The organism is Microtetraspora fusca (assembly GCF_001570365.1).
Taxonomy (GTDB): domain Bacteria; phylum Actinomycetota; class Actinomycetes; order Streptosporangiales; family Streptosporangiaceae; genus Microtetraspora; species Microtetraspora fusca.
The window spans coordinates 133,933-190,337 of sequence record NZ_BBYK01000047.1 but is presented as its reverse complement, the minus strand read 5'-3'; the positions used below and the strand labels follow the sequence as shown (position 1 = coordinate 190,337).

Sequence of the window (56,405 nt, the reverse complement as noted above, 5' to 3'; positions counted from 1 at the left end):
GGAAGGCCGAGGCGACCAGGACCGAGAAGACGTTGCCGAAATTGGAACTGGCGGTCATCTTGATGTACTTCATGATGTTGCCGAAGGTGCGCCGCCCCTCGATCACGCCCTGCTCCAGAACCGTGAGGTCCTTCTCCAGCAGGATGATGTCGGCGGCCTCCTTGGCGATGTCCACCGCCGTGTCGACGGAGATGCCCACGTCGGCGTCGCGCAGCGCGGCGGCGTCGTTGATGCCGTCGCCCATGAAACCGACCGTGCGCCCGCCCGACTGCAGCGCGCGGATGACGCGGGCCTTCTGCACCGGGTTGACCTTGGCGAAGACCGTGGTCCGCTCGGCGAGTTCGCGCAGTTCGTCGTCGTCCAGCCCGTCCAGTGCGTCGCCCAGCACGATCCGCCCGGCGTCCAGGCCGACGTCGCGGCACACCTTCGCGGCCACCAGGTCGTTGTCGCCGGTCAGGACCTTGACCGTGACGCCGTTGCCGGCCAGCGCGTCGATCGCGGCGGCGGCGCTCGCCTTGGCCGGGTCGAGGAAGGCGACGAAGCCGATCAGGGTCAGCTCGTCCTCGTCCGTCACGCCGTACACGTTCCGCTCGGCCGGAACGGTCCTGGCCGCGACGGCCAGCACGCGCAGGCCCTCCCGGTTCTGCTCCTCGGCGGTCGCCAGCACCTCCTCGCGCAGCAGAGCGGTCAGCGGCTCGTCCACGCCGTTTCGGCGTACGGCGGAGCAGACGGCGAGCACCTCCTCGACCGCGCCCTTGGTGATGATCACGTGCCGGTCCGGCTCGCGCCGCAGGACCACCGACATGCGGCGGCGGGCGAAGTCGAACGGGATCTCGTCGATCTTGGTGAAGCGGGCGTCGGCGAGCAGCCGGTCGGCCTCCTGGGCGTGGTCGACGATCGCCCGGTCGAGCACGTTCTTCAACCCGGTCTGGAAGGAGCTGTTGAGGTAGGCGTACTCCAGCACCTCGTCGTCGGGGGCGCCGAGCGGGTCCAGGTGCCGTTCGAGCGCGATCCGGTCCACGGTGAGCGTGCCGGTCTTGTCGGTGCACAGCACGTCCATCGCCCCGAAGTTCTGGATCGCGTTGAGCCGCTTGACGATGACCTTGCGCTTCGACATGGCCACCGCGCCGCGGGCCAGGTTCGCGGTCACGATCACCGGCAGCATCTCGGGGGTCAGCCCGACCGCCACGGAGATCGCGAACAGGAAGGCCTCGAACCAGTCACCCTTGGTCAGCCCGTTGACGACCAGCACGATCGGGACCATCACCAGCATGAAACGGATCAGCACCCAGCTCACCGAGCGCACCCCGCGGTCGAAGCCGGTCTCCGGACGGGCGCCGACCAGCCCCTTGGCCATCGAGCCGAAGTAGGTGCTCGCGCCGGTCGCCAGCACCACGGCGGTAGCAGTGCCGGACACCACGGACGTGCCCATCAGGCACAGCCCAGCCGCCTCCAGGGGGCCGGCCGCAGGGTCCGGCCCGTCCGCGGACTTCTCCGCCACCTCGGCGAGCGTGTCGTACTTCTCCACCGGCAGCGACTCACCCGACAGCACGGCCTGCGAGACGGACAGGTCCTTCGCGGTCAGCAGGCGGCAGTCGGCCGGGACCATGTCGCCGGCGGAGAGCCGTACCACGTCGCCGGGGACGAGCCGCTCGATCGGTACCTCGTGCTCGACAGGACGCGCGTCGGCGCCGGGGCGGCGCAGCACGGTCGCGGTGGTGGTGACCATGGCCTTGAGCGCCTCGGCCGCCTTGGTCGAGCGGAACTCCTGCCAGAACCGGAGAAGCACGCTGACCAGGACCATCGTCGTCAGCGTGAGCACGCCTTGGATGTCGTCGGTCAGGAGGAACACCACGTCCAGGCAGACCAGCACGAGGATGAACGGGTTCTTGAACGTCGAAGCGAGCTGGATCGTCCAGTGCGGCGGCCGGTCGTGGTCCACGACGTTGGGTCCGTACCGCTCCAGTCGCCGGGCGGCCTCCCGCCCGGTCAGCCCGTCACGTCGGCTGTCGAGGGTGCGCAACACCTCCTGGTACGGCGTGGACGCGGTCGCGGCGAGGTCCGCGCCGATGCGCGTGGTCGCCTCGCTGATCGCGTTCATTCGCCGCTCGTGGCGGGTGGGACGTCCGGAGGGCGCAGGGCGCCTGATCTCTCGGGTGGTCTCGAGCATGATCGATTCACCTCTTCTCGTGCCGGCACAGCACAGGGGAACCCCGCGGCCGGACGGCCGCGGGGCACGGAACATCGGATGAGGAAAAGGGGAGCCCGCCGACGGCGGCGGCTCAGGGAACGCGCAAGGGAGATCGGTTATCGCGCGGAAGAACGGAGGCAGGGCCGATCATGGCCCGGACTGCTACAGCCATCCATGTCGGTCACCTCCTCACGACAGGCACGGGTGACGATCGCACCCGAGAGGACGGTAACCCCTATTTGCGTATTCGCGCAACTAGCCAATTACACTGGTGATGACCACATGCGTGCGACGCGCGGCGTCCCCGATGCGCGCCTCGAACGCCACGAACGCCTCGGCGGCGAGGAGGTAACCGATCATGAACACTCTGACCACCGTCGAGTTCGTCCTGCGTCTGGCCGTCGGCGTGGGGTGCGGAGCGCTGATCGGTCTGGAGCGCCAGTGGCGTGCCCGGATGGCCGGTCTGCGCACCAACGCGCTCGTCGCCGCCGGCGCCACCCTCTTCGTGCTCTACTCCGACGCCGTGGGCGACAGCGGAAGCCCCACCCGGGTCGCCTCCTACGTCGTGTCCGGGATCGGCTTCCTCGGGGCCGGCGTGATCCTGCGGGACGGATTCACCGTCCGCGGGCTCAACACCGCCGCCACTCTGTGGTGCTCGGCCGCCGTCGGGGTGCTCGCCGCCTCCGGGCACTTCGCCTTCACCGGGATCGCCACGGTCGTGGTCCTGGCCGTCCACCTTCTCGGCCGGCCGCTGGGACGGCTCATCGACCACGACACACCTGCCGCGGACGAGGACCTGCACCCGTACCTGCTGACCCTCACCTGCCTGGCCGAGGCCGAACAGCACATCCGCGCCCTCCTCGTCCAGTGCACGAGCGGCGGCGAGGTGATCCTCCGCGGCATCGACAGCATCGGAACCGACGGGAGCGGCGACACCCGGCTCACCGCCCACCTTCTGCTGGACGGGGACGCTCCGGCGCGTCTGGAGCATCTGGTCGCCCGGATGTCCCTTGAGCCGGGCATCCACGCCGTCGAGTGGCACACCGCCGACGACCGCGCCGTGCCGATGCCGGGCCCGGTCGTGCCCGCCCGGTAGACCCTCGCTCTGCGGCGGAGGAGGAGCACGCCACGGTGCCGGCTACACGATGAATCGGGCGTACACCGCAGATCGCCGTCCACCAGGCTCGTCCGGCGCGTCTTTTACGGCGAGCGCTCCGGAGAGATGCCCTCCTCCGCGAGCCGGCGGGTGAGCTCGACGCGTGAACGAACGTCCAGCTTGGCGAAGACGCGGGCCAGGTGGGCCTCCACCGTCTTGGGGCTCAGGTAGAGCCGCTGGGCGATCTCGCGGTTGGTGAGGCCGGAACCGGCCAACGTGGCGATCTGCCGCTCGCGTTCGCTGAGTCCCGCCGGCTCCTCGGCCTGCCGGCTGAGGCTCGCCGCCATGCGCAGTTCCGCTTTGGCGAGCTGCTTCTCCAGCCAGGCGGCCGAGCACTCGGCGTAGCGCGCCTTGGCCCGGGCCAGCTCGTCGCGCATCGCCTTCGGGTCGCCGTTCCGGGAGTGCAGGGTCGCCAGGAGCTGCCGCGCCCGGCCCTCGTCGATCGGCGCGCCCGCGTCGGCGAAGTAGGTGGCCGCCGCCGACGCGTGCGGCAGGGCCTCCTCCAGCTCGCCGTACTGGAGCAGGACCTCGGCCCGCGCCATGTGCGCGGCGCCGAGCTGGTGGTCCAGGCCCAGGCCCTTGGCATCGGCGAGGCCGAGGTCGGACAGGAGGAGGGCGCTGTGCAGGTCGTTGAAGCGAGCCGCGGAGACCGCGTGCAGCGCCTGCCGGTAGATGCCCGCGCCGACCGCCGTCTGCGGCGACCACGGGCCGGCGGTGAGCTGGGCGAGACAGGCGGCCACCCGGCCGGCGTGGAAGTCCACGGTGGCGAGGTTCAGCCGGGTCAGCTCCGACCACCACGCCGACCGGGGGAGCGCCGGGCCGATCAGCCGGTCGGCCGCGGCGAGGGCGGCCTGCGGGCCGTCCAGCCACAGCAGCGCGGGCAGCGCCGCCGCCCACACGGTCGCGGTCAGCTCATGGCTGTTGGGAAAGGCCGCCAGCTCGGCCGCCTCCTCGGCGGCGGCGACCGCCGCGGAGAGCCGTCCCTCGCGCGTGAGCAGGACGACCTCCACGATGCGCAGGAAGGGGAAACCGGGGTTGAGCCCCTGGTATCCGACCAGTTCCAGCCCCTTGGCGAGGTGCCGGGCGGCCTGATCCCGGAGGTTGAGCTGCGCCTCGACCAGCGCGAGGGGCGCGAAGAGCGCGGCGTGCGGGCGCAGCTCCGCGTCGGCGACGCCGTCCGCGAGCCGGGTGGCCCGTTCGACGTGGACCTCGGCGTCGCCGATACGGGCCTGCTGCGCCGCGTTGAGCGCGAGCAGACTGTGCGCCGTCGCGGCGAGCGCCTCATGACCCAGCTCACCGGCCTGTTCCAGCGCCGCCAGGGCGTGCCGCCACGCCTCGTCGCTGTCGAGCCGCAGCGAGTCGAGCGCGGCCAGCTCGATCAGGATGTTGGCGGTGTGGGGACAGGAATCGGCACCCCGGTTCAGCATCCTGGCCAGCAGGTGCTTGGCCGCGTCCAGGTCGCCCATCAGGCGGGACAGGACGGACGCGAACCCCGCGGCCTCCAGGGACGTGGGCTCCGGCCCCGGCAGCACCGCCTTCAGGATCTCCCGGCTCTCGGCCAGCTCGCCCACCGCGGCGACCGCCCGGGCGAGCGCCATGAGCATGGCCATCCTCCGCGCGGTCAGGTCCTCTCGGGCGGGGAGGACGCGCAGCGCGGTACGCAGCAGGCGGGACGCGGTGGCCGGCGCGACGTCGAGCAGTCCCGCCGCGGCCTCGTGCAGGATGGCGGCCGCCCCTTCGTCGCCCTGCCGGGCCGACCGCTGGACGTGATGCGCGAGCAGCGTGACCGGCCCGCGATGGGCGTCGAGGTAGGCCGCGGCGCGTTCGTGCGCCCGCGTGCGCCAGCCCATGCCCGCCTCCCGATAGACGGCCGCGCGCAGCAGCGGGTGCCGGAAGGTGAAGAACGCGTCGGTGGGCACCACGGCGCCCTGCGCGCAGAGCCGGTCCAGCGCGTCGGCGGTCTCCTCCTCGCCGGTCTCGGCGATCCAGGCCACCAGATCGAGGGAGGCCTGGTCGCCGGCGACGGCCAGCGCCTGGGCGACCCGGCGCAGGTCGTGGGGCAGCACGTCGAGCTCGGCCAGCAGCAGCCCCTGCAGCGCCCGCGGCCCGCCCACGGGGTACTCGCCGCCGGTCAACCCGGCCAGGACCGAGTCGCCGGCGTCCGCGAGCGCGTGCAGATAGAGCGGGTTGCCGGCGCTGGCTCTGTGCAGCAGCCGTCGCCGATGCGCGCCGGCCCCGGGGAACAGCTCCGCGAGGTCCTTCTCCTCGAGCGGACGCAGGTCCAGGAACACGGCCTGGTCGTCCGCCTGGGGCAGGGCCGCGACGACGCCGGTGGGCAGCGGCGCGGGCCGGTACGCCACCGCGACGAGCAGGCCGCCGCGCGGAGGCTTGCGCAGCAGATACTCGGTGAGCTCCAGGGAGGGCTGGTCGGCCCAGTGCAGGTCGTCCAGGAGCAGGGCGATCGAGCCGGGCGCCACCTCCAGCAGGCGCCGGATGCCGCGATACAGCCGATAGCGGTCGATGCTCGCCTCGGGCTCGCGGTCTCCCCTGGAGATCGACACGAGCGTTTCCAGCGCCGCCCGCGCCTCCGCGTCGTCCGGATGGGGCGGCGACCACGGCGTCAGCGCCTCGACGTAGACGGCGAACGGGAAGCACCTCTCGAACTCCGTGGCTCTGCCGGACATCACGGCGAAGCCGCGTTCCCCGGCGCGCCGGCCCAGCTCGGCCAGCAGCCGCGTCTTGCCGATGCCGGGGCTTCCGGTGATGGAGACGGTGCGGAACCGCCCGGCGGCCACGTCGCCGACGGCCCGGTCGACACGACCCAGTTCGGCCGCGCGTCCGATCAGCCCGGGCGACGCCGAGAAAGGATCGTGCATGGTCACCATCCGAGACGCGGGATCTCGTCCCGACCTAGACGTGTCATGACGACCAAACTAGGAACGGGTGCCACGACGTTCCTCCTACGTGATGACGGTCCGTCGGGGGTCATGCCCCCTCCCTCGGAGGGGTCGCGTCCCCATCGCACGGGGGGGTGAAGGGAGGTACTGAAGGAGAACGAGGTCGAGCTGTGCTTCACGCCGACCAACGCCTTCTGGGCCGGCCCGAATGGCGATGGCCCGCCCGGAACCACGCCCGGGCGGGCCATACGGGGCGGCTATTGAGCCGGGACGTTGGGGTGTTCGGTCCCGACCGGGCCGCAGAACCACCAGGTGAGGATCCTGGTGAGGTTGAAGGAGTCCCCGCCCGCGGCGCTGATCGACTTGAGGTCGATCTGTCCGGACGGGTGGATCAGACCGGGGAAGACCTCCCGGTAGTCCTCATCCTTCCATGCGCGGATCTCGTTCATCGGCATCACTACACCTGGGGCTGACCGGGGAAGCAGCGCAGCAGCAGCGACAGGCCGACCGTGACGCACATCCAGCTCGTGACCTGCGCGTCGCCGCCGGTGGCGGAGGTGAGATCGATGTCGCCCGCGGGGTGGGCCATCGCGGCCAGGCCCTCGCGGTGGTCCTCGTCCTTCCAGGCGCGGATCAGGTCATGGTTCATGAGGGGGTTCCTTACTGTGAGTGAGGGAGGGGAGGCGTTACTCGGCCTTCTTGAACGTGCCGAAGATGACGGTGACGAAGGTGCAGGGAGCGGTGCTGGTGATCCACCAGGTGTTGCTCGCGCCGGCGGCCGTGCTCAGGTCGATGTCGCCCGCGGGGTGGGCCATCGCGGCCAGGCCCTCGCGGTGGTCCTCGTCCTTCCAGGCGCGGATCAGGTCGCGGTCCATGTGATTTCACTTCCTTTCGATGGGTCGTGCGGTTCCTTGGAGTGCCGCGCCGTGGCGCGGCGTCACTTCCGGACGAGGCCGGGCAGCCGCTCGGCGGCGGTCGCGGTCTCTCCGGAGGTCAGGGGGCCGAACATGGCGGCGTAGTGGCCGCCGAGTTCGAGCAGCTCGGCGTGGGTGCCGCGCTCGGCGATGCGCCCGGCGTCGAGCACCACGATCTCGTCGGCGTTCTCGATGGCGGACAGGCGGTGGGAGATGACCAGCCGGGTGACCCGCAGCCGGTTGAGCGCCGCGTCCACCCTGCGCTCGGTGGCCGGGTCCAGATGGCTGGTCGCCTCGTCGAGGATGAGCAGCCGGGGACGGTGGACCAGGGCCCGGGCGAGCGCCACCCGCTGGCGCTGCCCGGCCGACAGGGCCATGCCGCCCTCGCCGACCCGCGTCGCGTAGCGCATGGGCATCCGCTGGACGTCGTCGTGCAGTCCGGCCACGTCGGCGGCGTACTCCACGTCGGCCTGGGAGGCGTCCGGGCTGCCCATGGTGATGTTGTCGGCGATGGTTCCGTCGAAGAGCGACAGGTGCTGGAGCACCGCGCCGCAGCTCGCCCGCAGTTCGTGCAGGTCGAGCTCCTCCAGAGGGACACCGGAGAGGCGGATCTCGCCGCTGTCGGGGCGCAGCAGGCCCAGGACCATCAGCGCCAGGGTGCTCTTGCCCGATCCGGTACGGCCGGCCACGCCGATCTTGCATCCCGGCCGCATCGTGAGCGAGATGTCCTGGAGCACGGGCGCGGCCTCCGGGTCGTACCCGAACGTGGCCCGGGACAGCTCCACGCCGATGGGCCCGCCGCCGGGCAGCCCGGTCGGGCCGACTCGCTCCTGCCCGGAGTCGAGCACGTCGTGCATGCGCTCCACCTGCGCCCGGACCGACTGCAGGGACTGGCCCGCCGTGGCGAGGGAGCCGAGCGGGGTCAGCACCGACACCGCGACGGCGTTGGCGGCCAGCATGGCACCGGCGGTCATCGTGCCGTCCAGCACGAGGCTCACGCCGAGCACCAGCATGGCCAGCGGCGACAGGACACGCATCGTGCTCAGCGCCGCCTCGACCACGGCCGACGAGCGGCCGCGCCGGAGGCTGGCGTCCTGGTGGCGTTCGAAGAGGGCGCCCCAGTGGCGCAGCGCCCGCGCTTCCGCGCCGTTCGCCTTGAGCGGCAGCACCGCGTCCAGCGTCTCGACCAGGTAGCCCTGCTCCTCGGACATGGCGTACAGCTCGCGCTTGGCCAGCCTGCCCTGCCTGCCGTACGTCACGGCGATCAGGCCGACCTGGACCAGGCCGAGTAGGAGGGTCAGCGCGAGGTACGCGGGGGCCATCACGGCCAGGCCGACCAGGTAGAAGCTGAGCATCGAGGCGTCGAGCACGATCATGAAGAGCTGGCCGGTCAGCACCTCGCGCGCGCTCATCACGCTGGCCAGCCGCATCAGGAGGTCGCCCCGGGACCGCTGGAGGAAGAACAGCAGGGGCAGCCGCAGGAGATGCGCCATGAAGCCGCGGGTGAGCACGGCGTTGGCCCGGGTGCGCAGGGTGATCGCCACCCAGCCCCGCATGAGCGCCGCGCCGGCGTGCGTCATGGCGGTCACCGCGACCCCGAGGGCCAGCAGCGGGACGAGTCCCGCCTGGCGCTGCGGCAGCAGCGTGTCGACGACGTACGCCGTGGCCAGGGGCAGGGCGAGCCCGACGCCCTGCAGCGCGGCCGACGCCAGCAGGATGCCGGCCATCGGCGTCCGGGTCCCCGGTACGGCCAGCACCTCGCGCAGGTAGCGGGGGATCGGCCAGTCGCGGGCGCGGCCCAGCCGCGGCCGGAAGTCCGGCTCGGGGCGGAGGGTCAGGCAGATCCCGCTGTACTCCTCGGCGAACTCGGCGTGGGTCAGCCGCCGGCGTCCGCCGCTGGGGTCGGCGATACGGACCCACCGGCGGGTGCGCCGCTCAAGCACCACGAAGTGGCGGCCCCGCCAGAACAGCATCAGCGGGCCGTCGGGCAGGTCCGCCGGGGCCACCTGCTCGACGTCCGCGGCCAGGCCGAGCCGGGCCGCGGCGTCCATGAGGCGGCCGACCGACAGGCCGTCCCGTCCCGCGGAGAGGAAGGCGCGGCACTCGGCCATCATGGTGTGACGTCCGAAGTAGCCGGCGATCATGGCCAGGCAGGCGATGCCGCACTCCGTCGCCGTGAGCTGCTGGCGCAGGGGAACGCGCCGGGTGCGGCGGCGCACCAGGGCGAGCACCGCCATGAGGGCCGCGCGGATCCGGTTCACGCCGTCACCCGCTTCGGCGGCTCGAAGAGGAGCACGGAGGGGACGCTCTCGGGCGAGGCCAGCCGCAACAGGCCGTAGCCGATCCCGGCCAGGCCCGTCATGAGCGACGGCGTCTCGATCTCTCCCGGCGTGCCGCACACCGGACCGTCGCGGTCGAGGGAGTCCACCGCTCGCGCCAGCGCGCTCCGGGCCTCGGGGGCGAGGCGGGCGCCGCGCTCCTCGGCCAGCAGGAGCAGGTCGGCGTTGCCGAAGACGCCGTGGCAGAGGCTGTGACCGCGCAGCGACAGCCCGCCGCGTACGGTCGCGGCCAGCGCCGGCTCCAGGTCGGCGCGCAGGTCGGCGTCGGCGTGCGGATCGGCGTCGGAGCGGAGGTCCAGCACGCCGGCCCTGGCCAGGCCGATGCCGGGCGCGCCGTGGCACCAGGCGTACATGTGGGAGACGAACCTCTCGGCGTCGTCGCGCCGGTCCACGCGGTGGTCGGGCCAGTTGCCCAGTTCGGGGCTGTAGTCGGCGCGCTCCCCGGCGAACGCGGCGAGGCCCGTCTCGGTGAACCGGGCCTCGCCCGTCACCGCGCCCAGCCTGATCAGCGCCCAGCCGATGCCCGCGGCCCCGTGCGAGAAGCCCGACAGCGGCCGGCTCGCCCCGTCGGCGGGCCAGGCCACGCCGTGCTCCCGGGGTTCGGCGCGGTCCACCAGCCGCCGGCCGCACGTGACGGCGATGTCCAGCGCCCGCTCCGAACCGGTGTGGGCGTGGACGGCGAGCAGAGCGCCGATCGTGCCCGCGCTGCCGCTGAGAATGTCGAGCGGGTCGGGGACGTCCTCGTCCAGCAGCCCGGCGACGTGCTCGACGGCCTTCACCACGGACGGGACCCCGTCCTCGCCGGCGCAGGAGGCGACGTGGACCAGCCCGTAGGCCAGCCCCGGCATCCCGCTGAACCCGCCCAGGCCGAACAACCGCCCGCGCTGCTCGGCCGGCATGAGCGGGTAGCGGTCGAGCAGCGGAGGGATCGTCCAGAGCGCCCGCCGCGCCAGATCGACGAAGCGGCGCTCGCCGGTGACCGCGCCCAACCTGGCGAGGAAGACCGCGATGCCCGTGTGTCCGCCGTAGAGGTCGGTCTTGAGCGGCGAGACCCGCCAGCCCGCTTCGCCGACCGGCTGCAGCCCCAGCCACGAGACGCGCTCTCCGTCGCGGATCGCCAGCTCGCTCAGCCGGTCGCCGATCCGTACGGCGTGCTCCAGGCAGCGGGCCGCCGTCTCCGGCGGGACCAGCGGACGGTCGGGTTCCTCGCGGGGAGCCGCGCCCGTGACGGCGGGTCGCGTCGCCAGGGTCGCGCGGATGATCCATTCCTGCCGGGTCCGGTCGGCCGCGCCCATGCCGGCGAGCTTGGCGTGCACCAGGTCGAGGGGGCTGGCCGGGAAGAACTCGGGGATCCGCTCGCCGCGGCTGTCCCACAGGTCGCGGGAGTCCGGGCGCCCGGTGAACAGCGGGATGTCGCCCGCCCACAGATCGGCCTGCTCGTACGGCACCACCCGCAGCAGCGACTCCCCGACCGTCGACGCCGACCAGAGGAAGTCCAGGTGGCGATCCCGGTTCAGGGCGTCGCGCATCAGGTCGGGATGCGTTCCCTCATCGAGGAGCGTGCCGTACACCGTGGTGGCGCGCAGCACGGCGCGGACCTCCAGCTCGGCGAAGGCCGCGAGCGGGCCGCCCTCCGCCGTGAGCTCCTCGCGGTGGCGCAGGATCGCGTCGTAGCCGGCACGGAAGCCGAGCACGAGCTGGTCGACGTGGTGCGCCGGCTCGGCGGGGGCTCCGCCGAGCGTCGGCCGGTTGCTGCCGCCGCCGAGCGTCGTCCGGCGCCGCACCATCCGCATCGTGTCGGTGCCGCCGTCCTCCAGCGTCGGCAGGGCGAAGGGGTACATCGCCCCCGGATCGCCGCCCAGCCCGCCGAGGTCCAGTTCGCCGCCCTCGCCCGACAGGAGCATGGGAAGCACCCCCACCCGCGTGACCGACGAGTTCAGCACGGTCAGCGCGGGGTCCTCGCCCTCCTCCAGCACGGGACGGGCGAGCTGCGGGTGGAACAGCGCCTCCAGGTCGATGAGAACCGGCTGGTCGCCGTGGGCGATGAGGTTCTCGAAGTGGAAGTCCGCCGCCTCGATGGTGTGCAACAGCGCCAGTAGCGCGCCGAGCCGCCGGTAGTAGCCGTCCACCTCCTCCATGGAGTGGCACGGGGCGGCCTCCACGAACGCGATCCAGCCGTACCCGTCGCGCTCCAGCACCTCGGGGACGCGCAGGCCCATGCGGCCCGCCCGCTCGTCGAACCACCCCAGCAGCGTCGCGAACCGGGCGTGCACGGTGACGGAACGCGGCTTGTACACCAGCCGCGCGCCCGAGGCGAAGCGGAGGATGGCCACCGCCCGGCCGCCCTGGTGGGTGTCGCCGTCGTTGAGCGTGAGCCCGGTGACCGGGCCGGGGTCGGCCGCGCCGAAGAGGGCGGCGACGACGTCCTCCCGGTCCGCGGCCCAGCGCCGGAGCAACTCCCGCACTGCGGTGACGGTCTGGTCGGCCCGCTGCGCGAGCAGCCGTCCGAGCACCTGGTACTCGGCCAGCAGCGCGCGCCGCCCCTCGGGAGCGGTGAAGTGCGCGACGAAGGACGCGAACCGCTCCTCGGGCGTCTCCCCGGTGAGCCGTCCCTCGACGCGCAGCACGTTGAGCTCCAGCACCAGCGTCCGCGTGGCCAGGCCGAGCAGCGCGACGTTCAGCGCGCGGGCGATGTCGGAGCGCAGCGCGTCGAAGTGCTCCCGGGGGAGGTCCGGCTCCAGGCGTCGGAGCGCGTCGTCGGCGAACGGCTCGACGATCGCCGCCATGCCCTGCCGCCAGTCGGCCTCCGGCATGGTCCGGTCGCGGCACTCGCTGGCCAGGACGCGGTCGAGGGTCCCGCTCCAGTCCGGGACGGTGTCCACCCTGGCGCTCAACCGCTCGGGAGGCTCGGCGAGCAGCGCCAGCAGCCCGGCCTCGCTCCCGCAGCCGGCGGGCAACGCCGCCAGGCGCGCGGCGAACGCCGTCCCGTCGCCGAGGCCGTGGGCCCGCTTCCACCGCTCCAGCCGCCTGCGGGCCCGCTCGTCGGCCGGGTCCGCGGCCTCGGGTGCACCCGCCGTGACGCGCTCCGCCAGGGTCAGCGCCCTGACCCACAACGGAAGGCCCGCCGGCGCCATGGGATCGATCGCCGGGACCGTGGTGTCCGACATGAACTACTCCCAAGCACAGAGTCGAACAGATGGCGTCAGCTTGGGGCAGACGGCGGATCGGCAGCCTCGGGGAAAACCCTCAGGGATTCCCCTTATTTGATCCCCTGATGAGGGTCTCTTACTTTGCTCTAGCGAGGCTTCGGGCCCAGAGGGGCGCCTCGCGTGGCGCAAGAGCCGGCCGGAGCCGAGACTCCGGCCGGGGATCCAAGAAACACGACGTTGTACGTCCCTGCCCCCGGTGTCTTGGAGATTTCGGCGTGACCATCGAGATACGCGGCCTGACGAAGGTGTTCCAGGGACGGGTGCGGGCGCTGGCCGAAGTGACGCTCAGCGTCCCCGGCGGCGTGTTCGGCCTCTTCGGCGCCGCCGGAGCAGGCAAGAGCACACTGCTGCGCATCCTCGCCGGGCTCGTCCACCCGACCAGCGGAAAGGTCGAGCTGGACGGCAGGGAGCTCGTGGGCCCGGTCGGCCGGGACGTGGGGCTCCAGATGGTCGGGTACGTGCCGCAGGCGCCCGGGCGGTACCCCGACCTGACCGTGCCCGAGTACCTGAACTACGTCGGCCTGTCCCGGGGGCTGCACGACCGGGCCCTCCGGCGGCGGCGCATCTCCGAGGTGGTGGAGCTCGTCGGGCTGGCCGAGGTGGCGCACCGGAACATGGCGGAGTTCGGCGGCGAGCTGCTCCGGCGGGTCGCCGTCGCGGCGGCCCTGATCACCGATCCCCGGCTGCTGGTGATCGACGAGCTGCCCGCCCGGTTCACTCCGGACGAGCGGGCGAGCCTGTGGGAGCTGGCCGCCGCCCTGGGCGAGGAGCGGATGGTGATGGTCAGCTCCCGCAGGATGGACGACGGCCTGCTGCGCGTCTGCGGCGGGATGGCGGTGCTCGCCGACGGCCGCGTCGCCTACCACGCCGACGGCGACCGCCTGCCCTGACGTGGTCGAACAGCTCCGCCCGGGCGCGGCGGGCTCAGGCGGGCGGGGGCGCGGCGGGCGAGAGCGTCACTGCGGCCTCGGCGGTGTAGGCGAGGAAGGTCAGCGTTTCCTGGAAGTAGAGCTGGACGGCGGTGGCGTCGTGGGAGAGGTAGCCGATCGAGACGTCCTGGCCGATGTGCAGCTCGAAGTCGCCGCCCCGTGTGGACAGCAGGAAGGCGCCGTCGACGGCGGGCGCCCAGATGATCTCCCCGCCGAGGATGCGGGCGATGTGCTTCTGGATCGGATAGCCGTGGTCGGTCGCCGCGCTGACGGCGGTGTAGGCGTCGGCGCCGAGGGCCAGGCTGTACGGGCCGTCGACGCCGGCCAGCCGCAGTGCGCCCATCGCCCGGCTGACGGCGGCGGGGTAGCCGGGTGCGTCAGCAGGAAGCGGGATCGCGCGATGGGAGGAGACGGCGCGGAGGCCGATGACGCCGGCCGCCGGGTAGCCGTCGAAGATCACGTGGTCCTCGGCGAGGGCCAGCTGGCGGGCGGCGTCTTTGACCGGCTGCCAGTCGGCGTCCTTGGCTCCGCGTTCGACGGCGTCGACCTGCTGCCGGTCGACGGTGAAGGCCACGCGCAGTTCGACGATCGGCTGGGCGCGCCGCGTGCGGGCGACGACACCGTGCACGGGAGGTTCGGCGGGCTGCAGGTGCCCGGTGCCGACCGCCGACAGCCGCACCCCTTCCGGCCCCACGACGTCCACGACGCGACGGCCGGCCACGTGCCGCCGGAACGTGCGCCGCGCCTCCTCCTCCAGGTCCGCCCACGCTGCGTCGGAGATCGGCGCGAGTTCCCGATGCAGGTTGTTCATCGAAGGTCGCTCCCTTTGAGGTCGCCGATCCCCAGGGACTGCTGGAGCGGCCTTTCCCCGTCGACCGGCGTGCCCGCGTCGCCGCGTACCCGGTCCTCGGCCCGGGGCGCGGCCGCGACGGCGGGCGCATCGGGCGGATCGTCGAGGAAGTCGACGCCGGGGACGAAGAAGAGGGTGCCGGTGACGGGGGTGGAGAAGTCCAGGATCCGGTCGTGCCGCGCCGGCGGATCGCCGAGGAACATCCGCTCCAGCATGCGTTCGGTCACCGCCGGGGTGCGGGCGTAGCCGATGAAGTACGTGCCGAACTCGCCGCGTCCGACCGTGCCGAAGGGCATGTTGTCACGCAGGATCTCGTGCTTGGTGCCGTCGGGGTCGACGATCGTGGTGAGCGCGACATGCGAGTCGGGCGGCTTGACGGCGTCGTCCAGCTCGATGTCGGACAGCTTCTTGCGGCCGATCACCATCTCCTGCGCCTCGACCGGCAGGGCGTTCCACGCCCGCAGGTCGTGCAGGTACTTCTGCACGATCACGTAACTTCCGCCGGCGAATCGCGGGTCCTCCGCGCCGACCAGGACGGCCGCGCCGGCCGCCGGGCCGACCGGGTTCTCCGTCCCGTCGACGAAGCCCAGCAGGTCGCGTACGTCGAAGTACTTGAATCCGTGCACCTCGTCGCGGACCGTCACCGCGTCGCGTATCCGATCCATGATCTCCGAAGCCAGCGCGAAGCACAGGTCCGGCCGCTGCGCCCGGACGTGGAACAGCAGGTCGCCCGGTGTCGCGACGGCGCGGTGGACGGGCCCGGCCAGCTCGCGGAACGGGTGCAGCTCGGCGGGACGTGGTCCGGCGAACAACCGGCCCCAGGCCTGCGACCCGATCCCGGTGACGCAGCTCAACCGGCCTTCCTGCGCCCGGAAACCCACCGCCTTCTGCAGGCCCGACAGCTCGGGCAGCAGGTCCCGGACGCGGGACTCGGCTCCCGGATCGATCGTCACGACGAGGAAGAGCGCCGACCTGGTCAGCGGGCTCAGCACCTCCTGCGGGATCGGTTCCGCCATCGCGTCACCTCTCGGTACGCGATGGGTGCGTCGTGGTGCGAGCTCGGGTCACCTAGCGAGCAATGCCCCGACCCTGAGCCACCACGCGGAGCCGTCGGCAACGAACGCGCCATCCTCCCGCCAAACGTGGTCAGTCCGCATGCTCCGGGCGGCTGGCCTCAAATCAAGACATAGGCAGGTTTGAGGGCGGCTTGGTGCGGCCGGAACTCCTCGCGGGCAGGGGCAGACGGACCGTGCTCCTTGTGGGCTCCTTGTTGGGAAAGGGTGAAGGCGCGATGGCGGGCGAGGAGAATCGGCGGCCGGCCGGTGCCAACCGGGTGTTCGAAGAGACGGACGAGGGGTACCTCACCTCCGCACGCGGGCTGGAGGTGCTGCGCGAGCCGCTGCTGAACAAGGGGACCGCGTTCACCGTCGAGGAACGCGACGAACTCGACCTGCACGGTCTGCTGCCGACGGCGGTGGAGACGCTCGACCAGCAGGCGCGCCGGGGGTACGCCCAGTACCGGGCGCAGGCGACCGACCTGCTGAAGAACATCTACCTGGAGGCCCTGCGCGACCGCGACGAGGTGTTGTATTACCGCCTGCTGTCCGACCACCTGCGGGAGATGCTCCCGATCGTCTACGACCCCACGGTCGCGCAGGCCATCGAGAACTACAGCCACGAATACCGTCGGCCTCGGGGCGTCTACCTGTCCGTCGACGACGTGGACGGCATCGAGCGCGCCTTCGCCGACCTGGGGCTGGGCCCGGACGACGTGGATCTGGTGGTGGCCTCCGATGCCGAGGAGATCCTCGGCATCGGCGACTGGGGCGTCGGCGGCGGCGCCGGGATCGCGGCCGGCAAGCTCGCCGTCTACACCGCCGCAGCCGGGATCGACCCGGCACGCGCCGTGCCGGTGGCGCTCGACGTCGGCACCGACAACGAGGGCCTGCTGAACGATCCCGGCTACGTCGGCAACCGGCACGCGCGGGTGCGCGGGCGACGCTACGACGACTTCATCGACGCGTACGTCACCACCGCCACCCGGATGTTCCCCGGCGCGCTGCTGCACTGGGAGGACTTCGGACCCTCCAACGGGCGGCGGATCCTGGAGAAGTACACCGGCGCCATCCCCACCTTCAACGACGACATGCAGGGGACCGGCGCCATCGTGCTGGCCGCCATGCTGGGCGCCGTCCGGGCGTCCGGGACGCCGATGCGCGACCAGCGGATCGTCGTCTTCGGCGCCGGCACCGCGGGCATCGGGATCGCCGACCAACTGCGGTCGGCGATGGTGCGGGACGGCCTGGATCCGGACGCCGCGACCCGGCGGATCTGGCCCGTCGACAAGCAGGGCCTGCTCCTCGACGACATGACCGACCTGCGGGACTTCCAGACTCCGTACGCCAGGCCCGCCGAGGAGGTGCGCGACTGGAAGCGGGACGGCGGCATCGGCCTGCCGGAGGTGGTCGAGCGGGTCAAGCCGACGATGCTGCTCGGCACCTCGACCGCGCACGGGGCCTTCACCGAGCAGGTGGTCCGCGCGATGGCGGCCGGCGTCGACCGGCCCGTCATCTTCCCGATCTCCAATCCCACCGAGCGGATCGAGGCGATGCCCGCCGACCTGCTGCGCTGGACCGACGGCCGGGCCCTGATCGCCACCGGCATCCCGGTCAACCCGATCACGTACGGCCGGGTGACCTACACGATCGCGCAGGCCAATAACGCGCTGCTGTACCCGGGACTGGGACTGGGCACGATCGTGTCCCGCGCGCGGCGGGTCAGCGACGGCATGCTGCAGGCCGCGGCCGAGGCCGTGGGCGGCATGGTGGACGTGACGGCTCCGGGCGCGTCGCTGCTGCCCCAGGTGGAGAACCTGCGGGAGGTGTCGGCGACCGTCGCGGTCGCGGTGGCCGAGCAGGCCGCGCGGGAGAACCTGGCCCGCGTCGACCTCAAGGACCCTGTCCAGCAGGTTCAGGACGCGATGTGGCAGCCGGTGTACCGGCGGGTCAGGGGGCGGTAGCCGTGACCGCGGACGATCGACGCGCCGGCTCCGGGCCGCCCGTACGGGACGTGCCCATCGGGCTCACGGGCTCCGGCACCCGCACCGAGACGGACTCCATCGGCGAGATCGAGGTGCCGGCCGACCACTACTGGGGAGCGCAGACCCAACGGTCGCTGATCCACTTCGACATCGGCGACGACCGCATGCCGAAGGAGGTCTACCACGCGTACGGCTACATCAAGAAGGCCGCGGCGATCGTCAACGGCGCGGCCGGGCGGCTGCCCCACTGGAAGGCCGACCTCATCGCGCGCGTCGCCGACGAGGTGGTCCGCGGCGACCTCGACACGGAGTTCCCCCTGTACGTCTGGCAGACCGGCTCGGGCACCCAGTCGAACATGAACGTCAACGAGGTCATCTCCAACCGGGCGATCCAGCTTGTCGGAGGCGAGCTCGGCAGCAAGCACCCCGTGCACCCGAACGACCACGTGAACATGTGCCAGTCCTCCAACGACACCTTCGTCACCGCCATGCACATGGCCGCCGTCCAGATGATCGAGGCCAGGCTGCTGCCCGCCCTGGACCGGTTGCGGCACGCCGCGGAGGCGAAGAGCCGCGAATGGGAACACGTGGTCAAGATCGGCCGAACCCACCTGGAGGACGCCACCCCGCTCACCGTCGGCCAGGAGTGGTCCGGATACGCCGCACAGCTCGCCGACGCCACCGACCATCTGCGCCATGTGACGCGCGAGCTGTACCGGCTGGCGATCGGGGGGACCGCGGTCGGCACCGGCCTGAACGCGCCGCCCGGCTTCGGCGACGAGGTGGCCGCGCGGCTGGCCGAGCTGACCGGTCGCCCCTTCACCGGCGCGCCCAACAAGTTCGCCGCCCAGGCCTCCTGCGACGCGCTCGTACGCGTGTCCGCGGCGATGCGCGCCCTGGTCGCGCCGCTGTTCAAGTTCGCCAACGACCTGCGCTGGCTGGCGTCCGGGCCGCGAACCGGCCTCCAGGAGCTCGTCCTCCCCTCGAACGAGCCGGGCTCGTCGATCATGCCGGGCAAGGTCAACCCGACCCAGGCCGAAGCGATGCTGATGGTGGCCGTCCAGGTGATCGGCAACGACACTGCTGTCTCGATCGCCGGTGGGGAGGGCAACTTCGAACTCAACGCGTTCCGCCCGGTCATCATCGACAACGTTCTGCGTTCGGCGCGGATCCTCGCGGACATGATCGAGCACTTCCGCCGCTACCTCGTCGAAGGTGCCCGCCTGAACCACGGCAGACTTGCCGACAACCTGCGACGCTCCATCATGATGGTCACCGCGCTCAGCCCGGTCATCGGCTACGACAAGGCCGCCCGGATCGCCCACCGCGCCCTCGACGAGGACCTGACCCTGGAGGAAGCCGCGCTGAAGTCCGGGGTCAGCCGCGAACTGTACGAACGCGTCGTCGTCCCGGAGAACCTCACCCGCCCCGGAGTCGCCGAGGCCGGAGCCGGGGACGCCACAGGCGGCTCCCGCTGACCCGCCGCGTCCCCATGTGGAACAACCTGGGCGATCGCGGCATTCGCCCTTTTCCCTGGCTTTCCGCGCCGCCGTCCGAGGCGGTGACAGACTGGTCCGAGCGCTGTCCACACAGCGGTCCGACCTGCTCTGACCTGCGGCGACGGAGGTGCCGATGGCGAACGAGGCCGACGTTTTCGATGTGATCGTGATAGGCGCGGGACCCGTCGGGGAGAACGTCGCGAAGCGTGCCGTACGGGGCGGTCTGACGGCCGCGGTCGTCGAGGAGCGTCTGGCGGGCGGGGAGTGCGCCTACTACGCGTGCATCCCGAGCAAGGCGCTGCTGCGGCCGATGGGTCTCGCGGCCGAGGTGAGCCGGGTCCCCGGGCTGGAGCTGCGCGGCCCGATCGACGCCCCCGCGGTGCTGGCCCGCCGCGACGAGACCGTGTCCCACCTCGACGACGGCGGCCAGGTGAGCTGGATCGAGAACGTCCCGGCGACGTTCGTCCGGGGCCGGGGACGCCTGGCCGGGCCGTTGCGGGTCGAGGTGACGGCACCGGACGGCGGCGTCCGGCCGCTGCGGGCCCGGCACGCCGTCGTCATCGCCACCGGCAGCGACCCGTGGATCCCCGACACGCCCGGATTGCGCGAGGCACGTCCGTGGACGAACCGGGAGGCGACCAGCGTCCAGCAGGTGCCCAAGCGGCTGGCCGTGATCGGCGGCGGGGCCGTCGCCTGCGAGATGTCCCAGGCGCTGCACTCCCTCGGCGCCCAGGAGACGATCATGTTCGTACGCGGCGACCGCCTGCTCGCCCGGACCGAGCCGTTCGCCGGCGAGCTGGTGGCCAAGTCGTTCCGGGACTCGGGGATCGACGTGCGCTTCGGCCGCTCGTGCGTGCGCGTGGAGCGGCCTGTCCCGGGTGGCCCGGTGACCGTCCACACCGACGACGGCTCGGTGATCGAGGCCGATGAGATCCTCGTCGGCACCGGACGGCGGGCCGCCGTCGGCGACATCGGCCTGGACACGATCGGCCTGCCTGCGGTCGGCCCGATCGAGGTGGACGCGAGCATGCGGGCGACGGGCGTCTCCGACGGCTGGCTCTACGCCGTGGGCGACGTCAACGGGCGCAACCTGCTCACCCACATGGGCAAATACCAGGGCCGGATATGCGGCGACGTGATCGCCGCCCGCGCCCAGGGGCGGCCCGACAACCTGCGGGCGACGCGCGACATCGCCGACGACCGGGGCGCGCCCCAGGTCGTCTTCACCGATCCGCAGGTCTGCGCGGTCGGCCGCACGGAGGCGCGGGCCCGCGCCGACGGCTTCGCCGTACGCGCCGTGGAGTACGACATCGGCGCGGTCTCCGGCGCGTACCTGCAGGCCGAGGGCTACACCGGCCGGGCGAAGCTGGTCGTGGACGAGGACCGTCGCGTGCTTCTCGGTGTCACGTTCGTCGGTCCGGCCGTGGTCGACCTTCTCCACTCGGCCACCGTCGCGGTGATCGGCGAGGTCACCCTCGACCGGTTGTGGCACGCCGTCCCGTCGTTCCCGACCGTGAGTGAGATCTGGCTCCATCTGCTGGAGGAGTACGGCCTGTGACGGTCAGCGGCGGCAGGTGAGGCGCAGCCGCCCCCAGGAGGTGTTGGCGTAGCCCCTGGGGTTCCACAGCGCCGCCGGTGACTCGGGGTGCGTGGCGCCCGCGCCGTCCCAGGCGCGGGCGACGATCTCCGCCTCGCCCTCGGGCAGGACGAGGGTGGTGCGCCAGTGCTGCCAGGCCCAGGGGCTCGCCGGCGCGTCCAGCTTCGCCTGGGTCCAGGTACGCCCGGCGTCCGGGGAGACGTCCACGCGGGCGACGCCGCGACCGTCGCCCGCGAACGCGTACCCGGTGATCTCGGTCGGTCCGGGCGGCACCCGGGAGCCGTGCTCGGGACGCAGGATGTCGCAGGTGAGGGCGACCGGCCCGAGCGGGATTCCGGACCCCGGCCCGCACCGGGACGGGTCGGCGTCGGGCGGCAGCATCCGGTACGCGACGGCCTGGAAGTAGCCGCCGGAAGGTTCCGCCTGGGCGGTGACGCGGTCGAGCCATTTCACGCTGCGGGCGCCGATCCAGCCCGGCACGATCGCGCGCAGCGGGGCGCCGTGGACGGCGGGCAGGGGATGGCCGTTCATCGCCCACGCCAGCAGCACCTCGTCCGCGGTGGCCTTGGCCACGGGGATGGAGCCGCCGTAGGGCTGGGGCGGGTCCGCCTCCCGCACCATGTCCGGCGCCCCGAAGGCGACGTGCGCGGCCTCGGGGCGCAGGCCCGCCTCGGAGAGCACGTCGGAGAGGCGCGCACCGGTCCAGGACGCCGTGGAAACGGCGCCGGACCGCCAGGGGTCCTCGCCGGGGATGTCGCGGACCTCGATCAGCTCGGCACGGCGGTTGCCCGCGCACTGCAGCGTCGCGATCACCTCGTGCGCGAGGAAGCGGGAGCGCAGCTCCTCCAGCGAGAGTCGCGCCGGCCGCTCGACCAGCCCGTCCACCTCCAGTCGCCAGGCGGCCGGGTCGACGCGGGGGACGGGCCCGTGGTTGCGGCTGTAGAAGGCGTCGAGCGGCGTGGTCAGCCGCTCCGCCAGGGCGGGCGTGGGCGGCTCGGCGTTGAACGGCTCGTCCGTGTGGACGAGCATGTCATCCCTTTTGTCCCACTTAGTCATGCTTCACGGGTACCCCGAGGCGAGTACGGCGATGCGTGACCGACGGTCCCGCGAGGCGGCCACTGGTTTTGCCCGGCCGGCTGGTGGACGACATCGTCGCCGCCAAGGGGCCGCGCGAGCTCTGGTCGGGCGTCACGGACCAGCTCACGCTGGCCGACTTCATCAGCTGCGGCGGCTACGACCGTCAGCTGCGCCGTATGCGCTGTCTCGCCCTGCCTGACGCGCCGTAGGGAAAAGAGCGGAGCCCCGCCGCCGTCGTGACGGACGGCGGCGGGGCTCCAGGTGTCCGCCGGACTCAGAGCGCGAGTTGCGCGCTGAAGGGCGGACCGGCGGCCAGCGGTCGCATGGCCAGGCGCAGGAGGGTGAGCGCGTTGTCGTCTCCGGCGATCCGGTTGACGCTCAGCTTCCCGCAGGCCAGGCAGTGGTGAATGAGCAGCCATTCCCCGTCGCGCCGGGCCGTCACACCCACCGCCGCCATGCGCCCGCGACACGTCTCACGTCGATCGCCGGGGATCCGGCCGTCGACGTGCAGACTCGTCAGGCAGTGCGGACAGTGGTTGCGGTGCGCCGTGCCGGGCGCCGTCAGCGGCACATCGAGCCGGCAGTTGGTGCACCGGAACGCGTCGCCCCGCTCACCGCCCGGCCCGTGCAGCACGTCCTTGCGCCGTTGCGGCCTCCGCTGCTGCGGTTTCCGTCGTGGCATTGCCGTCTTCCGTCCTCTCGTCACCGGGGGCGCGTCACAGATCGCCGAAGGTTTCGAGCGGGAACGGTGGCTGGGCGAGCGGACGGACCGCCATCCGCATGAGGATGAACTGGTTGTCGTCTCCGCAGATGGGGTTGGACGTCAGCTCGCCGCAACGGGTGCAGTTGTGGATGAGTTCCCAGTCGCCGGTGCGGAGCACCGCGATGGCGATCGGGGACATGCCGGAGCGGCACTCCGACGGCCCGCCTTCGACCTGGTCCCGGACGTGCTGGGAGTACAGGCACCTCGGGCAGTGGTTGCGCCGGCGGCCGTCCGGGGCGAACGCGGTCACGGTGAGGCCGCAGCGCACGCACTGGAAGGTCGTGGTCCTGAGAACGGAACTCGGGATGTCGTTCGACATCGGGAGAAACTCCTTGCTGAATGTCTTGACGAGGGCAGCAAGGAAGCGCCGAGCGGGCCTTGGGAGGCGTTCATCCGCCGACGGTGTTCACGCGGGTACGCGAACACACGGAAACGTCGGTGCACCGGGGCCCGGCCGAACCGACAGGTGACACGTCAGTGGCAGGACCCACCCAGGGCACAGAAAGGCGCGCTCGGCGCTGACCGGGGCATACATCAACTGCTTTCTAGGGCGCGACGGCCCGGAGTTCACTGACAGAGTGCCCGGGGAGCATAACAACGGCCCGCGCCGGCCCGCGAACGGTTTTTCGCGGCAGGGGAAAGCCGCTTCGCCGCCGAGGCGGATCGGCGTCACCCGGCGGCGGGAGGGTGCTCCACCGCGGTGTAGCGGCGCAGGTCGTCGCGGTCGAGGGCGACCCCGGGAAGGGAGGAGCCCGGAACGGCGCGCAGGCCGTTCAGCATGATCTCCACCACGCGGGCCATGGCCGGCTCGTCGGGCATGCTCGGCGGCGTGTAGACGTGCAGGGTCAGCAGCAGGGCGACGTCTCCGGGGCCGATGTCGTGGCGCAGCGCGCCGCTCGCCTGCGCCTGCTCGGTCATCCGGACGACGAGGGCGATCACCCGCTGCCGTATCTCGTGCAGTTCGCGGCCGGCGCGGAGCCGCTGGTGCAGGTGCGGCTCGATCTTCGCCGAGAGCACGCCCACCCGCAGCTCGATGCTGTCGCGCAGGAAACGGCACAGCGCGTGCCAGGCGTCGGGCTCCTCGCGCCAGGCGGTCTCCGCCAGCTCCGCCATGCGGCGCAGGCCCTCCTCGCAGACGGCGCCGAGCAACGCGTCCCGGTCCGGGAAACGGCGGTACAGCGTGCCGATGCCGACGCCCGCCCGGCGCGCCACCTCCTCCAGCGGCACGTCGACGCCCTGCTCCAGGAACAGGTTCTGGGCGGCCGCGACGATCAGGTCGCGATTGCGGCGCGCGTCGGCGCGCAGCCCTGCCGTGCCCTGCGGCTTCTCCGTCTCCACTGCCACCCCCGAACCAGGAACTGGACGATTCTCCTCCGGTTAGGTTACCGTGAAAATAAGCGGAGGAAATTCATCCGGTTAGTGGAGGAGTCATGACCGAGCGGACAGTGCTGATCTCCGGAGCCGGCGTCGGCGGGCCGACGGCGGCCTACTGGCTGGCCAGGCACGGCTTCCGTGTCACCGTCGTCGAACGGGCCGGAACGCTGCGCTCCAGTGGGAACCCGGTGGACGTCAGAGGCCCCGCCGTACGCGTCGCCGAACGGATGGGCGTCATGCCCCGGCTGCGCGCCGCGGCCACCGGCACGACGGGCCTCACCTTCGTCGACGCGGCGGGCAGGCGCGTCGGCCGGATGGACATGCGCGCCTTTCAGCAGCCGGACGAGGTCGAGTTACCGCGCGGCGATCTCGCGTCGATCCTGTACGAGGCGAGCCGCGACCACGCCGAGTTCCTCTTCGACGACTCCATCGCGACCCTCGACCAGGATGAGCACGGGGTCGAGGTCACCTTCGACCGCGCCGGGCCCCGCCGCTTCGACCTGGTGATCGGCGCCGACGGCCTGCATTCGACGACCCGTCGGCTGACGTTCGGGAAAGAGAGCGGGTTCGTGCGCCACATGGGCCTGTACGTCGCGACGTCGCCGCTCGGCGGCGGGGCCGGATCAGGCAGGGACGTCGTCATGCACAACACGCCCGGCAAGGCGGTCGCCGTCAGCCCCACGTCCAGCGGCGCGTTCTTCCTCTACCGGAGCCCGGCGGAGCCCGGCTTCGACCACCGCGACGTCGAGCAGCACAAGCGAATGCTGACCGGAGCCTACGCGGACGTGTCCTGGCGCGCGCCCGAGTTGCTGGAGCAGGTGCGCGCCGCCGACGACCTCTACTTCGACTCGGTGAGTCAGGTGCGCCTGCCGCGCTGGTGGAACGGCCGGGTCGTGCTCCTCGGTGACGCCGCGTCCTGCGTGTCGCTGTTCGGAGACGGCTCCACCATGGCCATGGCCGGCGCGTTCACCCTCGCCGAGGAACTGGCCGCCGGTCCGGACGACCCCGAGGCGGCCTTCCGCCGGTACGAGGCCGCGCATCGGCGCCTGGTCGATCCCAAGCAGCGGAACATGGGACAGGCGTCGGCGCTGCTGGTGCCCGCGACGCGGGGCGGCATCCTGGCGCGGAACCTGGCCGCCCACCTGTGGCCCGTCGCGGCCGCCGCCTTCGTCTACTTGCCTCGCTTCGCTCGGCGGCTCGGGGCGCCTTGAGGCGATGTCTTCCCTCGTCGCTCGGAGTCGCTCGTCCCTCGCTCCCCACTCGTTCCTCAGTCCAGACACCGCCGCGCCCCTCGCGGCTGAAGCGCGCTTTCCGCAGAGCGTAGATCCGCCCGCGTACCCGGCCGCGCTCAGCGTCGGCGCCTCCCCAGCACCTTCGCCCGGCTCCGGGTCACCCAGAGCAGGACGAGCGCGATCGCGACCGTCACCGGTCCCGCCACGGCGAGATGGGCGGTGAACCGCTGAACGATCTCCGGTGCGACGTGGTAGCTGACGGTGACCAGGGTCGCCGCCCACGCGCAGGCCGTGGGCAGGCTCGCGGTGACGAAGGTGCGGTACGGCATGCCGGCCCAGCCCGCGAGCCGGGGGGTGAGCGTGCGCGCGCTGCCGAACCACTGGGCCGCGACCACGGCCCAGCGGCCGTGCCGTCCGAGCAGCTCGCGCGGCCGGTCCCAGCGGCCGGGCGCGAACCGGTGGAACGACGGGGCGCCCTCCCGGCGCCGTCCCCACAGATAGGAGATCTGGGTGCCGGTCACCGCCGCGCAGGCCGCGACCCCGATCGCGCCGCCCAGCGGCACCACGCCCAGATGGGCGAAGTAGCCGAGCGCGACGAGCACGCTCGTCCCGGGCAGGGCGACGCCGATCAGCAGTCCGGCCTCGGCAGTCAGCAGCATCCACGCGACCGCGAGCAGCAGCGGCGGGGAGAACCGGCCGAGCAGATCAGACACCGGCGACCGGCCTGCGGCAGACGTACGCCATCCCCGGCGGCAGGTTCCGCCAGACGGGCCCGGTGGTCAGCACCTCGTCGAAGGCCGACCGCAGCCGCCGCCGCAGGGCCCTGGCCCCGGCGAGCGGTACGGCGTGCAGGTAGGTCACGGTGGTGAAGGCCCCGGTCGGCGCGAGCACCCGGCCCACCTCGCCGAGGATCCGCTCCTGACGCCGGCCGGGGAACAGCGACCAGGGCAGCGTGCTGACGACCGCGTCCACCCGGTCCACGCCCGCGCGTGCCAGGAGCGCGCCGAGGTCGGCGGCGTCGCCGTGGATGGTCTCCATCCACGGCTTGGTCCGGCGCAGGTGCGTGACGAGGTCCGGCTCGATCTCGACGGCGAGGTGCCGTGCGCCGGGGGAGAGCCGCTCCCGGATGGCCTCGCTGATCGATCCGGTTCCCGGGCCGAGCTCGACCACCACCGGTGTGCCGCTCGTGGGCACCACCGCGGTCAGGGCTCTGGCCAGCGAGGGAGAACTCGGCGCGATCGCGCCCACGACCCCCTGCCTGCGCAGCGCGACCGACATGAACGCCCGCAGGTCCGGGGCCAAGGCTGTCTTCATGGACCCAATGAGATCGTCGCGGGGACGCCGTCCGCAGGACGCCAGAACCTAGTCCTCGGGGTAGGGCTGGCCATACCTGCCGGGTGGATCCAGGCCGCTGGCCGGTCGGACGGCACGGGCCGTACTGTCTGGGGATGCAGTCATCGGCGGCCTGGCGGGCCCTCGTTCGGTGGGACCTGTTGCGTACCGCCTGGCCGTGGCGCTCGGTGGCCTACCTGGTCACCGGCGTGCTCCTCGGCGAGGTCGTCCTGGTGGCGTTCCTCTTCGCGCTGTTCGTGAGCACGATCCTGGCGTTGCTGGTGGTGGGCATCCCGCTGCTGCTGGCGCTGGGGTTCAGCGGGATACCGGTGGCCGCCTTGGAACGCCGCCGGCTGCGGATCATCGACCCGGAGCCGGCCGACACGCCGCACCGCCGGCCCGACCGTCCGGGGCTGCGCGGGTGGGTGGGGCTGCGCCTGCAGGAGCCCGCCACCTGGCGGGAGCTGGCCTACGTGGTCCTGATGATCACCGTGCTCTGGCCGATCGAGCTGCTGGCGGTCGTGTTCGGCCTCGGCGGGCCGGCGTCGATGATCCTCACACCGGTCCTGCGCGCCCAGATGGGTGAGGTGAGGGTGCTGAAGTTCTGGCTGGTCGACACGGATCTGGGCGCATTCGCGGCACTCGCGCTGGGGGTGATCTGGCTCGCCCTGGCCCTCTATCCGCTGACGTTGCTCGCCGCCGCGCACGGCTCACTGGCCCGGCTGCTCCTCGTGTCCCGGGACACCGAGAGCGGGCAGCGGCTCGAGGAGCTGACCCGGTCCAGGACCCGGTTGGTGGAGGCGTTCGAGGTGGAACGGCGGCGGATCGAGCGGGACCTGCACGACGGGGCCCAGCAACGGCTGGTCGCGCTGACCATGACGCTCGGCCTGGCCAAGCTGTCGGAGGGCGCGGAGGCGGCCGATCTCGTCACGAAGGCGCACGAGCAGGCGAAGCTCGCGCTGGCCGAGGTACGCGACCTGATCAGGGGGATCCACCCGCAGATCCTCACCGATCGGGGGCTGCCCGCGGCCGTCGCCGACGTCGCCGACCGCTCCCCGGTGCCCGTCGAGGTCGCGATCGAACTTCCCGGACGGCTGCCCGAGTTCGTGGAGTCCGCCGTCTACTTCGTGATCTCCGAGGCGCTGACGAACGTGGCCAAGCACAGCGGCGCCCGCACCGCGTCGGTCATCGGACGTCTGGACGGTGCCGGGCTGGTCGTGGAGATCCGCGACGACGGCGTGGGCGGCGCGGACCCCTCAGTGGGCACCGGCCTGGCGGGGCTCGCCGACCGCGTCTCGGTGGCGGACGGCAGACTGATGCTCTCCAGCCCGCCCGGCGGGCCGACCCTGCTACGAGTGGAGATCCCGTGCGCCTCGATCGCCCCCTCTCGATAGTCCTCGCCGAGGACGGCGTGCTGCTCCGCGAGGGGCTGGCCGGGTTGCTCAACCGCTTCGGGCACCATGTGGCGGCCACCGTGGGCGACGCCGACGGGCTCGTCGAGGCGGTGCGCGCGCACGCCCCCGACATCGTGGTCACCGACGTGCGGATGCCGCCGGGCTTCACCGACGAGGGCCTGCGGGCCGCGGTGGCGCTCCGTTCGGCGGACCCGCGGCTGCCGGTTCTCGTGCTGAGCCAGTACGTCGAGCAGACCTACGCGAGTGAGTTGCTGGACTCCGGGGACGGCACCGGGGTGGGCTACCTGCTCAAGGACCGGGTCGGCGACGTGGAGGAGTTCGTGGACGCGCTGCTCAGCGTCGCCGCGGGCGGAACGGTGGTGGACCCCGAGGTGGTGAGGCAGTTGCTGCGCCGCCGGCGCGACCCGCTCGAACGGCTCTCGCCACGCGAGCGGGAGGTCCTCGCGCTGATGGCCGAGGGCCGGTCCAACGCGGCCATCGCCAGGGGTCTGGTGATATCCGAGGCCGCCGTGGGCAAGCACATCGGCAACATCCTGACCAAGCTCGACCTGCCCCCGGCCGAGGACGACCACCGCCGGGTCCTCGCGGTCGTGACCTACCTACGCGGTTGACGCCCGGCGCGGCCGTCCGTGCCACCCGCCACGACGCAGGCAAGCCCAGCAGACCAGCTCCTACGGCTCAAGTGAAGTTGGCCCGGTTTGGTGGACAGGTCCTGCCCCGGCGCGCGCCCGCCCAGGAGCCGACCGATCTTCGAGTCTGTACCGGGTGGTAGACCATACCTGATTCATCTCCAGGAAATCGCATTGCACGCGAAAAGTCATCTTTCCTGATTACATGCGTACGGCGTCGAAGCGTTCCGATGCGTTGATGTCATCGTCCAGCCCGGACACTCGAAGCGTTTCGCTGGAGACGGTGAAGATGCTCTTGTCGGTGGGCAGCAGCCGCGTGACGACGGCGCGAGCCTCGGCCGCGGTGTCGACGATCTCGACGGCGTAGCCCTTCTCCCGTAGGGCTGCTGCGGTTCGGTGGAGCTGCTCTTCGGTTGCGGATCGTGCGAATCGGATGTCGATCGGGAGACCAGTATCGGTCGTGTGAGTGGGGGTCATCAGGGAACCTCTCATTGATCTTGTGGCTTGCGCGACAGGCCCGGCGACTTCGCGCTTTAAAGGGCGACCAGGGCAAGGCTGGCCGTGACCGCGCTGAGCACCAGCAGAACCAGCGACGGCAAGGTGCCCTTGGCCGTGTCGCGAGCTTTGATGTGAGTCGCGACGGCGCCGGCCATGAGGAGCGCCAGGCCGAGCGCGGCCGCGACGCCGAGCACTCCGACCCACAGCCCGACGACCAGGCCGACGGCTCCGACGATCTCCAGCCCGCCGATGACGCGCATGAGCCCGGTAGGCACGCCGAGTCTGGCGAGCTGAGCCGCCATTTCGTCCTTGCCGGAGACCTTCGGGAAGCCGGCTCCGGTAAAGGCGAGGGCCAGCAGGACGGACAGGACGGCGGTGGCGATGAACATGGTCGCGGGTCTCCTCACGGGCATTTACTTCAGTGGCTGAACTGTTTTCTATCAGAAGTTATTTCGGGCGCGCCAACAAGGGTGGCCCCACCGGGGACGATCAGCAGCGATACGAGCACGGCGCGCGGGCCGGTGAGGCCGACCGCTATCAAGCAGTGTTCTGCCGCCGGTGGCGCTGCCAGGGGAATCTCCATCGCGTTCGCCGTGCTGGCGGCGAACAGCGTGGGCGAGTGACGCGGACGCACGCCGAGGCCCGCCGTCGAGCCGAACGGTGAGCCGGGCGGTTTACGGCAGCCATGGCGAGCGCCTGTTCCGGGTGGGTCTCGGTCGCCGACGACACCCGCCGATGCGGCGTCGGCCGCCTTGGTTTCGCCGACGGCATCGAGCCGGGCAGAAGCGGGACGGGGAGAGGGCGAACCCTCTCGGCCGCCCGCGGAGGTTCAGCGCCGGATGTCGGCGCCGGCCACTGACTGAGCCGTACGCAGGAGCGACAGCAACTCGGTCCGCTGGCTGGCATCGAGCACCGAGATGATCGGCGCCCTTTCGAACAGGCGGGCCAAGAGGCGATCCCTGAGCTGCTGTCCGCGATGCGTGAGGAGAAGCCGCTTGGCCCTACGATCCTCCGGGTCTGGTTCCCGCCGCAGGAAGCCACACCGTTCGAGGGAGTCGGCGATCGCGGTCACATGGGACGGCTCGCAGCGCAGATGCGCGGCCACCTCCCCCATGCGCTGAGGCTCCTGGAGATGGATCAGCGTGTGAGCCTGTGGGACGGTGAGCCCCACGTCGGTCGCGGTCTCCTCGAAGTGCGCGCGTAGGGCCATCGACACGGCGAACAGACGCTCCACGATCTCCTGGCCCTCTGGGTCCGGCCACTCGATTCGTATATCCGCCACGACTCCCCACCCCGCTTGCTCCACCCCCTGAACTATTCCACGCCCGGCACGATTCCCGGAATGGCGCGTGAGGCAGGCCATCCTGCCTCTCACGGGTGTGGTGAGGGGAGGGATGCACCGCGGCCGGGCGGACACCCGTGTCACCGGGCTGGACATCAAGCCACTATGCCGAGGCCCTGGGAAAGCCATAGGTGCGGCCTGAGGTGCGAAACCAGTCCTCATCGAGGTCCTCGCAGCTCAGGCGCCCGACCTGGCCGCAGCACTGGCGGAGGCCAAAGCCGCCGAATCGGGACACCTCAACCTGGATGGCACCGCGCTCGTCATCCTCCGCCTCGAGCACGGCAGGCACACCTGACCGTAGATCACACTCGGCAATGATCCGTTACGCGGAAAGGCTCAGTGCGCGGAATTGTTTGCGGGTATTTGTGGTGAATTGTCATCCGAATTCCGGCGTTTCAGCAGCGCGACGCCGAGGGAATTCAGGCCGGCACCCCATATCAGGAGGACGGCGAACCACTGCGCCCACATGAGAGGAGCCATGGGGCCGGAAAGCAGGTTCTGAACCGACGGGTACGGCGTGAGCCAGCCCCGCGCGGGCCGGAGAACCTCGACGGCGCCGAGCACGGCCCAAAGGCCCATCGGCAGAACGACGGTGGCGAGGAACGCGACGACGGGCGGCCGTAGCAGGAGGCCCAGTCCGGTGCCGACCAGTTGGGCCGTCATCTGCACCAGCACGCCGCCCGCCGCGATGGCCCCGATGTGACTCCACGGGGCGTGGGCGGTGTCGGTCGCGCTGACCGCGAGCATGGCCGCGCAGATCAGCGCCCCGAAGACGCCGACGACGGCGGCCACCGACAGCGCGCCCAGCAGGGTCGGGACGGCGCGGACGGGGCGCGGCGCCCGGCGCAGATCGCCGACCATCAGGACGCCGAAGAACGGCACCGCCACCGACATCGCGCTCTGCACCGGACCGGCGAGCGCGGCGAACGTCCAGTCGGGGGACGGCGCCGCCACGGCCACCGCCAACGCGGCGGACAGGCCCGCCAGCAGGGTGATCGCGGCCAGCCACTTCCGGGGGAGCGTTCCGACCGAACGCCGGATCACGTCGAGAGTGGTCCCGACTGAATAAGTGGCCGTTTCCCTGGCCTCCAACCGGTTTTGCCGCAAAGCTGGTACTCCCGTTCCTTCGGCGCGTATTCATATCCGGACCGAAATAGCGTTCGCCATCACGTCGGCTGAATATCACGATATCCGGATAACAGAGTCCGGCCGAGGAAGTTCCACGACTTAAGGGGCACTAGACGCGCTGAATGGCACCGACCACCGCAACCCCGCACACCGGCTCCAGGTACCGGGCGCTGGTCATCGGTCCCACGTCGACCGCGTCGAACCCCAACTGGGTTCCCAGTTCGACGACCACCTTCCTCGCCTCGGAGTCGTCTCCCGCCACGGGCAGCAGCAGCCGGCGGCCGTCCAGTACGGGGGTCGCCATGGTGGCCGCGAACACGACCTTCCCGCGCAGCGCCGCCTTCACCTCGTCGTCGACGCCCTGCACCGCCGGGTAGGGCACGGCCAGTACGACGATGTCAGCGCGGGCGGCCTGGGCGGCCGCCCGCTCCGGGGGCGCCGAGTGATCGCGCTCTGACAGACCACGTCGGCGTCGCGGACGTCAGGGATAGATCTTCTTGTGCTCGGCCAGCATCGCGACGTACTGCTCGATGCGGCGCGCCCGCGTCTCGGGCTTCTTGGCGTCCTGAACGCGATACAGCACCGCGAAGCGGTTGCGGCTGTCCAGCGTCGCGAAGAACGCCTCCGCGGTGGGATTCTCCGCCAACGCGCGGGCCAGGTCGTCCGGCACCGTGGCGCTCCGCGATCCGTCATACGCGGCGTCCCAGCGGCCGTCTTCCTTGGCGCGTTCGATCTCGAGCAGACCCGGCGGCTTCATCCGGCCCTGCTCGATCAGCGCGTTGGACTTGTCACGGTTGACCTTCGACCATCTGCTCTTCGGTCTGCGGGGAGTGAAGCGCTGCAGCCAGTGCCCATCGTCGAACTTGGCCTTCTGTCCGTCGATCCAGCCGTAGCACAGCGCCACGTCGAGCGCCTGCGCGTAGTCCAGCGAATCGACGCCCGCCACCTTCTTGGCGAGCTTGAGCCAGATCCCGGGCGACGAGTCGTGATGGGCGGCGAGCCACGTCTCGAACGACTCGGCCGACGGAAAAAAGAGGATCTCTCGGTCGTGAGCCACCGCAGTAGTCAACCATGCCGTGGCACACGGTTGGCGCGGTCGGTGGCCGGGCTCGGGTGATGATCGCGCATTCCGGAAAATCACCGTGGGCAGGGATGTCTCGGCCATTAGGGTGCGTTCGTGGACACTCTGGAGAACCTCGTCATCACCGGGCGGCTGCGAGTTCCCATCGACGCCCCCGTCGACTCCACACCGGGCTGGGGCGAGGTGGCCGCCCGCCAGCTCGACGCCGCGCTGCTGAGCGTCGGCTTCACCTGCTCGGCGGCCCTGCTCGAACGCCTGTCGCGGCTGCCCGGCGGGACCGTGGTCGATCTCGGCGTACGGGTCCTGGCCGGCGTGCGCCGCCTGGTCGGCGACCACGTCCAGCACAACGCCTACTTCATCGACTTTCCCGCGAATGTGCCCGACACCCTGGAGTTCTGGGCCGGTCTGCTGCGCGAGGCGCTGCTCGACCCGGTCGCCGCCGCGCGCGTCCAGCCGTCCACGCTCGACCTGCTGACGCTGCCGGGCTACGGCCGCTACCCGCACGCGTACGCCGACCTGCTGGCCGCGCACGCCGAGCTGATCCCGCTCGCCGGGGACCGGGTGACCGTGCTGGAGCCGGGCGGGAGCCTGGAGTCCGAGGCGCGCGACCTCTACTTCTCGCTGGCGGGCGCGGAGACGCCGCTCGCCGCCGAGGACCTGGCGGCCCTGCGTACCCTGGCGTCGTTCTGCGCCGGCCAGCCGGAGCGCATCCCCGTTCGCGAGAACCGTGCCGTCATCAACGAGGTACGGCTGGCCGCCGGCGAGCCGCTGCTTGTCGACACGGTGACCGACGTGCTGCGGCTCGCCTGCGGTTGCTCCGGGGGCGACGTCACGCTGGCCACGCCCACCAGGTTCCGCTCGTTCCGCCGCGCCGAGCGCCGTGCCCTCCTGCGGGCCCTGGACACCGTCGCCACCCCGGCCAAGCTCGGCGACGTGCCGCGGCACAGGGAGCAGTGGAAGCGGCTCGGCGAGCGGCTGCATCCCCACGAGTACCCGCAGTTCCCGCGTGCCGCCGGCGTCTTCGAGGTGGCCAGGGGCGTACGCGGGGCCGCCGGCTTCGACAGCCGCGTCGAGGCCGCCCTGTCGGCGGGCCGCACCGCCGACGCCGTCGAACTGCTGGAGAAGGCGCCCGGCGCGCTGCTGCGCCGCCTCGACCACCTGCTGCGTACCGGCGACGTGTCCGCGTCGGCCGTACTCGACGCCGCGGAGCGAGCCGCGGCCGGCGCCTCCGGCCGCGTGCTGCTGTCCCTGCGCGAGCACCTGCAGAACCGGCTCGCCCCCGCCGCCGGCCGCGTCTTCACCAACCGGTACGGCAGGGCGTGGGCGGCGGCCGACTCCCGCCCGCCGCTGGAGGTGGACCTCGTGTCGCGGGCACTCGCCGTCCTGGACGAGGAGATCGCCCGGCGCCTCCCCGACCCCGGCGAGCTGATCGTCGATCCCGACGTGCTCGACGTCGCCCTGCCGCTGTCCGGCAAGGCCGTCTCACCCGGGCTCGGCATGCTGCCCCGCGGTTCGCTCTCGCGGGTGGACGGCGAGCTGCTCAGGTTCTTCGTCCACTGGCGCCAGGCCGAGCGGCGCACCGACTACGACCTGTCCGCGCTCATGCTCGACGCCTCGTACGACAATCCGACGCACATCTCGTGGACGAACTACGCCAACGGCTTCGCCGTGTACTCCGGCGACCTCACCGAGGCGCCCGCGCCGCACGGCGCTTCGGAGTTCATCGACATCCGTCTCGCCGACGCGACACAGCCGATCATCATTCCCCAGGTCAACATCTACGCGGGTGAGCAGTTCCACGAGGCCGCCGAGGCGTTCTTCGGCTACATGACCAGGGACGCCGAACAGAAAGGCCGGCCATTCGAGCCGCGCACCGTACGCATGAAGTCCGACCTGCGGGGCTCCGGCCGGGTCGCGCTGCCGCTCGTTTTCCTCCGCGGTGACGACGGCGACTGGCGGGTGAAATGGCTGCACCTCTACCTGAAGGGGCATCCCGGCTTCAACCAGGTCGAGGGCAACCGGGTCACCGCCTCCCTGCTGGTGCGCTCGATCGTGGAGCGCGACTACCTGCGGGTCCGCTACCTGGCCGACCTGCTGCGGAAAAAGGCGTCGTCGGCCGGGCACGCCACGTACATCGGGCTGGAGGCTCCGGAGGGCCTGCCGGCGGGGTCGCGGGCGTACACGCCCGCGACGCTGCACGAACTGATCCCCGCCTGATACGGTGAGGGCACCGTGAGGCCATGGGTGAGCTTCCTTCTCGCATTCTCATTAAGAAGCTCTAGTTCTCCCGCTTTCCTCGCGTTCCGGTCGTGAGGCCATTCGAGGGCTTCCTTCTTACCTGGTTCGAATCCAGGTAGGCCCCAGTGGGCCTGCCGGTCTTCTAGCTCCCGAGCCTTCCTCACGACCGCACCATGGCCTCGTTCCGCCAGAGCGGCGATTCGCCCACCACCGCCTGGGCCGTTCACTCCTGATGCCTGCGCACCATGCCGGCGGCGAGGGGAGCCCCGGCGAAGTCACCGGCGACGATCCGCGCCGCCACGGTCCGGCGTACGAGCCGGTCGGCCAGGCGTGGGGCGTGCCTGGCCACCGCCATCTCGACGCGTCCGCGGGCGGTGGTCGCCACGTCCCGCGGGGCGCGGCGCGCCGTCAGCGCGCGGACGATCGCGTCGACCACGCCCTCCACGGGCTCCGGCCGGGACACCGCGTCGAGGGACAGGCCGGCCTGCCGGGTGCTGTCGTGGATCGGGCTGCGCACCATGCTCGGATAGACCGTCGTCACGCCGACGTGCGTCCCGACTTCGAGGCGGAGCGCGTCGGCGTAGGCGGCCAGCGCGCGTTTCGAGACGCCGTACGCGGCGGCGAGCGGCAGCGGCAGGACCGCCATCCGGGAGGCGACGAACACCACCCGCCCCCTCGCGCGTACCAGATGGGGCATGACCGCGGCCGTGACGCGCCAGGCGCCGACGAGGTTCAGCCGGAGCTGCGCGTCCACCTCCTCGTCGGGGGCGAGCTCGGCCGGGGCCGGTCCGCCGCGACCGGCGTTGTTGACCAGCACGTCGACGCCGCCGAGGAGTGCCACGGCCTCCTCGATCGCGGCGTCCACGGACGTCTGGGACGTGATGTCGCAGGCGACGATCGGTATGCCGGAGTCCTCGGGGCGTACGACGTCCAGCCCGACCACGTGCGCGCCCTCCCTGACGAAGCGCTCGCTCATGGCCCTGCCGAAGGTGCCGGCCGCCCCGGTGACGAGGATCCGGCGTCCGGCCAGGCCGTGGCCGGATGAGGCGCGCAGCTCCTTCTTCATGATCCGGAGGTACTGGTCGATGTCGATCCGCATGTGCGGGCGCCGCTCGCCCCAGCGGGCCCGGGCGGCGGCGAGTTCGGCGGAGGCGATCTTCGCGGCCGTCTCGGGAGCGGGCGGCCGGTACGTTCCGGCGCGGAGGGCGGCCACCAGCCGGCCCTGCGCCTCGACGACCGGCAGGGCCGATCCGGTGGACTGCATCAACCCGACATAGCTGATGGACGTGTCGCCGATGGGGATGACATGGCGGTAGAGCAGCAGGCTCGCCGGATCGCCCGCCGTGTCGGCGTCGAGGAAGGGCAGCACCGCGCGGTATCCGGTGCACCAGATGACGTGGTCGACCTCGTCCACCCCGCCGTCGGTGAAATGGACCCGCGACCCGTCGAAACGGGAGATGCCGTGCCGGGCGAGCACCTTACCGGCGGCCACCAGCGCGGGTACGGAGTCGCTCAGGGTGGGGTGGTCCTGGAGCAGGCCCTGCCGGGGCGCGGGGAGGCGTGGTCCGGCGGGCCTCCTGGCGAGGATCCGGAGCATGGTCTGCGAGATCACCTGCCGTACCGGCCAGGGGAGCAGGGCGGCCAGAGCGCCGTTGAGCTGGTCGGAAGGACGGCCGAGCAGCCGTTTCGGCACCACCCAGACGCCTCGCCGGGCCGACAGCAGCACCGCCGAGGCATGGTCGGTCAGCTCCGAGGCGATGTCCATCGCGGAGTTGCCCGTGCCGACCACCAGTACGCGCTTTCCCGCGAACGCCGCCGGAGTGACGTAGCCGTGCGCGTGGGACCGGGTGCCGGTGAACGCCCCGGGGTACGGCGGGTCGGGGTGGCGCGGCACGTGGTTGTGGCCGTTGGCGACCACGAGATGCTCGACCACTTCACGGCTCCGCCCGTCCGGGCCGTCCAGGACCAGTTCCCACGACCCGTCAGGGGTGCGCCGCGCCGACTCGAGCGTCGTCCCGAACCGGAAGCGCTCGCCCACCCCGAAACGGTCGGCGTACGCGAGCAGGTATTCGAGCATCTGGGCGCGGGTCGGGTAGTCGGGCCACTCCTCCGGCATGGGGAAGTCGGAGAACTGCGTGCGCGGCTTGCTCGTGTTGAGGCAGAGCCCCTCGTAGGAGGCGGTGGTGTCGTCCAGCCGCCACAGGCCGCCGAGCCCGTCGGCGCGCTCGATGCCCAGTACGGGCACGCCCGCCTCGATCAGCGCCTTGACCGCGGCTATCCCGGCGGCTCCGCCGCCGACGACGGCGGTCATGCCCGGCTTTCTGGGGTCCATCGCGCACCTTCCGATTAATCCATCGATTGATGGAATTATTGGCGGGATGGGCCGCGCGCGCCAGGGGGTGCGTAGAGGAGATCGATCAGGCGGTGGGCGTAGGCGCGGAACTCCCGCTTCTCGCGGGCGACGGCGACCGCCCCGGCTCCCGCGGCGGTCAGCGCCGCCACGTGGCCGTGTGTCGCCCACACCAGGCTCCGCACGGTGACGTGGGGGGTCGGCTCGCTGATGAGGCCGCGCGCGGCCGCGTCCAGCAGGGCCTGCTCGATCTCGTGGTAGATCGGCAGCGCGTACGCCTCGTCCAGTGGAGCGTGACGGGTGGGGTCCAGCCAGCGGCGCAGCCACAGGAACGTGGTGTGCGGATGCTCGTCCAGGAAGTCGACGAACGTGTCCACGAGGCCGTGCATGGCGCCGACCAGATCGGAGGGCGACGCCGAGCGCGCCGCCTCCGCGACGGCGCGCACCGAGGGTTCGAGGGTCGCGCGCTCCAGTGCGAATACGCGGGCGAAGCACGCCTCGCACAGCTCCGCCTTGGACGGGAAGTGGTGGTGCACGCTGGAGACGTCGATCCCGACCTGTCCGGCGATGTCGCGCATGGAGACGCCGTCGAACCCGCGTACGGCGAAGAGTTCGGTCGCCTTCAGGAGGATGCGCTCGGGCGTGGCGGGTGCGGAAAGGTCACGTGGCGGCCGCCCGCGGCGGCGCGCGCGGGGCGCTCCGGCGTCTTCCTCGCTCGTCTTCATGCCCCAAGTCTGGTCGCGTCCGCGTCGGGCACGCAATCGATCGCCCGTTGGATTACCGATCGGAGGTCTCCGCCTGGGACCAGGGCGGGACGACCGGCCCGTCTTGGGACAGATCCCGCCGTGTCGAACGACGACCGGTGCATACAACCGGGAGGCGCGTGCCGGAGGCCTTCTTTCACGGGCTGTTGATTGCGATTTTCGCAATCAACAGCATAGGCTGCAGGTCATGGCCGGGGAGAAGACAGCAGCGCGAGTACGGCGACTGATCGCGGAAAGCGGCCTCACGCAAGCTGAGTTCGCCGGAAGGGCCGGCCTCGACGCCTCCAAGATGTCGAAGTCGCTCTCCGGTGTCCGGCGATTCACGTCGCTCGACCTCGCCCGGATCGCCGACCTCTGCGGAGTGACCGTCGACTGGCTCCTCGGTGCGGACCCCATCTCGCCGTCCCTGGCCGCACGAACGGCCGCATCCCCGTTGACCTCGGCCGACACCGCCATCCGCGAAGCCGAACGCCTCGCGCAGACGCGGGCTGACCTCGCATTCCTCGGATTCCGGCAGGACGTACCAAGGTTCAAGCTCGGTGGCGGGTCCTTCGTGGACCAAGGGACGAATCTCGCCGCCACCGCCGCCGAGCACGCCCTCAGCAGGCACGTGACGCTCTGGCAGTGCCGAGACCTGGCCGCAGCCGTTGAGACAGCGTTCGGAGTGGACGTCCGAGTGCACAAGCAGCCGGACGGATTCGACGGGCTTTCCTGGTCCGACGACGACTCCGCGCTGATCGTGGTGGCAACCTCTGAGGTTCCCGCCCGCCAGAGGTTCACGATCGCGCACGAGTTGGGTCATCTCCTCGCGCGAGACGACCAGAAGCTCAACGTGGACGTGAACATCAACGACGCCGAGCACAAGAAGAAGCCGTCGGAGAAGCGCGCGAACGCGTTCGCCGCGGAACTTCTTCTCCCCGCACAGATGCTCCGGGAAGAAGCCCGCCGTACGACCTGGAGCCGACAGGATTTCGCCGCGCTGACCTGCCGGTTGTGGGTCTCCCCGAGCACGCTCGCATGGAGATTGTTCAATCTCGACCTCATAGACCGCGGCCTCTGCGATTCCTTCCGGGGGATGACGGCAGGGGAGGCGGCGTCTCTCGCGGGGGAGTGGGAGTCCTTCGGCGAGTGGATCCAGCATGCGTCTCGCGCTCGCATCCCCGCTCCGTTGGTACGCGACACATTCCAGGCGTACGCCGAGAAGAAGTCCACACTCCGCCCGTTCGCGAACCTGCTCGACGTCGACACCGCCACGCTCCGACAGGCGATCAACGGCACGAGAGAGGATTCTCCCCTCGCGTCATGACCTGGTACTGGTTTCCCGACAACACAGTGCTCTGCAACTTCGCCGTCGTCAGGAAGTTGCCGCTCCTGCGACAGATCTTGCGCGAGCGTGGGCGTTGGACCGAAGCGATCGCCTTCGAGGCGGACAGATCCGCGCGTTACCACCCCGACCTGCGGACGGTCGCAGTGGAGGGGTGGCTCGGAGAACCGATCGAGATCGACATCGAGGAAGCGCATGTGGTTGAACGTGTGCGACGCGCGGTCTTCGGCGGCACACAGCAGGAGCCGTTGAAGCATCTTGGTGAGGCGCAAACGTGCCATGTCATCCGGCATTGGCCCGAGTTCGCCGGCTCGTACTGGATCACTGACGACTATGACGCCCAGGAATACGCCAAAAACGTGGGAATCACGACGCGAGATACCGCGGATTTGATCAGCGAGGGCGTGAACGAGGGGCACTGCTCGCGGAACGACGGCTACAAGATCCTTCAGCTCATGCGGCAGGAGGGCATGCACCTGCGGGTTCCGCCAAGCCAGGCGCACCTGTAGCCGTCCCGCGAGTGCGGCCAGGCCAGGGGAGCGGTGAGAGGTGGTCTGAAGGTTCAGGGCAGCAGGGTGCCGACCCGCTTGACCGTGCGGATCACCGGGGCGGTCTCCAGCTCGCGGACTCCGCTCAGCGGTGCCACGCGTTCGGTCAGGTAGCGGTAGAGGGCCCGCGTGTCACGGCAGGTCACCCCGGCCATCAGGTTGGTCGGGCCGGTGGTGGCGGCGACCACGTCGGCCTCTGCGTGCCCGGCCAGTGCCGCTCCTACCGCGCTCAGGGCCCGTGGCTCCACCTTCATTCACAACCAGGCCTCGGCGTGGTAGCCGAGCGCCTGGGCGGGGATCTCGACGTCGAAGCGCAACGCGCCGCCGGCGCGCAACTGCTCCAGCCGTCGGCGGGCGGTGGTCTGCGAGCACCCGGTGGCCGCCGCCAGCTCGCCGAAACCGGCCCGGCCGTCCTGAGCGAGTACGCGCAGCAGGGTGCGGTCCTCGCCGCTCAGATCGATCTCGTGCTCGTACGTGGGAGCCGGGCGTGGCCCACCTGGACGGGGTGATCACCTACGGCAAGCGCCTCACCGCCTTTCGGACGGCGGCCGAGCACGTGACCGCACATTTCGAGGACGGCACGACGGCGACCGGCGAGGTGCTGGTGGGCGCCGACGGCGTCAACTCCGCGGTCCGCCGGCAGTACCTGCCGCACGCCCGCGTCGTCGGCACCGGCCTCACCCAGCTCTACGGCAAGATCCCGCGCAGGTCGGCGGAGGATCTGGGCGGCCCGTTGATCCCGGAGCTGCGTTCCTACGAACGCGGGATGGTCGGCTCCGGCTTCACCGCGGTGCGTGCCTCCGCCGCCAACGGTGCCCGGATCCTCGGACAGGACCCGCTCCCGGCCTGCCCGGCGGATCCGCCCACCGTGCCCCCCGGCTGAGGCTTGGTCACAAGGGGCCTCAGGGGCCGTCCTTGATCACGTTGCTTCCGATGCTCGCTGTGGCATGGCGGGCCGATACGTTGGCCCGCATGGGATTGGCGGTATCGGTGGGGATCATCGCGGGGCTCGTCGGCCTCGATGATGAGGGCGTGGTGGGGTTCCAGTCGAGGCTGGACGGGTTGAGCGCGGCGTTGGCCGAGGAGGGCATCGTGTGGCGTGAGCCCGACGGTCCCCCGGGGGTGGAGATGCGCCCGCACATCGGCGGCTTCCCCTATTCCTTCCTGCACTACCTGCGGCGGGTGTTCGCGCTGGTCGACAACGACCAGCCGGTCACCCCGGCTCGCAGTGCGGACGACATCGACCGTGACCAGCGATGGGTCGAGTCGAGTTCCGTGCTGTTCGATTCGCATCTGCTGTGCCATTCGGACTGCGCGGGCTACTACGTGCCGGTCGACTTCGAGGACGTCGTGTTCCTGCCCGAGTCCTCGGGCGTCGACGGCGGTGGGATGGTCGGGTCGAGCCTGCGGCTGCTGCGTGAGCTGTGCCGGTGCGCCCCGGCGCTCGGCATCCGCCTCGACCCGTCCGCCTCAGCGGCGGGAGCGGACATCGGTGGTGTGCTTGCGGACGCGGAGGCGGCCCGCCTGTTCGCCCTGCCGCCCGAGGACTTCGCCACCGAGACGATGGTGTGGTTGACGCTGTTCGAGGCGTGCAGAGTCAGCGTTCTCAGCGGACATGCCGTCGTCTTTCATTGAGCACTGCTTCCGTGCCGTGGGGCGGGCCGGCCAGGGCGGTTGCCCTGGCCGGCCGCCGGTCTGGGCGGGAGACGGCACCGGCTCCGCGCCGGCGCCGTCTCCAGCCGCCATCGTTCAGGAGCTGTACGCCTCCAACTCGGAGAGCAACGCGGCCGCCCAACGGGTGTTGCCGGTGAACACCAGGCGCAGGTGCCTGGCCGCCGCCATGGTCGGCAGCGTGATCGTCACCTGGTTGCCCGACGCCGGATCGAAGGTGTAGTCACGGCTGTCCACGACCGTGTCGTAGGTGGTGCCGTCGGTGCTGGTCTGGACCGAGAGGGTCTGGGTGCGGAGACCGGCGAGGTGGTCACCGTGTACGACATCACCTGGACCGGTTGACCCGGCACTCGGGCATGTCAGGCCGAGGGCCGATCGCTCGGCCGGAGATTGTCACCGCTGTCCTCTAGCCTCCCGGTTAATCGATCAAGCCGGTCTTACCTGGAGAAGGCGGACATGACTTACCTTGAGCTGTCGGAGGACGGCGGCGGAGCGCACAAGTTCTACGAGACCGTCGTCTCCGGAACGCGGGTGACCATCACGTACGGGCGCATCGGCGAGGCGGGTCAGATCAAGGTCACCGACTTCCCCACCGAGGACAAGGCGCGGGCCGCGGCGACCAAGAAGATCAACGAGAAGCTGCGCAAGGGCTACGCCCCGGCGGTTCGCGGCGTGCGCCAGCGCAGGGCGGTCACCCGTAGGACCATCGCGAGCACCCGTTCCACCGCCCAGCAGGCGCCGGTCCTGTGGCGCTTCGACAGCGGCGCCTCCGCCTTCGGCATCTTCGTGGACGAGGAGCGCTGCTGGGTCGGCAACCAGCGTGGTGACGTGTACACCGTCACCCACTCCGGCACCGTGACCGGTCGCTTCCGCCTGCCGGACGGCGTCAAGTGCATCGTGGCCGACGACTTCTGGATTTACGCGGGCTGCGACGACGGCAAGGTGTACGACCTGAGCGGCAAGGTGCCGAGGGCGGCCTACGAGATCGCCGCCGACGTGGACATCTACTGGCTCGACATCCACGACGGCATCCTCGGCGTCTCCGACCGCGCCGGACGGATCACCACGATCGACTACGAGGACGAGTTCCAGTGGGCGCGTACGGGCCAGGGCGACTACGCCTGGATGGTCCGGTGCGACGAGGACGCGGTCTACCACGGCCACTCCGGCGGCGTGGCGCGCTACGACGCCTCCGACGGCGCCCTCGTCTGGCACACCCCGTCGGCTGACAACGTGCTGTTCGGGTGGCAGGAGGAGGACGCGGTCTACGCCGCGACCGCCCGCCGTACCGTCCACCGCCTGGCCAAGAACGACGGCCGCGTCGAGGCCGTGTACCGGTGCGACGGACCCGTCTACTCCTGCGCGACCTCGCCCGGCGGGCGCTACGTCTTCGCCGGCGACAGCCACTCCTCGGTGTACTGCTTCGCCGCGTCGGGGGAGCGGTTGTGGAAGCTCGGCACCGGGTGCGGATCGGCCTTCTCCATGCAGTTCCTCGACGACCGCCTCTACATCGTCACCACCGACGGCACCCTGGCCTGCGTCGACGCGAGCGAAGCGGCGATCGCCGCCGCGCGCCAGGGCACGGTGCCCGAGCCCGTCGACGTCAAGGCCGCCGCGTCGCTTCCGGTGGTGGAGCCGTCGGTCGTGCTGGAGACCGTCACGCACGCCGGCGACGGCGTGGTCGTGGAGTGCGTACGCGAGGGCGAGCGGTTGCGCGTCCGCGTGGCCAGCCCCGGCTACGAGACGTGGAACGTGCAGTTCCCCAAGGAGATCCGCGAGGCCGGCGCCCGCTACATCGTGGAGGGCGTACGCCCCTCCGGCCGGGGCGGCTTCTACCGCACATACGGCGAGATCAGGCGGCTCCTCTAGGACAGCCCGCCGAGCCCGTTTACCACCCGGGGCTATCGGACGATTTGGCTGGTAAACATGGGACATGCGGCGCAGCGCGTCACATCCGGCTGGCGCCGAGGACGGGACGGAGGCCGCGTGCGAGCGAACGAGACAGGACGAACGGTCACGTCACGGGTCCTGTCGATCCTCGAAGCCTTCGAAACCCACGGGCCGAGTCTGTCGCTGTCGCAGCTCGCGGAGCTGACCGGCCTGCCGCTCTCCACGGCGCACCGTCTCCTGGGCGAGTTGCACGCATGGGGAGCCCTCGCGCGGGACGACCAAGGGCGTTACCAGGTCGGCCTGCGCCTGTGGGAGCTCTCGCAGAGCGCCGGTAGACGGTTGCGCGACACCGCGCGGCCCTATTTGCAGGACCTGTTCTCGCTCACCCAGGAGACGTCACACATCGCGATCCGTGAGGGCAACGAGGCGTTGTACGTCGACCGGGTCTACAGCTCCAAGCGGGTGCCGCGCGCGTCCCGCATCGGCGGGCGGCTGCCGCTCCATGCGACGGCCGTCGGCAAGGTGCTGCTGGCCTACGAGGAGCCGTGGTTTCGCGAGGCTTACCTCCAGGGCGATCTGGAGGCCCGTACGACGCGGACGCACATCGATCCGGCGGCCCTGGCCGATGAGCTGGAGCAGATCGCCGAGCAGGGGCACGCCATCACGCTGGAGGAGGCTCGTGCCGGCGCCTGCTCCATCGCCGTGCCGGTCGCGGGCCGGTCTGACCAGGTCGAGGCGGCGGTGGGCCTGGTCCTGCTGTCGACGCAGCGCAAGACGCTGACGCGACACCTGCCGGTCCTGCGCGGGGTGGCCTCCCGCATCGAGGCGGCCATCGCCCGCTATCCGTCCGGCTATCTGCGGCAGCGCGGCTGACCCCGTTCCGGGCCGCGGCCACGCCCGCTCCGTCCCTGGAACACGTGACGTCCGCTCACATCAGCGACTCTCCACGGAACCTTCACGCACGCTCGCTTCCGCTGAATGGAAACCGCGCATTGTGACCAGTCACGTTCCGGCCTCACACTGATGAAACTTCGGAAATGCCCGAAATGAAGTGGAGTTGAGCGTGACCGCAAACCTCACCGCCGCCCCGCGATCGTGTCCCGTCCACCACGGATATGAGCCGTTCGACCAGAACGACCCCTTCCCGGCGTACGCGGCGCTGCGTTCCGAAGAGCCCGTCATGTTCGACGAGCGCATCGGATGCTGGGTGGTCACGCGGTACGACGACGTCAAGGCGGTCTTCGAGGACTGGAAGACCTTCAGCAGCGAGAACGCCCAGGCACCGGTCCGCGAGCGTGGGCCGGAAGCCACGCGGATCATGCTCGACGGCGGGTTCACGGCCTACTCGGGCCTGTCGGCGCGTGTTCCTCCGGAGCACACCCGCATCCGCAAGGTGGCCGCCAAGGCCTTCACGCCTCGCCGTTACAAGGCACTTGAGCCGAGCATCCGGCAGCACGTCGTCACCCTGCTGGAGCGGATGCTGGCTCGGCCCGAGGCCGCCGGGGACTTCGTCCGCGACCTCGCCTACGACGTCCCGACGGTCACCATCCTCACGCTGATCGGGGCGGACACCGGCAAGGTGGACACCTTCAAACGCTGGTCGGACTCGCGGGCCGCGATGACCTGGGGCGACCTGAGCGATCAGGAGCAGATCCCGCACGCGCACAACCTCGTCGACTACTGGCAGGAATGCCTTCGCCTGGTGGCCGACGCCCACGAGCACGAGCGCGGCTCCCTGGTCGGCGACCTGGTGCGGGCCCAGGCCGCCGGAGACGAGATCTCCGACCATGAGATCGCCTCTGTCGTCTACAGCCTGCTGTTCGCCGGTCATGAGACGACCACCACCCTGATCGCGAACGCCCTGCGTGTCCTGCTGTCGCATCGTGACCAGTGGCAGCGCGTCGTCGACCGTCCCTCGCTCATCCCGGCGGCCATCGACGAGGTGTTGCGCCACAGCGGATCGATCGTGGCGTGGCGGCGACGCGCGCTGGCGGACACGCGGATCGGCGGCGTCGACATCCCGAAGGGAGCCGACATCCTCCTCGTCATGGGATCGGCGAACCGGGACGCCGCCAAGTTCGACGATCCGGAGGTCTTCGACATCGACCGGCCCAACGCGCGCGAGCACCTCTCGTTCGGATTCGGCATCCACTACTGCCTGGGCAACATGCTCGCCAAGCTCCAGGCCAGGATCGCGATCGAGGAGATCGCCCGCCTCATCCCGGATGTCCGGCTGCGCGAGGACGCGCGGATCGCCTTCGGTCAGAACCTCTCGTTCCGTTCTCCGGTCAGCGTCCCGGTGGAGTGGGAGGCCCGCGCATGAGCGGCTTCGACACGCGGTACGTCCAGTTCTTCGACGGCGGAACCGAGCCGGACCATGCCCTCCTCGGAGGGAAGTGCGCCTCCCTGGTCACGATGACCGCCGCCGGCATGCCCGTGCCGCCGGGCTTCGCGGTGACCACCGCGCTGTACGACGCGTTCGTCGAGGAGTCCGGGCTGCGCGACGTGATCGCGAACAGGCTCAACCGGCTCGACCCCGACGATGTGGTCAGCGTCGACGCCGTGTCGGCGGCCATCCGCGACGAGATCTGCGCGCGCCCCGTGCCAGAGCGGCTGCGACGCCCGGTGATCGAGGCGTGGGCGGACTTCCAGGGGCGGTTCGAGCGGCCGGTGCCGGTGGCCGTCCGGTCGTCGGCGACCGCCGAGGATCTGCCGGACGCGAGCTTCGCCGGCCAGCAGGACACCTACCTGTGGCTCGTCGACGAGCACGACGTCCACGACCACATCCGCAAGTGCTGGGCCTCGCTCTACACCAGCCGCGCCATCACGTACCGGCTGCGGAACGCCGTCCCCGAAGACGGACTCTCGATGGCCGTCGCCGTCCAGAAGATGGTCCATGCCCGGGTCGCCGGGGTGGCGATGACGCTCAACCCCCGCAACGGGGACCGCTCGAAGATCACGATCGACGCGTCCTGGGGGGTGGGCGAGGCGGTCGTGTCCGGCCACGTCACACCGGACAACATCCTGGTCGACAAGGTGCTGATGTGCATCGTCGAGGAGCACGTCGGCGACAAGCACATCGAGCTGGTGCCCGACGGCGCCGGCGGCCGGCTCGTCGAGCGCGACGTGGACGCGGCCAGGCGAGCGGTCCGGAGCCTGACCGACGACCAGGTCAAGGCCGTCGCCGAACTCGCCAAGCGCGCCGAGCGGCACTACGCGTGCCCGCAGGACGTCGAGTGGGCGCTCGACGCGGACCTTCCTGACGGACAGAACCTGCTCCTGCTGCAGTCACGGCCGGAGACCGTCCATTCGTCCAAGCCGAAGCCGGTCGCCGCACCGGCGACGGCGTCGCCACCCCCCGTCGGCTTCAGCCTCGGCAGCATCACCGCGCATCTGACCGCGGGCCGCGCCGCGAGCGTGACGAACTGAACCGACTTCGCCTCTCACGACAAGGACCCCGATAGTCATGACTGTCGAACCCGCAGTGAAGTCCTTCCCGCGGCCATCGGAGCTGCCGGTTCCTCCGGGCGCGGAAGGCTGGGAGAAGCTCTACCCCTACAACCTCGTGTTCCAGAACCTGAGCGGCTCGGACGACGAGAAGTTCTGGTTCTGCGACAGCCAGCACTGGCCGACGGTGTTCAAGCCGTTCGAGACCATCGGCGGCGAGTTCGCGGTCAAGTGTCTGGGCCAGTACAACACCAGGCACCTGCTCATTCCCCCGGCCAACGGCATCGAGTTCAAGATCCACCTCGGCTACCTCTACATGAGCCCCGTGCCGGTGCCCGAGAACCGGATCGCGGCCCGAGTGCCCGAGTTCGAGCGGCGGGTCGGCCACTACTTCCAGAACTGGGACAGCCTGCTGGAGCAGTGGAAGCTCAAGGTCCGCGCCACCATCGACGAACTGGAGACGCTGACCTTCGCCGGCCTCCCGGAGATGGTGCCGTTCGCCGACATCGTCAGCGGCAAGGCCAAGGACGGCTCCGAAGTCCTGATGGAGAACTACGACCGGCTTATCCAGCTCGTCTACCAGAACTGGCAGTACCACTTCGAGTTCCTCAACCTCGGCTATCTGGCCTACCTCGACTTCTTCACCTTCGCCAAGCAGGTCTTCCCCGACATCCCCGACCAGGCCATCGCCAAGATGGTCCAGGGCGTCGACATGGAGCTGTTCCGTCCCGACGACGAGCTGAAGAAGCTCGCCACGCTCGCGGTCGAGCTCGGCCTGCAGTCCGCGTTCGAGAACACCGACGACGTCGAGGGGACCCTGGCTCGCGTCGGCGATCTCTCCGGTGGGCGGCGGTGGCTGGACGCTTACCGCGCCGCCCAGGACCCCTGGTTCAACTTCACCGTCGGCAACGGCTTCTACGGACACGACAAGTACTGGATCGAGCACCAGGAGATCCCCCTGGGCTACATCAAGGACTACATCCGCCGGGTCGACGAGGGGCAGCGGATCCTCCGCCCGATCGACGAGCTCGTCGCCGAGCGCGACCGGATCGTGGCCGAGTACCGGTCGCTGCTCGACGGGGAGAACCTGGCCGCCTTCGACGTCAAGCACGGTCTGGCCGTGACCGCGTACCCGTATGTCGAGAACCACAACTTCTACATCGAGCACTGGACGATGGGGGTGTTCTGGCGCAAGGTCCGTGAGCTCAGCAGGGTGTTCGTGGCGGCCGGCTTCTGGGCCGACGAGGGCGACCTGCTGTACCTCACCCGCGGCGAGGTGCGCGACGCCCTGTTCGACCTCGTGACCGGATGGGCGGTCGGCGCCGAGGCGACCGGACCGAGCTACTGGCCCGCGGAGATCGACCGCCGCCGCGGCATCATCGACGCCCTCGGCAGCCGGCGTCCGCAGCCCGCGCTCAACACGCCGCCGGCCCAGATCACCGAGCCGTTCACGATGATGCTGTGGGGCATCACGACCGAGCAGGTCCAGCAGTGGCTCGGCGACGACTCCGGCTCCGACAGCGCCATCACGGGCATGTCCGCCTCGCCCGGCGTCGCCGAGGGACGCGCCCGTGTCGTCCACCACGCCGACCAGCTGAGCGAGGTCCAGGAGGGCGAGATCCTCGTCGCCACGATCACCGCGCCGTCGTGGGGACCGATCTTCGGCAAGATCAAGGCGACCGTCACCGACATCGGCGGCATGATGAGCCACGCCGCGATCGTCTGCCGCGAGTACGGCCTTCCCGCTGTCACGGGGACCGGCAACGGATCGACGACGATCCGTACCGGGCAGCTCATCCGGGTCGACGGCAACGCCGGCCGTGTCGAGATCCTCGAGGACTGAGGCGTGCCGACCACTCCGGACGCCGCGGGCGCCGGGCGCACCGTACTCGTCACGGGAGCGGCCGGCGGCCTCGGCCGCGCCTTCGCCCTGGGCTTCGCCTCGCACGGATACGCCGTAGCCGTCGCCGACATCGACGCCGACGGAGCCGAGGAGACCGCCCGCCTCGTCAAGGAAGCAGGCGCCGCCGCCTGGCACGGACACGTCGATGTGACCTCCGTCGATTCCACCGAAGCGCTCGCGGCGGCGGTGGCGGACTTCGGCGGCGGGAGGATCGACGTACTCGTCAACAACGCCGCGCTGTACGCCACCGTGACCCGCTCACCTCTGGAGCAGATCGATCCCGCCGAGTGGGATCGGGTGATGGCGGTCAACGTCAAGGGACCGTGGCTGGTCGTGCGGGCGGCCAGCCCGTACCTGCCCGAGGGCGGCCGGGTCGTCAACCTGTCCTCGGCCACCGTCTACTCCGGTTCGGAGCAGTGGGCCCACTACGTCGCCTCCAAGGGCGCGGTCATCGCCATGACCCGGGTCATGGCCAAGGAGCTCGGCCGCCGATCGATCACGGTCAACGCGATCGCCCCCGGCTTCACGCTCACCGAGGCAAGCTACGGGCTCATCGAGAACGCCGAGTCCTACGGCGTCGACCGGGGAGCGTTGCGACGCGCCGGCCGGCCGGACGACATCGTCGGCGCCGCGCTCTTCCTCGCCGGACCCGGCGCCGCCTACACGAGCGGACAGACCCTGGTCGTCGACGGCGGCCGCCAGTTCATCTGAGACCACCACCAGGAGCAGCATGCCGAAGATCACCTTCGCCGCCGCCGACGGCGAGACGCGAACCATCGAGGCCAACATCGGCGACTCGGTGATGGAGACCGCCGTACGCAACGGCATCAGCGGCGTCGTCGCCGAATGCGGCGGATCACTGTCGTGCGCGACCTGCCATGTCATCGTCGACGAGGACGACTTCGCCTCTCTCCCGCCGATGGAGGAGATGGAGGACGAGATGCTGTGGGGCACGGCCGTCGACCGCACCGGCACGTCGCGGCTGTCGTGCCAGATCCGGGTGACCGAGGACATGGGCCTGCGCGTCACACTGCCCGAGACACAGGTCTGACATGAGCGAGAACGGCCTGTTGATCATCGGTTCCTCCCAGGCGGGGGTGCAGCTGGCGGTGTCGTCGCGCGCCCTGGGGTATGCCGCGCCGGTGACCCTGCTGGGCGATGAGAATCACCGTCCCTACCAGCGGCCCGCGCTGTCCAAGGACTTCCTCCAGGACAAGATCACCAAGGAATCTCTGATCTTCCGGAGCCAGGAGTTCTGGGACGAGCATCGCATCACCGTCGTCAAGGGTGAACGCATCGAGAAGATCGTCACCACACCGGACGGCACGGGCACCGCATGGTCGACCAGTGGACGTGCGTTCCCGTTCGGCCGGCTGGCACTGACCGTCGGGGCACGGGCCCGGCGGCTCGATGTCCCCGGCGCCGGCCTGGACGGGGTGCTCTACCTGCGCAACGCCGATGACGCACTCGAACTCAAGGCCCGTACGGCGGGGGCCGAGCGCGTGGTCGTCATCGGCGGAGGGTTCATCGGCATCGAGGCCGCCGCCGGCCTGCACGCCCTCGGCAAGCGGGTCACGCTCCTGGAGTTCGCCGACCGCCTGGTGGCGCGCGCCGTCGGAGCCGAGACCTCGCGGTTCATCCTCGACCACCATCGTCGAGCCGGCATCGACATCCGGCTCGGCAGCGCCGTGGACGAGATCGTCGGCCATGGCGGCAAGGTGCGCGCCGTCCGCGCCGGCGGCGAGGAGATCGCGGCCGACATCGTCCTCGTCGGCATCGGCGTCGTCCCGAACACCGAACTCGCCGAGGAGATGGGGCTGCGCTGCGACAACGGCATCGTCGTCGATCGCCATGCCGTCGCCTCCGACGGCACGACACTCGCCGTCGGCGACTGCGCCAACCTCCCCAACCCCGTGCCCGGCTCACCCGCGGGCGAGCGCGTCCGCTTCGAGAGCGTCAATCACGCCATCGAACAGGCCAAGGTCGCGGCCCACGCCCTGATCGGCCGGCAGGGGGAGTACGCGGGTATCCCGTGGTTCTGGTCCAACCAGGGCGACCTCAAACTGCAGATCGCCGGCCTTTCGTCCGGCTACGACCGCACCGTCGTCCGCAGCCCCGCCGACCCGCTCAAACACTCGGTCCTGTACTACCGCGGTGACCGTCTGGTCGCCGCGGACTGCGTCAACGTTCCACTCGACTTCATGGCCGTCAAACAGGCGCTCACCAAGGGAGTGACGCTGCCGCCCGACGCCGTCGCCGACCCGGCCGTTCCTCTGAGGTCGCTGCTCGCGGAAGTCGCCGCCCCCGACGAAGGGAACCAGCCAGCATGACGACGCCCCTCCCCGCGGCCCCGGTCCCGGCCAACGGGCCGGTCGACACCTCGCCGATCGCGCTCACCCCGGCCCGCGGCACCGATCTGGACACGATCTGGTCGGCGGTCGTGCCGGAGACCCGGGTACGGTCCAACGACATCCACCTGCCCGTGTCCCTCGCGTACGCCGAGCGGCTCTGCGACGCCCACCCCGAGGCCGACGCGCTGCTCGTCAGAGTGGCGATCCTGCTGCACGACGTCGGCTGGGGGCGGGTCGACGAGTCCCGGATTATCGCCGAAGGCTTCACCGGCGACTGGCGCAAGGCCGCCATCCGGTACGAGCACGAGAAGCAGGGGTGCGAGATCGCCCGCGAGGTGCTGCCGCCGCTGGGATACGACGACGCCTTCATCGAGCAGGTCACCGCGATCATCGACGGTCACGACACGCGGGCCGAAGCGTATTCGCTGGAAGACGCGCTGGTGCGGGACGCCGACCGCTTGTGGCGGTTCGACCACGCCGGCATCGCGCTCGCCTCCGGGTGGTTCTCGATGGACCCGGCGACCTACTGCGACCGGCTGCGCGCGGAGATCGTGCCCGAGTTGCTCACCCAGGCGGCCATCGAGATGGCCCTCGCCTCACTGGCGCGCTCCGAAGCCCTGCTGAAGACGGACGTGCTGCGATGATCCCCTGGACGCACGTGGACGACCACTTCATCGACGGAGCATGGGTGTCGTCCACCGGTTCGGAGCGCATCGGGATCACCGACCCGGCGACCGAGGAGATGTGGGGCAGCGTCCCGGCCGCCACCCGGGACGACCTCGACGCCGCGGTCGCCGCGGCGCGCCGCGCCTTCGACACCGGGCCGTGGCCGGGGCTCCGCCCGAGCGAAAGGGCGGAAGCACTGCGGCGCATCGCCGACGAGATCGAGAAGCGCGCCGAACCCCTCGCGATCACCAACACGCGCGAGAACGGCTCGCCCATCGCCGAGACCGGCGGAGCCGCCGCCAACGCCGCGGCTGTCTTCCGCTACTTCGCCTCCCTCGCCCCGGAGCTGGAGCGCGAGGACGTCCGTCCCTTTCCGACCGGCATCGGAGAGACGCTGGTACGCCGGGAGCCGATCGGCGTCTGCGCGCTCATCGCACCCTGGAACTTCCCGATCAACCTTGTCGCGATCAAGCTCGCTCCCGCGCTGCTGGCCGGGTGCGCGACCGTCGTCAAGCCCGCCGAGGCCACGCCTCTGTCGATCCGGTTCGTCGTCGAGGCGGCGGCCGACGCCGGTGTGCCGCCCGGCGTCGTCAACCTGGTGACCGGGACCGGGCTGACCGGCGACGCCCTCGTGCGCCATCCAGGCGTCGACAAGGTCGCGTTCACCGGATCGACGGACGTCGGCCGGCGCATCGCGGCCGCCTGCGGTGAGCTGCTCAGGCCCGTCACCCTGGAACTCGGCGGCAAGTCCGCGGCGATCGTCCTCGACGACGTCGACCTCGACCACTTCTCTCAGGTGCTCATCCGCTCCTGCATGCGCAATACCGGCCAGACGTGCTACATCTCGACCCGGATTCTGGCGCCGGACACGCGGTACGACGAGATCGTGGACCGCGTGACCCGCACGATCGCCGCCGCGCCTCAGGGCGATCCGTTCGACCCGGACACGGTCTTCGGGCCGGTCGCCACCCGCCGCCAGTTCGAGATCGTGTCCGAGTTCATCGAGTCGGCTCGCACCGAAGGGGCGCGCGTCACCACGGGGGGACGCGCCCGCACCGATCGCCCCGGTTTCTTCATCGAGCCCACCGTGCTGGCCGATGTCACACCTCGGATGCGCGTGGCCCGCGAGGAGATCTTCGGCCCCGTGGTCACCGTGCAGCGATACGGCGACATCGACGAGGCGATCCGCATCGCGAACGCGACCGACTTCGGTTTGGGCGGCATCGTGTTCTCCTCGGACCCGGACAAGGCGCAGGCCGTCGCTGAGCGGATCGACACCGGATCCGTCGGCATCAACTTCTTCGCCTCCAACCACGCGGCGCCGTTCGGCGGGCGCCACGACTCCGGGCTCGGTGTCGAGTACGGCGTCGAAGGTTTGGCGCAGTACATCACGTACAAGTCGATCCACCGCCGGGCATCCGCCTGAACGGCCGCGCCCGCCCCCTGGGTGCCCACCGCGGACGACTCCCGGCGACGTCACTCCGGGCGGCCGGCTCGGACGCAGTACAGCAGGGGCTTCACGTGTTCCTCGGCCTCGATGCGGAAGCCCGCGCCGGGAACCGGATCGGCGAGCAGAACCGCCATGCCGGGGTGCATGGCCGTGGTGCCGGGAACATCGCTGCCGCCGACAGGACCCGGCGGCTCCGGCCGCCGGGGTCAGGAGGTCAGCGGATGGGGCGGAAGAAGGCCCTGACGTCCTCGACGAGCAGGTCGGGTGCCTCCATCGCGGCGAAGTGGCCGCCGCGTTCGAACTCCGACCAGTGCACGACGTTGTGTTCGCGCTCCGCGATCCGCCGGACCCCGGCGTCGCCGGGGAAGACGGCGACGCCGTGCGGCAGCGCGGAGTACTCGGCCACCGCTCCCCAGCCCTTCTGCCCTTCCTTGTAGAGACGGGCGGCTGAGGCCGCGGTCCGGGTGAACCAGTAGATGCTCACGTCGGTGAGCATCTGGTCGAGGTCCACCGCGTCCTCGGGCAGTTCGCGGGCCGGGTCGGTCCATTCCTTGAACTTCTCCACGATCCACGCCAGTTGCGCCGCGGGCGAGTCGTGCAGCCCGAACGCGAGGGTCTGCGGCCGGGTCGCCTGGATGATCGCGTAACCAGCCCGGTCCTGGTCCTGGTACTGACCGAGGCGGGCGAGTTCCGCATGGGTGAGCCCCTCGAACTCGGCCGGGTCACCGGTGGGGAACCCGAGCGCGCCGTTGACGTGCACGCCGACGACGTTCTGCGGCGCGGTGCGGCCGAGCATCGGCGAGATGACCGCGCCGCTGTCGCCGCCCTGCGCGCCGTATCGCCGGTAGCCGAGCCGGTCCATCAGCACCGCCCACGCCCGCGCCACCCGCTGCAGGTCCCAGCCGGTTTCGGTGGTGGGACCGGAGAAGCCGAACCCGGGGATCGACGGGGCGACGACGTGGAAGGCGTCGGACGGGTCGCCGCCGTGCGCCGCCGGGTCGCTGAGCGGGCCGATGACCTTCAAGAACTCGGCGACCGAGCCCGGCCAGCCGTGCGTGATGACCAGCGGCAGCGCGTCGGGTTCGGGCGAGCGGACGTGCAGGAAGTGGATGTTCTGTCCGTCGACGCGGGTCGTGAACTGCGGGAAGGCGTTCAGCCGCGCCTCGGCGGCACGCCAGTCGAACCCGGTGCGCCAGTACTCGGCCAGTTTCTTCGCGTAGCCGACGGGCACCCCGTAGGACCAGCCCACGCCGGGCAGTTCGTCCGGCCAGCGGGCCGCCGCCAGCCGAGCGTGCAGGTCGTCCAGCTGTGCCTGCGGGATATCGATCTGGAACGGGGTAATTCGCGGGTCGTTGTTCATGCCTGTCACAGTAGATACCGGTTAGGACAGCCTCAGTCCTAGGATCGGCGTCATGCTTGAGACATCGGCGCGGCTGCTGCGGCTGCTGTCGCTGCTGCAGACCCCCAGGGACTGGCCGGGCGCCGAGCTGGCCGAACGGCTCGGCGTCTCGCCCCGCACGATCCGCCGCGACATCGACCGGCTACGCGAACTCGGCTACGTCGTGCACGCCGCCGCGGGCACACCCGGCTACCGGCTCGGCGCCGGCACCGGACTGCCGCCGCTGCTGCTCGACGACGACGAGGCGGTCGCGGTCGCCATCGGGCTCGGCACCGCCGCCGTCTCCGGCGTGACGGGCATCCAGGAGACCTCGGTTCGCGCCCTCGCCAAGCTCGAGCAGGTCCTCCCGTCCCGGCTCCGGCACCGCGTCGGCGACCTGCGGTCGGTCACGGTCCCGCTGGCGGGCCAGGCCGCAGCCGTGGACCCGGCCGTGCTCACCGCGATCGCCGCGGCCGTCCGCCACCGGGAAAGCCTGCGGTTCGACTACCGCTCTCACGACGGCACCGCGGACCGCCGCGCCGCCGAGCCGTACCGGCTGGTGAACGCGGGCCGCCGCTGGTACCTGGTGGCGTGGGACACCGGCCGGGGCGACTGGCGCACGTTCCGCGTCGACCGACTGCGCCTGTACACGCCGAACGGGCCACGCTTCACGCCCCGCGAGCCGCCCAGTGCCGACCTCGTCCGCTACATCTCCGAGCGGATCTCCGTCGACCCCTACCGCTATCGCGGCCGGTTCACGGTGCACGCCCCGGCCGACGTCATCGCCGCCAGGATGCCGCCGACGATGGCGGTGGTCGAGCCGGTCGACGACAACGCGTGCGTCCTCAGCGCCGGATCGAACTCCCTTGACGAACTGGCCATGTGGATCGGGCAACTCGGTGTCCCATTCCAGGTGCACGAACCGCCCGAACTCATCCAGCACATTCACGCGCTCGGCACCCGCCTCGTCGATGCGGCCCGGCCGCACACGCCTACCTGACAAGCCCACGCCCAGCGACCTGATGACCCGCCGCCTCACCGGCGAGTCCGCCCCCAGCTGGTAGCGGCCGGTCGTGCCACCGCTGCCCGCGGCACCTGGCGATTTGGATTTGCCTACTATTCAGGTAGGTATTACGGTTTACCTCCAGATCCCCCGGAAAGCGAAGGGTTGTTGGGAACATGTCCTCCTTCAGACCTGCGGTCGTCACCGTGGCCATGCTCGCCGCCGTGGGGCTTCTGACCTCCTGTGGTGGTTCCGGCGCCGGCGTCCAGGCCACGAGCGACGGCGAACCCGTGTACGGCGGCACGCTCACCTACCTGGAACACCAGCCGCCCACCTGCCTCTACCTTCCGGCGGCCGGCTTCTATCCGAACGGCGGCGTGCTCAACCAGCTCACCGACAAGCTGACCTGGCAGAACCCCGAGACGCTCAAGATCGAGCCGTGGATCGCCACCAAGTGGGAGATCAACGAGGACGCCACGGAGTACACCTTCCACCTGCGGGACGGCGTCACGTTCAGCGACGGCACGCCGCTCGACGCCGAGGCCGTGGCCGCGAACTTCGACGTGTACGGCCTCGGAGACGAGAAGCTCAAGCTGCCCCCGGCCGAGTTCGTCAACAACTACGAGCGCAGCGAGGTCATCGACGCCAGGACCGTGCGCTTCCACTTCAGCAAGCCGTCGCCCGGCTTCCTCCAGGGCACCTCCGTGATCGGCGCCGGCCTGGTCTCCAAGAAGACGATCAGCCTGCCGTACGAGGAGCAGTGCCAGCTCAAGAACGTCATCGGCTCGGGGCCGTTCACGGTGGCCAAGCAGGTCGTCGACAAGGAGATCGACCTCCAGGCGCGCAAGGACTACAACTGGGCGCCGCCCTCCTCCACGCACCAGGGCCGGGCCTACCTCGACCTCATCAAGATCATCGTCACGCCGGAGG

The 56,405-nt window shown here is 71.0% G+C and carries 53 protein-coding genes (2 of these 53 only partly in view); 26 read left to right on the top strand and 27 right to left on the bottom strand.

Annotation, left to right across the window (positions count from 1 at the left end):
* Positions 1–2,101, bottom strand: the 5' portion of a protein-coding gene (gene mgtA, locus AWQ68_RS17460) for a magnesium-translocating P-type ATPase (RefSeq protein WP_066941601.1). Its footprint begins 542 nt before the window's first position; the window shows 2,101 of its 2,643 coding nt (coding positions 1–2,101); the start codon lies at positions 2,099–2,101; the stop codon falls past the left edge of the window.
* Between the two features lie 448 nt (positions 2,102–2,549).
* On the opposite strand from mgtA, the gene AWQ68_RS17455 reads away from it, so the two are divergent.
* On the top strand, positions 2,550–3,287 hold the full coding sequence (locus AWQ68_RS17455) for an MgtC/SapB family protein (RefSeq protein WP_066941599.1): 738 nt from the start codon (positions 2,550–2,552) through the stop codon (positions 3,285–3,287).
* A gap of 104 nt (positions 3,288–3,391) precedes the next feature.
* Here the strand turns inward: AWQ68_RS17455 and AWQ68_RS17450 are convergent, their stop codons facing one another.
* The 6 genes from AWQ68_RS17450 to AWQ68_RS17425 all read right to left on the bottom strand — a co-directional run bounded on the left by AWQ68_RS17450 (position 3,392) and on the right by AWQ68_RS17425 (position 12,664).
* Positions 3,392–6,223: a helix-turn-helix transcriptional regulator gene (locus AWQ68_RS17450; protein WP_169808937.1), complete on the bottom strand. Its 2,832-nt coding sequence runs from the start codon at positions 6,221–6,223 to the stop codon at positions 3,392–3,394.
* Between the two features lie 278 nt (positions 6,224–6,501).
* Complete coding sequence (locus tag AWQ68_RS17445; protein WP_157545387.1) at positions 6,502–6,693, bottom strand: hypothetical protein; 192 nt, start codon at positions 6,691–6,693, stop codon at positions 6,502–6,504.
* An 8-nt stretch (positions 6,694–6,701) separates the two neighbouring features.
* A complete protein-coding gene (locus AWQ68_RS17440; RefSeq protein ID WP_066941594.1) occupies positions 6,702–6,893 on the bottom strand; it encodes a mersacidin/lichenicidin family type 2 lantibiotic in 192 nt (63 codons plus the stop codon).
* 37 nt (positions 6,894–6,930) lie between these two features.
* Positions 6,931–7,119, bottom strand: a complete 189-nt coding sequence (locus AWQ68_RS17435; RefSeq protein WP_066941592.1) for a mersacidin/lichenicidin family type 2 lantibiotic — start codon at positions 7,117–7,119, stop codon at positions 6,931–6,933.
* Between the two features lie 62 nt (positions 7,120–7,181).
* Positions 7,182–9,419: a peptidase domain-containing ABC transporter gene (locus AWQ68_RS17430; RefSeq protein ID WP_066941590.1), complete on the bottom strand. Its 2,238-nt coding sequence runs from the start codon at positions 9,417–9,419 to the stop codon at positions 7,182–7,184.
* Complete coding sequence (locus AWQ68_RS17425) at positions 9,416–12,664, bottom strand: type 2 lanthipeptide synthetase LanM family protein (protein ID WP_084464111.1); 3,249 nt, start codon at positions 12,662–12,664, stop codon at positions 9,416–9,418. Before AWQ68_RS17425 ends, AWQ68_RS17430 begins: the two co-directional genes overlap by 4 nt.
* 257 nt (positions 12,665–12,921) lie before the next feature.
* On the opposite strand from AWQ68_RS17425, the gene AWQ68_RS17420 reads away from it, so the two are divergent.
* A complete protein-coding gene (locus AWQ68_RS17420) occupies positions 12,922–13,596 on the top strand; it encodes an ATP-binding cassette domain-containing protein (protein WP_066941588.1) in 675 nt (224 codons plus the stop codon).
* A 34-nt stretch (positions 13,597–13,630) separates the two neighbouring features.
* On the opposite strand, the gene AWQ68_RS17415 is transcribed toward AWQ68_RS17420, so the two are convergent.
* Both AWQ68_RS17415 and AWQ68_RS17410 read right to left on the bottom strand, forming a co-directional pair.
* On the bottom strand, positions 13,631–14,446 hold the full coding sequence (locus tag AWQ68_RS17415; protein WP_066941586.1) for a family 1 encapsulin nanocompartment shell protein: 816 nt from the start codon (positions 14,444–14,446) through the stop codon (positions 13,631–13,633).
* Complete coding sequence (locus tag AWQ68_RS17410; RefSeq protein WP_066941584.1) at positions 14,443–15,501, bottom strand: Dyp-type peroxidase; 1,059 nt, start codon at positions 15,499–15,501, stop codon at positions 14,443–14,445. Before AWQ68_RS17410 ends, AWQ68_RS17415 begins: the two co-directional genes overlap by 4 nt.
* Before the next feature lie 275 nt (positions 15,502–15,776).
* Between AWQ68_RS17410 and AWQ68_RS17405 the strand changes: the two genes are divergently transcribed.
* The 3 genes from AWQ68_RS17405 (at position 15,777) to AWQ68_RS17395 (ending at position 20,582) form a co-directional block, all read left to right on the top strand.
* On the top strand, positions 15,777–17,504 hold the full coding sequence (locus AWQ68_RS17405; RefSeq protein ID WP_066941582.1) for an NAD-dependent malic enzyme: 1,728 nt from the start codon (positions 15,777–15,779) through the stop codon (positions 17,502–17,504).
* 2 nt (positions 17,505–17,506) lie between these two features.
* Positions 17,507–19,003, top strand: a complete 1,497-nt coding sequence (gene fumC, locus AWQ68_RS17400) for a class II fumarate hydratase (protein WP_084464121.1) — start codon at positions 17,507–17,509, stop codon at positions 19,001–19,003.
* 154 nt (positions 19,004–19,157) lie between these two features.
* Positions 19,158–20,582, top strand: coding sequence for a dihydrolipoyl dehydrogenase family protein (locus AWQ68_RS17395; protein WP_066941579.1), 1,425 nt, complete (start codon positions 19,158–19,160; stop codon positions 20,580–20,582).
* Positions 20,583–20,585: 3 nt separating this feature from the next.
* On the opposite strand, the gene AWQ68_RS17390 is transcribed toward AWQ68_RS17395, so the two are convergent.
* Positions 20,586–21,677, bottom strand: coding sequence for a sulfite oxidase (locus AWQ68_RS17390; protein WP_066941577.1), 1,092 nt, complete (start codon positions 21,675–21,677; stop codon positions 20,586–20,588).
* Between the two features lie 83 nt (positions 21,678–21,760).
* Here AWQ68_RS17390 and AWQ68_RS40925 point away from each other — a divergent pair, with 83 nt between their 5' ends.
* Positions 21,761–21,907, top strand: a complete 147-nt coding sequence (locus tag AWQ68_RS40925; RefSeq protein WP_218006906.1) for a hypothetical protein — start codon at positions 21,761–21,763, stop codon at positions 21,905–21,907.
* 65 nt (positions 21,908–21,972) lie between these two features.
* On the opposite strand, the gene AWQ68_RS17385 is transcribed toward AWQ68_RS40925, so the two are convergent.
* The 3 genes from AWQ68_RS17385 to AWQ68_RS17375 form a co-directional block, all read right to left on the bottom strand.
* On the bottom strand, positions 21,973–22,380 hold the full coding sequence (locus tag AWQ68_RS17385) for an RNHCP domain-containing protein (protein ID WP_066941575.1): 408 nt from the start codon (positions 22,378–22,380) through the stop codon (positions 21,973–21,975).
* A gap of 34 nt (positions 22,381–22,414) precedes the next feature.
* Positions 22,415–22,780, bottom strand: coding sequence for an RNHCP domain-containing protein (locus tag AWQ68_RS17380; RefSeq protein ID WP_066941573.1), 366 nt, complete (start codon positions 22,778–22,780; stop codon positions 22,415–22,417).
* A 350-nt stretch (positions 22,781–23,130) separates the two neighbouring features.
* Positions 23,131–23,805, bottom strand: coding sequence for a TetR/AcrR family transcriptional regulator (locus AWQ68_RS17375; RefSeq protein WP_084464108.1), 675 nt, complete (start codon positions 23,803–23,805; stop codon positions 23,131–23,133).
* Between the two features lie 86 nt (positions 23,806–23,891).
* Here AWQ68_RS17375 and AWQ68_RS17370 point away from each other — a divergent pair, with 86 nt between their 5' ends.
* The gene (locus tag AWQ68_RS17370; protein WP_066941571.1) at positions 23,892–25,046 is read left to right on the top strand and encodes an FAD-dependent monooxygenase; all 1,155 of its coding nucleotides are present in this window, start codon (positions 23,892–23,894) and stop codon (positions 25,044–25,046) included.
* 137 nt (positions 25,047–25,183) lie between these two features.
* Here the strand turns inward: AWQ68_RS17370 and AWQ68_RS17365 are convergent, their stop codons facing one another.
* Both AWQ68_RS17365 and AWQ68_RS17360 read right to left on the bottom strand, forming a co-directional pair.
* On the bottom strand, positions 25,184–25,780 hold the full coding sequence (locus tag AWQ68_RS17365; RefSeq protein WP_066941569.1) for a DedA family protein: 597 nt from the start codon (positions 25,778–25,780) through the stop codon (positions 25,184–25,186).
* Positions 25,773–26,381: a class I SAM-dependent methyltransferase gene (locus tag AWQ68_RS17360; protein ID WP_066941567.1), complete on the bottom strand. Its 609-nt coding sequence runs from the start codon at positions 26,379–26,381 to the stop codon at positions 25,773–25,775. Before AWQ68_RS17360 ends, AWQ68_RS17365 begins: the two co-directional genes overlap by 8 nt.
* A gap of 134 nt (positions 26,382–26,515) precedes the next feature.
* Between AWQ68_RS17360 and AWQ68_RS17355 the strand changes: the two genes are divergently transcribed.
* Together AWQ68_RS17355 and AWQ68_RS17350 are read left to right on the top strand one after the other, a co-directional pair.
* Positions 26,516–27,793, top strand: a complete 1,278-nt coding sequence (locus tag AWQ68_RS17355; RefSeq protein ID WP_066941565.1) for a sensor histidine kinase — start codon at positions 26,516–26,518, stop codon at positions 27,791–27,793.
* Positions 27,766–28,425, top strand: coding sequence for a response regulator transcription factor (locus AWQ68_RS17350; RefSeq protein WP_066941563.1), 660 nt, complete (start codon positions 27,766–27,768; stop codon positions 28,423–28,425). Before AWQ68_RS17355 ends, AWQ68_RS17350 begins: the two co-directional genes overlap by 28 nt.
* A 219-nt stretch (positions 28,426–28,644) precedes the next feature.
* On the opposite strand, the gene AWQ68_RS17345 is transcribed toward AWQ68_RS17350, so the two are convergent.
* The 6 genes from AWQ68_RS17345 to AWQ68_RS17315 form a co-directional block, all read right to left on the bottom strand.
* Positions 28,645–28,920, bottom strand: coding sequence for an LUD domain-containing protein (locus AWQ68_RS17345; protein WP_066941562.1), 276 nt, complete (start codon positions 28,918–28,920; stop codon positions 28,645–28,647).
* Between the two features lie 56 nt (positions 28,921–28,976).
* Entirely contained in the window at positions 28,977–29,330 is a 354-nt protein-coding gene (locus tag AWQ68_RS17340; protein WP_066941560.1) for a DoxX family protein, read from the bottom strand.
* Between the two features lie 440 nt (positions 29,331–29,770).
* Entirely contained in the window at positions 29,771–30,223 is a 453-nt protein-coding gene (locus tag AWQ68_RS17335; protein ID WP_169808936.1) for a MarR family winged helix-turn-helix transcriptional regulator, read from the bottom strand.
* A 396-nt stretch (positions 30,224–30,619) separates the two neighbouring features.
* Positions 30,620–31,327 (bottom strand): hypothetical protein, encoded by a 708-nt coding sequence (locus AWQ68_RS17325; RefSeq protein WP_066941557.1) that lies wholly within the window; start codon positions 31,325–31,327, stop codon positions 30,620–30,622.
* Between the two features lie 193 nt (positions 31,328–31,520).
* Positions 31,521–31,793: an NAD(P)-binding domain-containing protein gene (locus AWQ68_RS17320; RefSeq protein ID WP_066941555.1), complete on the bottom strand. Its 273-nt coding sequence runs from the start codon at positions 31,791–31,793 to the stop codon at positions 31,521–31,523.
* A 99-nt stretch (positions 31,794–31,892) separates the two neighbouring features.
* The gene (locus AWQ68_RS17315) at positions 31,893–32,468 is read right to left on the bottom strand and encodes a YdeI/OmpD-associated family protein (RefSeq protein ID WP_218006905.1); all 576 of its coding nucleotides are present in this window, start codon (positions 32,466–32,468) and stop codon (positions 31,893–31,895) included.
* A 120-nt stretch (positions 32,469–32,588) separates the two neighbouring features.
* On the opposite strand from AWQ68_RS17315, the gene AWQ68_RS17310 reads away from it, so the two are divergent.
* Positions 32,589–34,709 (top strand): TerD family protein, encoded by a 2,121-nt coding sequence (locus AWQ68_RS17310; protein WP_066941551.1) that lies wholly within the window; start codon positions 32,589–32,591, stop codon positions 34,707–34,709.
* A 244-nt stretch (positions 34,710–34,953) separates the two neighbouring features.
* On the opposite strand, the gene AWQ68_RS17305 is transcribed toward AWQ68_RS17310, so the two are convergent.
* Together AWQ68_RS17305 and AWQ68_RS17300 are read right to left on the bottom strand one after the other, a co-directional pair.
* On the bottom strand, positions 34,954–37,062 hold the full coding sequence (locus tag AWQ68_RS17305; protein ID WP_066941549.1) for an SDR family NAD(P)-dependent oxidoreductase: 2,109 nt from the start codon (positions 37,060–37,062) through the stop codon (positions 34,954–34,956).
* 35 nt (positions 37,063–37,097) lie between these two features.
* Entirely contained in the window at positions 37,098–37,805 is a 708-nt protein-coding gene (locus tag AWQ68_RS17300; protein WP_066941547.1) for a TetR/AcrR family transcriptional regulator, read from the bottom strand.
* Positions 37,806–38,031: 226 nt separating this feature from the next.
* On the opposite strand from AWQ68_RS17300, the gene AWQ68_RS17295 reads away from it, so the two are divergent.
* Both AWQ68_RS17295 and AWQ68_RS17290 read left to right on the top strand, forming a co-directional pair.
* On the top strand, positions 38,032–39,150 hold the full coding sequence (locus tag AWQ68_RS17295; RefSeq protein WP_066941545.1) for a helix-turn-helix domain-containing protein: 1,119 nt from the start codon (positions 38,032–38,034) through the stop codon (positions 39,148–39,150).
* A complete protein-coding gene (locus tag AWQ68_RS17290) occupies positions 39,147–39,677 on the top strand; it encodes a PIN domain-containing protein (RefSeq protein ID WP_066941544.1) in 531 nt (176 codons plus the stop codon). Before AWQ68_RS17295 ends, AWQ68_RS17290 begins: the two co-directional genes overlap by 4 nt.
* A 53-nt stretch (positions 39,678–39,730) precedes the next feature.
* On the opposite strand, the gene AWQ68_RS44265 is transcribed toward AWQ68_RS17290, so the two are convergent.
* Both AWQ68_RS44265 and AWQ68_RS46180 read right to left on the bottom strand, forming a co-directional pair.
* The gene (locus AWQ68_RS44265) at positions 39,731–39,970 is read right to left on the bottom strand and encodes an Lrp/AsnC ligand binding domain-containing protein (RefSeq protein WP_084464104.1); all 240 of its coding nucleotides are present in this window, start codon (positions 39,968–39,970) and stop codon (positions 39,731–39,733) included.
* Positions 39,971–40,105, bottom strand: coding sequence for a hypothetical protein (locus AWQ68_RS46180; RefSeq protein WP_373281528.1), 135 nt, complete (start codon positions 40,103–40,105; stop codon positions 39,971–39,973).
* A gap of 98 nt (positions 40,106–40,203) precedes the next feature.
* Between AWQ68_RS46180 and AWQ68_RS43575 the strand changes: the two genes are divergently transcribed.
* Both AWQ68_RS43575 and AWQ68_RS17275 read left to right on the top strand, forming a co-directional pair.
* The gene (locus tag AWQ68_RS43575) at positions 40,204–40,599 is read left to right on the top strand and encodes a hypothetical protein (RefSeq protein ID WP_066941542.1); all 396 of its coding nucleotides are present in this window, start codon (positions 40,204–40,206) and stop codon (positions 40,597–40,599) included.
* 89 nt (positions 40,600–40,688) lie between these two features.
* The gene (locus tag AWQ68_RS17275; protein ID WP_066941727.1) at positions 40,689–41,351 is read left to right on the top strand and encodes a putative DNA-mimic protein; all 663 of its coding nucleotides are present in this window, start codon (positions 40,689–40,691) and stop codon (positions 41,349–41,351) included.
* A gap of 114 nt (positions 41,352–41,465) precedes the next feature.
* Here AWQ68_RS17275 and AWQ68_RS40910 read toward each other — a convergent pair whose 3' ends face one another.
* Positions 41,466–41,750 (bottom strand): discoidin domain-containing protein, encoded by a 285-nt coding sequence (locus AWQ68_RS40910; RefSeq protein ID WP_084464101.1) that lies wholly within the window; start codon positions 41,748–41,750, stop codon positions 41,466–41,468.
* Positions 41,751–41,843: 93 nt separating this feature from the next.
* Between AWQ68_RS40910 and AWQ68_RS17270 the strand changes: the two genes are divergently transcribed.
* From AWQ68_RS17270 to AWQ68_RS17225, 10 genes are all read left to right on the top strand, one after another.
* Positions 41,844–43,256 carry a WGR domain-containing protein gene (locus AWQ68_RS17270; protein ID WP_066941540.1) on the top strand — a complete coding sequence of 471 codons (1,413 nt, stop codon included), beginning with the start codon at positions 41,844–41,846 and terminating at the stop codon, positions 43,254–43,256.
* 117 nt (positions 43,257–43,373) lie between these two features.
* The gene (locus tag AWQ68_RS17265) at positions 43,374–44,150 is read left to right on the top strand and encodes an IclR family transcriptional regulator (protein WP_066941538.1); all 777 of its coding nucleotides are present in this window, start codon (positions 43,374–43,376) and stop codon (positions 44,148–44,150) included.
* Between the two features lie 190 nt (positions 44,151–44,340).
* Entirely contained in the window at positions 44,341–45,600 is a 1,260-nt protein-coding gene (locus AWQ68_RS17260; protein ID WP_218006904.1) for a cytochrome P450, read from the top strand.
* Positions 45,597–46,706 carry a PEP/pyruvate-binding domain-containing protein gene (locus tag AWQ68_RS17255; RefSeq protein ID WP_066941535.1) on the top strand — a complete coding sequence of 370 codons (1,110 nt, stop codon included), beginning with the start codon at positions 45,597–45,599 and terminating at the stop codon, positions 46,704–46,706. Before AWQ68_RS17260 ends, AWQ68_RS17255 begins: the two co-directional genes overlap by 4 nt.
* 37 nt (positions 46,707–46,743) lie before the next feature.
* A complete protein-coding gene (locus tag AWQ68_RS17250; RefSeq protein ID WP_066941533.1) occupies positions 46,744–48,567 on the top strand; it encodes a PEP-utilizing enzyme in 1,824 nt (607 codons plus the stop codon).
* A 3-nt stretch (positions 48,568–48,570) separates the two neighbouring features.
* The gene (locus AWQ68_RS17245; protein ID WP_066941531.1) at positions 48,571–49,338 is read left to right on the top strand and encodes an SDR family NAD(P)-dependent oxidoreductase; all 768 of its coding nucleotides are present in this window, start codon (positions 48,571–48,573) and stop codon (positions 49,336–49,338) included.
* 19 nt (positions 49,339–49,357) lie between these two features.
* On the top strand, positions 49,358–49,678 hold the full coding sequence (locus AWQ68_RS17240; protein WP_066941530.1) for a 2Fe-2S iron-sulfur cluster-binding protein: 321 nt from the start codon (positions 49,358–49,360) through the stop codon (positions 49,676–49,678).
* Between the two features lies 1 nt (position 49,679).
* Complete coding sequence (locus AWQ68_RS17235; protein WP_066941528.1) at positions 49,680–50,957, top strand: NAD(P)/FAD-dependent oxidoreductase; 1,278 nt, start codon at positions 49,680–49,682, stop codon at positions 50,955–50,957.
* Positions 50,954–51,622: an HD domain-containing protein gene (locus AWQ68_RS17230; RefSeq protein WP_066941526.1), complete on the top strand. Its 669-nt coding sequence runs from the start codon at positions 50,954–50,956 to the stop codon at positions 51,620–51,622. The genes AWQ68_RS17235 and AWQ68_RS17230 overlap by 4 nt, the downstream gene beginning before the upstream one ends.
* Positions 51,619–53,070, top strand: coding sequence for an aldehyde dehydrogenase family protein (locus tag AWQ68_RS17225; protein ID WP_066941524.1), 1,452 nt, complete (start codon positions 51,619–51,621; stop codon positions 53,068–53,070). Before AWQ68_RS17230 ends, AWQ68_RS17225 begins: the two co-directional genes overlap by 4 nt.
* 238 nt (positions 53,071–53,308) lie before the next feature.
* Here AWQ68_RS17225 and AWQ68_RS17220 read toward each other — a convergent pair whose 3' ends face one another.
* Positions 53,309–54,454 (bottom strand): epoxide hydrolase family protein, encoded by a 1,146-nt coding sequence (locus AWQ68_RS17220; protein WP_066941522.1) that lies wholly within the window; start codon positions 54,452–54,454, stop codon positions 53,309–53,311.
* A 52-nt stretch (positions 54,455–54,506) separates the two neighbouring features.
* Here AWQ68_RS17220 and AWQ68_RS17215 point away from each other — a divergent pair, with 52 nt between their 5' ends.
* Positions 54,507–55,472, top strand: coding sequence for a helix-turn-helix transcriptional regulator (locus AWQ68_RS17215; protein ID WP_066941520.1), 966 nt, complete (start codon positions 54,507–54,509; stop codon positions 55,470–55,472).
* A 179-nt stretch (positions 55,473–55,651) separates the two neighbouring features.
* Positions 55,652–56,405 carry the beginning of a TIGR04028 family ABC transporter substrate-binding protein gene (locus AWQ68_RS17210; protein WP_066941518.1) on the top strand. It continues 866 nt past the right edge of the window, so 754 of the gene's 1,620 nt are visible here — the first part of the coding sequence; it begins with the start codon at positions 55,652–55,654; its stop codon lies off the right edge, out of view.

What these genes read in the sequence shown, in the direction of transcription:
- AWQ68_RS17455 (WP_066941599.1), top strand. Translation starts at nt 2,550, where the DNA reads ATGAACACTCTGACCACCGTCGAGTTCGTCCTGCGTCTGGCCGTCGGC.
- AWQ68_RS44265 (WP_084464104.1), bottom strand. Translation starts at nt 39,970, where the DNA reads ATGAAGGTGGAGCCACGGGCCCTGAGCGCGGTAGGAGCGGCACTGGCC.
- AWQ68_RS17445 (WP_157545387.1), bottom strand. Translation starts at nt 6,693, where the DNA reads ATGAACGAGATCCGCGCATGGAAGGATGAGGACTACCGGGAGGTCTTC.
- AWQ68_RS17395 (WP_066941579.1), top strand. Translation starts at nt 19,158, where the DNA reads ATGGCGAACGAGGCCGACGTTTTCGATGTGATCGTGATAGGCGCGGGA.
- AWQ68_RS17215 (WP_066941520.1), top strand. Translation starts at nt 54,507, where the DNA reads ATGCTTGAGACATCGGCGCGGCTGCTGCGGCTGCTGTCGCTGCTGCAG.
- AWQ68_RS17410 (WP_066941584.1), bottom strand. Translation starts at nt 15,501, where the DNA reads ATGGCGGAACCGATCCCGCAGGAGGTGCTGAGCCCGCTGACCAGGTCG.
- AWQ68_RS17360 (WP_066941567.1), bottom strand. Translation starts at nt 26,381, where the DNA reads ATGAAGACAGCCTTGGCCCCGGACCTGCGGGCGTTCATGTCGGTCGCG.
- AWQ68_RS17380 (WP_066941573.1), bottom strand. Translation starts at nt 22,780, where the DNA reads ATGTCGAACGACATCCCGAGTTCCGTTCTCAGGACCACGACCTTCCAG.
- AWQ68_RS17300 (WP_066941547.1), bottom strand. Translation starts at nt 37,805, where the DNA reads ATGAAGACGAGCGAGGAAGACGCCGGAGCGCCCCGCGCGCGCCGCCGC.
- AWQ68_RS17450 (WP_169808937.1), bottom strand. Translation starts at nt 6,223, where the DNA reads ATGCACGATCCTTTCTCGGCGTCGCCCGGGCTGATCGGACGCGCGGCC.
- AWQ68_RS17340 (WP_066941560.1), bottom strand. Translation starts at nt 29,330, where the DNA reads ATGTTCATCGCCACCGCCGTCCTGTCCGTCCTGCTGGCCCTCGCCTTT.
- AWQ68_RS17225 (WP_066941524.1), top strand. Translation starts at nt 51,619, where the DNA reads ATGATCCCCTGGACGCACGTGGACGACCACTTCATCGACGGAGCATGG.
- AWQ68_RS17425 (WP_084464111.1), bottom strand. Translation starts at nt 12,664, where the DNA reads ATGTCGGACACCACGGTCCCGGCGATCGATCCCATGGCGCCGGCGGGC.
- AWQ68_RS17250 (WP_066941533.1), top strand. Translation starts at nt 46,744, where the DNA reads ATGACTGTCGAACCCGCAGTGAAGTCCTTCCCGCGGCCATCGGAGCTG.
- AWQ68_RS17220 (WP_066941522.1), bottom strand. Translation starts at nt 54,454, where the DNA reads ATGAACAACGACCCGCGAATTACCCCGTTCCAGATCGATATCCCGCAG.
- AWQ68_RS17275 (WP_066941727.1), top strand. Translation starts at nt 40,689, where the DNA reads ATGGGATTGGCGGTATCGGTGGGGATCATCGCGGGGCTCGTCGGCCTC.
- AWQ68_RS17435 (WP_066941592.1), bottom strand. Translation starts at nt 7,119, where the DNA reads ATGGACCGCGACCTGATCCGCGCCTGGAAGGACGAGGACCACCGCGAG.
- AWQ68_RS17270 (WP_066941540.1), top strand. Translation starts at nt 41,844, where the DNA reads ATGACTTACCTTGAGCTGTCGGAGGACGGCGGCGGAGCGCACAAGTTC.
- AWQ68_RS17255 (WP_066941535.1), top strand. Translation starts at nt 45,597, where the DNA reads ATGAGCGGCTTCGACACGCGGTACGTCCAGTTCTTCGACGGCGGAACC.
- AWQ68_RS17390 (WP_066941577.1), bottom strand. Translation starts at nt 21,677, where the DNA reads ATGACTAAGTGGGACAAAAGGGATGACATGCTCGTCCACACGGACGAG.
- AWQ68_RS17440 (WP_066941594.1), bottom strand. Translation starts at nt 6,893, where the DNA reads ATGAACCATGACCTGATCCGCGCCTGGAAGGACGAGGACCACCGCGAG.
- AWQ68_RS17230 (WP_066941526.1), top strand. Translation starts at nt 50,954, where the DNA reads ATGACGACGCCCCTCCCCGCGGCCCCGGTCCCGGCCAACGGGCCGGTC.
- AWQ68_RS17355 (WP_066941565.1), top strand. Translation starts at nt 26,516, where the DNA reads ATGCAGTCATCGGCGGCCTGGCGGGCCCTCGTTCGGTGGGACCTGTTG.
- AWQ68_RS17370 (WP_066941571.1), top strand. Translation starts at nt 23,892, where the DNA reads ATGACCGAGCGGACAGTGCTGATCTCCGGAGCCGGCGTCGGCGGGCCG.
- AWQ68_RS17305 (WP_066941549.1), bottom strand. Translation starts at nt 37,062, where the DNA reads ATGGACCCCAGAAAGCCGGGCATGACCGCCGTCGTCGGCGGCGGAGCC.
- AWQ68_RS17405 (WP_066941582.1), top strand. Translation starts at nt 15,777, where the DNA reads ATGGCGGGCGAGGAGAATCGGCGGCCGGCCGGTGCCAACCGGGTGTTC.
- AWQ68_RS17240 (WP_066941530.1), top strand. Translation starts at nt 49,358, where the DNA reads ATGCCGAAGATCACCTTCGCCGCCGCCGACGGCGAGACGCGAACCATC.
- AWQ68_RS17385 (WP_066941575.1), bottom strand. Translation starts at nt 22,380, where the DNA reads ATGCCACGACGGAAACCGCAGCAGCGGAGGCCGCAACGGCGCAAGGAC.
- AWQ68_RS17415 (WP_066941586.1), bottom strand. Translation starts at nt 14,446, where the DNA reads ATGAACAACCTGCATCGGGAACTCGCGCCGATCTCCGACGCAGCGTGG.
- AWQ68_RS17295 (WP_066941545.1), top strand. Translation starts at nt 38,032, where the DNA reads ATGGCCGGGGAGAAGACAGCAGCGCGAGTACGGCGACTGATCGCGGAA.
- AWQ68_RS17345 (WP_066941562.1), bottom strand. Translation starts at nt 28,920, where the DNA reads ATGACCCCCACTCACACGACCGATACTGGTCTCCCGATCGACATCCGA.
- AWQ68_RS17235 (WP_066941528.1), top strand. Translation starts at nt 49,680, where the DNA reads ATGAGCGAGAACGGCCTGTTGATCATCGGTTCCTCCCAGGCGGGGGTG.
- AWQ68_RS17290 (WP_066941544.1), top strand. Translation starts at nt 39,147, where the DNA reads ATGACCTGGTACTGGTTTCCCGACAACACAGTGCTCTGCAACTTCGCC.